General features: G+C 60.8%; 55 protein-coding genes and 2 tRNA genes (2 of these 57 cut by a window edge). 31 read left to right on the plus strand and 26 right to left on the minus strand.

The window, feature by feature from the left end; all coding sequences use genetic code 11:
* The 3 genes from OQ248_RS14865 to OQ248_RS14875 all read left to right on the plus strand — a co-directional run.
* Positions 1–438, plus strand: the 3' portion of a protein-coding gene (locus tag OQ248_RS14865) for a TIGR00645 family protein (RefSeq protein WP_065257512.1). It extends 51 nt beyond the left edge of the window; only the last 438 of its 489 coding nucleotides appear in the window; its start codon lies beyond the left edge, outside the window; it ends in the stop codon at positions 436–438.
* Between the two features lie 135 nt (positions 439–573).
* Positions 574–879 carry a DUF6482 family protein gene (locus OQ248_RS14870; protein ID WP_085712199.1) on the plus strand — a complete coding sequence of 102 codons (306 nt, stop codon included), beginning with the start codon at positions 574–576 and terminating at the stop codon, positions 877–879.
* A gap of 126 nt (positions 880–1,005) precedes the next feature.
* Complete coding sequence (locus OQ248_RS14875; protein WP_085712198.1) at positions 1,006–1,623, plus strand: FKBP-type peptidyl-prolyl cis-trans isomerase; 618 nt, start codon at positions 1,006–1,008, stop codon at positions 1,621–1,623.
* A gap of 49 nt (positions 1,624–1,672) precedes the next feature.
* On the opposite strand, the gene OQ248_RS14880 is transcribed toward OQ248_RS14875, so the two are convergent.
* From OQ248_RS14880 to OQ248_RS14890, 3 genes are all read right to left on the minus strand, one after another.
* Positions 1,673–1,930, minus strand: a complete 258-nt coding sequence (locus tag OQ248_RS14880; RefSeq protein WP_085712197.1) for a hypothetical protein — start codon at positions 1,928–1,930, stop codon at positions 1,673–1,675.
* A gap of 207 nt (positions 1,931–2,137) precedes the next feature.
* Entirely contained in the window at positions 2,138–2,479 is a 342-nt protein-coding gene (locus tag OQ248_RS14885) for a zinc ribbon domain-containing protein YjdM (protein ID WP_007950963.1), read from the minus strand.
* 125 nt (positions 2,480–2,604) lie between these two features.
* Positions 2,605–3,573 carry a polyprenyl synthetase family protein gene (locus tag OQ248_RS14890; RefSeq protein WP_085712196.1) on the minus strand — a complete coding sequence of 323 codons (969 nt, stop codon included), beginning with the start codon at positions 3,571–3,573 and terminating at the stop codon, positions 2,605–2,607.
* A gap of 241 nt (positions 3,574–3,814) precedes the next feature.
* On the opposite strand from OQ248_RS14890, the gene rplU reads away from it, so the two are divergent.
* From rplU to OQ248_RS14915, 5 genes are all read left to right on the plus strand, one after another.
* Positions 3,815–4,126 (plus strand): 50S ribosomal protein L21, encoded by a 312-nt coding sequence (gene rplU, locus OQ248_RS14895; RefSeq protein WP_003228361.1) that lies wholly within the window; start codon positions 3,815–3,817, stop codon positions 4,124–4,126.
* 35 nt (positions 4,127–4,161) lie between these two features.
* Positions 4,162–4,419 (plus strand): 50S ribosomal protein L27, encoded by a 258-nt coding sequence (gene rpmA, locus OQ248_RS14900; RefSeq protein WP_003228360.1) that lies wholly within the window; start codon positions 4,162–4,164, stop codon positions 4,417–4,419.
* A 193-nt stretch (positions 4,420–4,612) separates the two neighbouring features.
* Positions 4,613–5,836, plus strand: a complete 1,224-nt coding sequence (gene cgtA / locus OQ248_RS14905) for an Obg family GTPase CgtA (RefSeq protein ID WP_085712195.1) — start codon at positions 4,613–4,615, stop codon at positions 5,834–5,836.
* A 137-nt stretch (positions 5,837–5,973) separates the two neighbouring features.
* On the plus strand, positions 5,974–7,092 hold the full coding sequence (gene proB, locus OQ248_RS14910; RefSeq protein ID WP_119430137.1) for a glutamate 5-kinase: 1,119 nt from the start codon (positions 5,974–5,976) through the stop codon (positions 7,090–7,092).
* Positions 7,093–7,103: 11 nt separating this feature from the next.
* Entirely contained in the window at positions 7,104–7,568 is a 465-nt protein-coding gene (locus OQ248_RS14915; RefSeq protein ID WP_085712193.1) for a CreA family protein, read from the plus strand.
* A 116-nt stretch (positions 7,569–7,684) separates the two neighbouring features.
* Here OQ248_RS14915 and rpsT read toward each other — a convergent pair whose 3' ends face one another.
* Positions 7,685–7,957: a 30S ribosomal protein S20 gene (gene rpsT, locus OQ248_RS14920; RefSeq protein ID WP_011336008.1), complete on the minus strand. Its 273-nt coding sequence runs from the start codon at positions 7,955–7,957 to the stop codon at positions 7,685–7,687.
* A gap of 252 nt (positions 7,958–8,209) precedes the next feature.
* Between rpsT and murJ the strand changes: the two genes are divergently transcribed.
* The 6 genes from murJ to ispH all read left to right on the plus strand — a co-directional run bounded on the left by murJ (position 8,210) and on the right by ispH (position 15,629).
* Entirely contained in the window at positions 8,210–9,748 is a 1,539-nt protein-coding gene (murJ, locus tag OQ248_RS14925) for a murein biosynthesis integral membrane protein MurJ (RefSeq protein WP_265813195.1), read from the plus strand.
* Positions 9,749–9,877: 129 nt separating this feature from the next.
* Positions 9,878–10,816: a bifunctional riboflavin kinase/FAD synthetase gene (gene ribF, locus OQ248_RS14930; RefSeq protein WP_007959537.1), complete on the plus strand. Its 939-nt coding sequence runs from the start codon at positions 9,878–9,880 to the stop codon at positions 10,814–10,816.
* A 13-nt stretch (positions 10,817–10,829) separates the two neighbouring features.
* Complete coding sequence (ileS, locus tag OQ248_RS14935) at positions 10,830–13,661, plus strand: isoleucine--tRNA ligase (RefSeq protein WP_265813196.1); 2,832 nt, start codon at positions 10,830–10,832, stop codon at positions 13,659–13,661.
* Entirely contained in the window at positions 13,654–14,166 is a 513-nt protein-coding gene (lspA, locus tag OQ248_RS14940; protein ID WP_085712189.1) for a signal peptidase II, read from the plus strand. Before ileS ends, lspA begins: the two co-directional genes overlap by 8 nt.
* Positions 14,167–14,173: 7 nt before the next feature.
* Positions 14,174–14,611, plus strand: a complete 438-nt coding sequence (gene fkpB, locus OQ248_RS14945) for an FKBP-type peptidyl-prolyl cis-trans isomerase (RefSeq protein WP_170931652.1) — start codon at positions 14,174–14,176, stop codon at positions 14,609–14,611.
* 73 nt (positions 14,612–14,684) lie between these two features.
* Positions 14,685–15,629 (plus strand): 4-hydroxy-3-methylbut-2-enyl diphosphate reductase, encoded by a 945-nt coding sequence (gene ispH, locus OQ248_RS14950; protein ID WP_085712187.1) that lies wholly within the window; start codon positions 14,685–14,687, stop codon positions 15,627–15,629.
* Here the strand turns inward: ispH and OQ248_RS14955 are convergent.
* A complete protein-coding gene (locus OQ248_RS14955) occupies positions 15,601–16,155 on the minus strand; it encodes a GspH/FimT family protein (RefSeq protein ID WP_265813197.1) in 555 nt (184 codons plus the stop codon). The two genes, ispH and OQ248_RS14955, sit on opposite strands and share 29 nt — an antisense overlap.
* A 130-nt stretch (positions 16,156–16,285) precedes the next feature.
* Here OQ248_RS14955 and OQ248_RS14960 point away from each other — a divergent pair, with 130 nt between their 5' ends.
* The 7 genes from OQ248_RS14960 to thiO are packed head-to-tail and all read left to right on the plus strand — an operon-like array spanning position 16,286 to position 23,058.
* Positions 16,286–16,759: a GspH/FimT family protein gene (locus tag OQ248_RS14960; RefSeq protein ID WP_114885624.1), complete on the plus strand. Its 474-nt coding sequence runs from the start codon at positions 16,286–16,288 to the stop codon at positions 16,757–16,759.
* Positions 16,756–17,205: a type IV pilus modification protein PilV gene (gene pilV, locus OQ248_RS14965; RefSeq protein WP_265813198.1), complete on the plus strand. Its 450-nt coding sequence runs from the start codon at positions 16,756–16,758 to the stop codon at positions 17,203–17,205. The genes OQ248_RS14960 and pilV overlap by 4 nt, the downstream gene beginning before the upstream one ends.
* Positions 17,202–17,915, plus strand: a complete 714-nt coding sequence (locus OQ248_RS14970) for a prepilin-type N-terminal cleavage/methylation domain-containing protein (RefSeq protein ID WP_265813199.1) — start codon at positions 17,202–17,204, stop codon at positions 17,913–17,915. The genes pilV and OQ248_RS14970 overlap by 4 nt, the downstream gene beginning before the upstream one ends.
* 10 nt (positions 17,916–17,925) lie before the next feature.
* The gene (locus OQ248_RS14975; protein ID WP_265813200.1) at positions 17,926–18,405 is read left to right on the plus strand and encodes a PilX N-terminal domain-containing pilus assembly protein; all 480 of its coding nucleotides are present in this window, start codon (positions 17,926–17,928) and stop codon (positions 18,403–18,405) included.
* Complete coding sequence (locus tag OQ248_RS14980; RefSeq protein ID WP_265813201.1) at positions 18,392–21,484, plus strand: PilC/PilY family type IV pilus protein; 3,093 nt, start codon at positions 18,392–18,394, stop codon at positions 21,482–21,484. The genes OQ248_RS14975 and OQ248_RS14980 overlap by 14 nt, the downstream gene beginning before the upstream one ends.
* 14 nt (positions 21,485–21,498) lie before the next feature.
* Positions 21,499–21,900: a type IV pilin protein gene (locus OQ248_RS14985; RefSeq protein ID WP_085712180.1), complete on the plus strand. Its 402-nt coding sequence runs from the start codon at positions 21,499–21,501 to the stop codon at positions 21,898–21,900.
* A gap of 57 nt (positions 21,901–21,957) precedes the next feature.
* A complete protein-coding gene (thiO, locus tag OQ248_RS14990) occupies positions 21,958–23,058 on the plus strand; it encodes a glycine oxidase ThiO (protein WP_265813202.1) in 1,101 nt (366 codons plus the stop codon).
* Here the strand turns inward: thiO and OQ248_RS14995 are convergent.
* From OQ248_RS14995 to OQ248_RS15010, 4 genes are all read right to left on the minus strand, one after another.
* Entirely contained in the window at positions 23,055–24,401 is a 1,347-nt protein-coding gene (locus OQ248_RS14995; protein ID WP_265813203.1) for a sigma-54 dependent transcriptional regulator, read from the minus strand. The two genes, thiO and OQ248_RS14995, sit on opposite strands and share 4 nt — an antisense overlap.
* A complete protein-coding gene (locus OQ248_RS15000) occupies positions 24,398–25,987 on the minus strand; it encodes an ATP-binding protein (protein ID WP_265813204.1) in 1,590 nt (529 codons plus the stop codon). The genes OQ248_RS14995 and OQ248_RS15000 overlap by 4 nt, the downstream gene beginning before the upstream one ends.
* Positions 25,977–26,210, minus strand: a complete 234-nt coding sequence (locus OQ248_RS15005; RefSeq protein ID WP_265813205.1) for a PP0621 family protein — start codon at positions 26,208–26,210, stop codon at positions 25,977–25,979. The genes OQ248_RS15000 and OQ248_RS15005 overlap by 11 nt, the downstream gene beginning before the upstream one ends.
* A gap of 125 nt (positions 26,211–26,335) precedes the next feature.
* The gene (locus tag OQ248_RS15010) at positions 26,336–27,352 is read right to left on the minus strand and encodes an outer membrane protein assembly factor BamD (RefSeq protein ID WP_119430150.1); all 1,017 of its coding nucleotides are present in this window, start codon (positions 27,350–27,352) and stop codon (positions 26,336–26,338) included.
* A gap of 152 nt (positions 27,353–27,504) precedes the next feature.
* On the opposite strand from OQ248_RS15010, the gene rluD reads away from it, so the two are divergent.
* From rluD to OQ248_RS15040, 6 genes are all read left to right on the plus strand, one after another.
* On the plus strand, positions 27,505–28,467 hold the full coding sequence (rluD, locus tag OQ248_RS15015) for a 23S rRNA pseudouridine(1911/1915/1917) synthase RluD (protein WP_085712174.1): 963 nt from the start codon (positions 27,505–27,507) through the stop codon (positions 28,465–28,467).
* A complete protein-coding gene (pgeF, locus tag OQ248_RS15020) occupies positions 28,464–29,186 on the plus strand; it encodes a peptidoglycan editing factor PgeF (protein WP_265813206.1) in 723 nt (240 codons plus the stop codon). Before rluD ends, pgeF begins: the two co-directional genes overlap by 4 nt.
* Before the next feature lie 130 nt (positions 29,187–29,316).
* Positions 29,317–31,881 carry an ATP-dependent chaperone ClpB gene (gene clpB, locus OQ248_RS15025; RefSeq protein WP_265813207.1) on the plus strand — a complete coding sequence of 855 codons (2,565 nt, stop codon included), beginning with the start codon at positions 29,317–29,319 and terminating at the stop codon, positions 31,879–31,881.
* A gap of 298 nt (positions 31,882–32,179) precedes the next feature.
* Positions 32,180–32,255: transfer RNA gene (locus OQ248_RS15030), tRNA-Asn, on the plus strand.
* Positions 32,256–32,264: 9 nt separating this feature from the next.
* A tRNA-Pro gene (locus tag OQ248_RS15035) sits at positions 32,265–32,341 on the plus strand.
* 148 nt (positions 32,342–32,489) lie between these two features.
* Entirely contained in the window at positions 32,490–34,115 is a 1,626-nt protein-coding gene (locus OQ248_RS15040) for a methyl-accepting chemotaxis protein (protein ID WP_265813208.1), read from the plus strand.
* 86 nt (positions 34,116–34,201) lie between these two features.
* Here OQ248_RS15040 and OQ248_RS15045 read toward each other — a convergent pair whose 3' ends face one another.
* From OQ248_RS15045 to OQ248_RS15060, 4 genes are all read right to left on the minus strand, one after another.
* A complete protein-coding gene (locus OQ248_RS15045; RefSeq protein WP_265813209.1) occupies positions 34,202–34,609 on the minus strand; it encodes an EF-hand domain-containing protein in 408 nt (135 codons plus the stop codon).
* Positions 34,610–34,822: 213 nt separating this feature from the next.
* Positions 34,823–36,121 (minus strand): NAD(P)/FAD-dependent oxidoreductase, encoded by a 1,299-nt coding sequence (locus tag OQ248_RS15050; protein WP_085712169.1) that lies wholly within the window; start codon positions 36,119–36,121, stop codon positions 34,823–34,825.
* A 66-nt stretch (positions 36,122–36,187) separates the two neighbouring features.
* Positions 36,188–36,361: a DUF3094 domain-containing protein gene (locus OQ248_RS15055; protein ID WP_065261571.1), complete on the minus strand. Its 174-nt coding sequence runs from the start codon at positions 36,359–36,361 to the stop codon at positions 36,188–36,190.
* A gap of 144 nt (positions 36,362–36,505) precedes the next feature.
* On the minus strand, positions 36,506–37,132 hold the full coding sequence (locus tag OQ248_RS15060; protein WP_065261573.1) for a DUF1780 domain-containing protein: 627 nt from the start codon (positions 37,130–37,132) through the stop codon (positions 36,506–36,508).
* Positions 37,133–37,265: 133 nt separating this feature from the next.
* Between OQ248_RS15060 and OQ248_RS15065 the strand changes: the two genes are divergently transcribed.
* Positions 37,266–37,955 (plus strand): energy-coupling factor ABC transporter permease, encoded by a 690-nt coding sequence (locus OQ248_RS15065; RefSeq protein WP_248740440.1) that lies wholly within the window; start codon positions 37,266–37,268, stop codon positions 37,953–37,955.
* 65 nt (positions 37,956–38,020) lie between these two features.
* Positions 38,021–38,236, plus strand: coding sequence for a hypothetical protein (locus OQ248_RS15070; protein ID WP_096820888.1), 216 nt, complete (start codon positions 38,021–38,023; stop codon positions 38,234–38,236).
* Between the two features lie 6 nt (positions 38,237–38,242).
* On the opposite strand, the gene yacG is transcribed toward OQ248_RS15070, so the two are convergent.
* Genes yacG through pilB form a run of 5 tightly spaced genes read right to left on the minus strand, consistent with a single transcriptional unit; the run spans position 38,243 to position 42,854 of the window.
* Complete coding sequence (gene yacG / locus OQ248_RS15075) at positions 38,243–38,443, minus strand: DNA gyrase inhibitor YacG (protein WP_085712167.1); 201 nt, start codon at positions 38,441–38,443, stop codon at positions 38,243–38,245.
* Positions 38,440–39,063, minus strand: coding sequence for a dephospho-CoA kinase (coaE, locus tag OQ248_RS15080; RefSeq protein WP_265813210.1), 624 nt, complete (start codon positions 39,061–39,063; stop codon positions 38,440–38,442). The genes yacG and coaE overlap by 4 nt, the downstream gene beginning before the upstream one ends.
* Complete coding sequence (locus OQ248_RS15085; RefSeq protein WP_265813211.1) at positions 39,060–39,932, minus strand: A24 family peptidase; 873 nt, start codon at positions 39,930–39,932, stop codon at positions 39,060–39,062. Before OQ248_RS15085 ends, coaE begins: the two co-directional genes overlap by 4 nt.
* Position 39,933: 1 nt before the next feature.
* Positions 39,934–41,151, minus strand: a complete 1,218-nt coding sequence (locus tag OQ248_RS15090) for a type II secretion system F family protein (protein WP_248743735.1) — start codon at positions 41,149–41,151, stop codon at positions 39,934–39,936.
* A gap of 2 nt (positions 41,152–41,153) precedes the next feature.
* On the minus strand, positions 41,154–42,854 hold the full coding sequence (gene pilB, locus OQ248_RS15095; RefSeq protein ID WP_265813212.1) for a type IV-A pilus assembly ATPase PilB: 1,701 nt from the start codon (positions 42,852–42,854) through the stop codon (positions 41,154–41,156).
* A gap of 226 nt (positions 42,855–43,080) precedes the next feature.
* Here pilB and OQ248_RS15100 point away from each other — a divergent pair, with 226 nt between their 5' ends.
* Both OQ248_RS15100 and OQ248_RS15105 read left to right on the plus strand, forming a co-directional pair.
* On the plus strand, positions 43,081–43,524 hold the full coding sequence (locus OQ248_RS15100) for a pilin (RefSeq protein ID WP_085712162.1): 444 nt from the start codon (positions 43,081–43,083) through the stop codon (positions 43,522–43,524).
* A gap of 299 nt (positions 43,525–43,823) precedes the next feature.
* Positions 43,824–44,180 carry a BON domain-containing protein gene (locus tag OQ248_RS15105; RefSeq protein WP_065261581.1) on the plus strand — a complete coding sequence of 119 codons (357 nt, stop codon included), beginning with the start codon at positions 43,824–43,826 and terminating at the stop codon, positions 44,178–44,180.
* 168 nt (positions 44,181–44,348) lie between these two features.
* Here the strand turns inward: OQ248_RS15105 and OQ248_RS15110 are convergent, their stop codons facing one another.
* The 8 genes from OQ248_RS15110 to panB form a co-directional block, all read right to left on the minus strand.
* Positions 44,349–44,645 (minus strand): DUF2845 domain-containing protein, encoded by a 297-nt coding sequence (locus OQ248_RS15110; protein WP_114885591.1) that lies wholly within the window; start codon positions 44,643–44,645, stop codon positions 44,349–44,351.
* Positions 44,645–47,596: a DUF748 domain-containing protein gene (locus OQ248_RS15115; protein ID WP_265813213.1), complete on the minus strand. Its 2,952-nt coding sequence runs from the start codon at positions 47,594–47,596 to the stop codon at positions 44,645–44,647. Before OQ248_RS15115 ends, OQ248_RS15110 begins: the two co-directional genes overlap by 1 nt.
* A 133-nt stretch (positions 47,597–47,729) precedes the next feature.
* The gene (locus OQ248_RS15120) at positions 47,730–48,746 is read right to left on the minus strand and encodes a class I SAM-dependent methyltransferase (RefSeq protein WP_265813214.1); all 1,017 of its coding nucleotides are present in this window, start codon (positions 48,744–48,746) and stop codon (positions 47,730–47,732) included.
* Positions 48,747–48,800: 54 nt separating this feature from the next.
* Positions 48,801–49,670: an oxygenase MpaB family protein gene (locus OQ248_RS15125; protein WP_265813215.1), complete on the minus strand. Its 870-nt coding sequence runs from the start codon at positions 49,668–49,670 to the stop codon at positions 48,801–48,803.
* A 50-nt stretch (positions 49,671–49,720) separates the two neighbouring features.
* On the minus strand, positions 49,721–51,658 hold the full coding sequence (acs, locus tag OQ248_RS15130; RefSeq protein ID WP_265813216.1) for an acetate--CoA ligase: 1,938 nt from the start codon (positions 51,656–51,658) through the stop codon (positions 49,721–49,723).
* A 114-nt stretch (positions 51,659–51,772) separates the two neighbouring features.
* On the minus strand, positions 51,773–53,437 hold the full coding sequence (gene pgi, locus OQ248_RS15135) for a glucose-6-phosphate isomerase (protein ID WP_265813217.1): 1,665 nt from the start codon (positions 53,435–53,437) through the stop codon (positions 51,773–51,775).
* Positions 53,438–53,794: 357 nt separating this feature from the next.
* Positions 53,795–54,655: a pantoate--beta-alanine ligase gene (gene panC / locus OQ248_RS15140; RefSeq protein WP_134828136.1), complete on the minus strand. Its 861-nt coding sequence runs from the start codon at positions 54,653–54,655 to the stop codon at positions 53,795–53,797.
* Positions 54,652–55,444, minus strand: the 3' portion of a protein-coding gene (gene panB, locus OQ248_RS15145) for a 3-methyl-2-oxobutanoate hydroxymethyltransferase (protein ID WP_085712154.1). 8 nt of this gene lie beyond the right edge of the window; 793 of the gene's 801 nt are visible here — the last part of the coding sequence; its start codon lies off the right edge, out of view; it ends in the stop codon at positions 54,652–54,654. The genes panC and panB overlap by 4 nt, the downstream gene beginning before the upstream one ends.

Raw genomic sequence — 55,444 nt, forward strand, 5'->3', positions numbered from 1 at the left:
CCGATCTACATCGGGCTGTCCCTCGGGCTGCTGGCGCTGGCATTGAAATTCTTCCAGGAAGTGTTTCATGTCATTCCCAACGTGTTCTCCATGGCCGAGTCCGAGCTGATTCTGGTGCTGCTGTCGCTGATCGACATGGCGCTGGTCGGCGGCTTGCTGGTGATGGTGATGATTTCCGGCTACGAGAACTTCGTGTCCGAGCTGAACATCGACGAAGGCAAAGAGAAGCTCAGCTGGCTGGGCACCATGGACTCCTCGTCGCTGAAGATGAAAGTGGCGGCGTCGATCGTGGCGATTTCCTCGATCCACCTGCTGCGGATCTTCATGGACGCCAAGAACGTCGATCCCCAGCATCTGATGTGGTACGTGATCATCCACATGACCTTCGTGGTCTCGGCGTTTGCCATGGGTTACCTGGACAAGCTCACCAAGCACTGACGAGTTGTCGAAAGCCGTAACAAAACCGCCCGTCTGTTGCGAAACAGACGGGCGGTGTCGTTTGTGGCTTGTGCTTTGGTGCGCCGAGGCATATCCCTGTAGGCGTCCCGGCTCGCCACAGCGTGAGGTGCGTTCATGAACCTGCAAGAGTTGAATGCGTTTGCCATCGCCAGGAAGGTCGATGAGCTGAACCTGATCTCCATGGAGGGTGGAATCTACCTGCTCGAGGCGCGGATGCACGGTGCGGCGTACCCGTTGAGCGATCCCCAGGGCAAGATGCTGATGCTGCGTTCGGTGGAGCATGCCCGGGATGTCCTGCACAACTTTCCGGTGCTGCCATTCAACCTGGTCCACACCTCGGTGCACGACGAAATGTGCGGTCTTGGCGCCAGCAGCGAAGAAAGCCTGAAAGTACCGCTGGCCTGGCGCTCGGCACTGTAGGCCCGAGGGCCTGATCAATGGCGGAACATCTGTGCTAGTCTGCTCGCCCTTTTGGTTCCGGGCGCGCCGGGACGCGCTGTGCACGCACGGCATGTCCTGAGGCCGTCCGCACAGCGGAGCAGTGTCATGTCCGAAGTAAATCTGTCCACCGACGAAACCCGCGTCAGCTACGGTATCGGCCGTCAGCTGGGTGACCAGCTGCGCGACAACCCGCCACCGGGTGTCAGCCTGGACGCCATCCTGGCCGGTCTGACCGACGCATTCGCCGGCAAGCCAAGCCGTGTGGGTCAGGAAGAGCTGTCCGCCAGCTTCAAAGTGATCCGCGAAATCATGCAGGCCGAAGCCGCTGCCAAGGCTGAAGCCGCCGCTGGCGAAGGTCGTGCGTTCCTGGCTGAAAACGCCAAGAAAGACGGCATCACCACCCTGGCTTCCGGTCTGCAATTCGAAGTGCTGACTCAGGGCGAAGGCGCCAAGCCATCCCGTGAAGACAACGTGCGTACTCACTACCACGGCACACTGATCGACGGCACTGTGTTCGACAGCTCCTACGAGCGTGGCCAGCCTGCAGAATTCCCGGTTGGCGGCGTGATCGCCGGCTGGACCGAAGCCCTGCAACTGATGAATGCCGGCAGCAAATGGCGTCTGTACGTGCCGAGCGAACTGGCTTACGGCGCTCAAGGCGTTGGCAGCATCCCGCCGCACAGCGTTCTGGTGTTCGACGTCGAGCTGCTCGACGTTCTGTAATCCCGTTACCCTGCACAAGCGTGGCTTGTGCAGGGTTTCTCCGCCGTTCTCATACTTCGATCTTGTGATGCAGCTCACTGGTCGGGCGCAACGCCCGGGCATAGCAGAACAGGAACAGATTGCGCACCAGCTCCTTGAGCACCATCGGCTCGCTGGAACTCAGGCCACTGACGTCCAGATCCCCTTGATCCTGTAATTCATGCAGGGCTTCTTCTTCCAGTACCGCGCAGACTTCACCGGTTTCCCGATGCAGGATCCTGAGGTACGGGTGCGGGCGATCCAGCCAGGCGTCGATCAAATAAGTCATGGTTCTCATCTCCATTGAAAGGGTTTCAATGAGAATAATTCTTATTCGTCAAATAGCAAGCGCCTATTGGCGGTTCGTGATTTTTTATGGGTAAAGATTGCGTAAGGTCAAAACGGCTGGCGTTTGGCTATTGCGGGGTTTTGCTGGGGATAGCGGGGGAGGGAGAGGCTCCATCCCACGGCGGGCGCGGGATGGAGGACAGCAGACTCAGACTTTTCTGACGAACTCGGATTTGAGTTTCATCGGGCCGATGCCGTCGATCTTGCAGTCGATGTCGTGGTCGCCGTCGCACAGGCGGATGTTCTTCACCTTGGTGCCGACCTTGACCACCAGCGAGGTGCCCTTGACCTTCAGGTCCTTGATCACGGTGATGGTGTCGCCGTCCTGCAGGACGTTGCCGACCGAATCTTTCTTCACGGCATCATCGGACGCCACTTCGGCTTCGCCGCCGGCAGACCACTCGTGGGCGCACTCCGGGCACACCAGTTGGGTGCCGTCTTCGTAGGTGTATTCGGAATTGCATTTCGGGCAGGGTGGCAACGTGCTCACTAAGGCTCCTTGGAGAGGGGATCGCTAAAAGTCGCACATTGTATAGGGTTTTAACCGTAGATGGCAGGCAACAAAAAACCGCAGGCTCCGAGGGAGGCTGCGGTTTCTTGATTGCGCGATGTTGATCAGTGCGTGCGGGCGACCGCGAACTCGCTCAGTTCAACCAGCGCATCGCGGTATTCGCTGGCAGGCAGCGCTTCGAGGCACTTGATCGCACGGGCCACATAATCGCGAGCCAGTTGTGCGGTGTATTCCAGCGAGCCGGACGCTTCCACGGCAATGCGGATGCTTTCCAGGTCTTCGATCCCGCCTTTCTGGATCGCCTGGCGTACCAGTGCGGCCTGCTCTGGCGTGCCTTCGCGCATGGTGTAGATCAGCGGCAGGGTCGGCTTGCCTTCGGCCAGATCGTCACCGACGTTCTTGCCCAGGGTTTCGGCGTCGCCCTTGTAGTCGAGCAGGTCGTCGACCAGCTGGAACGCCACACCCAGGTGATCGCCAAAGGTGCGCAGGGCTTCGCTCTGCTCGGCGGTGGCGCCGGCCAGTGCTGCGGCGCTGTGGGTCGAGGCCTCGAAAAGCATCGCGGTCTTGCCGCGGATGACTTCCATGTAGGTTTCTTCGGTGGTGCTGGCGTCACGGACCTTGGACAGCTGCAGCACTTCGCCTTCGGCGATGATGCGCGTGGCCTGGGACAGGATCTTCATCACCGGCATCGAACCCAGTTCGACCATCATTTCGAACGAGCGCGAGTACAGGAAGTCGCCGACCAGCACGCTCGGGGCGTTGCCCCACATGGCGTTGGCGGTCGAACGTCCACGGCGCATGCCGGACATGTCGACCACGTCGTCATGCAGCAGGGTGGCGGTGTGCAGGAATTCGATGGTGGCGGCCAGAAGACGCAAGTCGTCGCCTTCGCGACCGAGGGCCTTGCCGCACAGCAGCACTAATAAAGGACGCAGGCGTTTACCGCCGGCCGACGTGATGTAATCGCCGATTTTCGATACCAGCGGCACTCGGGAAGTCAGCTGCTTCTTGATGATGCCGTCGACGGCGCTAAAATCGTCCGCCACCGCGCGGTAGAAAGCTTGGGGTTGCATCAGCGACAGGTGCTCCAGAAGGGTTGCGCGGCATGCTAGGACCCACGTCCGGGCCTGTCAAGGCGCGATGGACGGCCCCTTGCATGAGTCTTGTAGCTTGCGTACAATCGCGCACCCTGAACTTCCTGGGCAGCACCTGCCTTACGCAATTGCACTTGGGCCGTTCCAGCCCCATGCAGCCATGCCAGCCAATACCTCTTCTTATAAAGAGCTGGGTGAGCAGGATTATCGGAGAAATACCATGTACGCAGTAATCGTTACCGGCGGTAAGCAATACAAGGTCGCTGAAGGTGAATACCTGAAGATCGAAAAACTGGAAGTCGCTACTGGCGAATCCGTGACTTTTGACCGCGTTCTGTTGGTCGCCAATGGCGACGACGTGAACATCGGCGCACCTGTTGTTGCTGGCGCAACCGTCAAGGCTGAAGTGATCTCCCAAGGTCGTCACGATAAAGTCCGCATCATCAAGTTCCGTCGCCGTAAGCACCACATGAAGCGTATGGGCCACCGCCAGTGGTTCACCGAGATCAAAATCACCGGTATTCAGGCTTAATTACAGCCTAATTCCTCACTAGGAGAATTGAACTCATGGCACACAAAAAAGCTGGTGGTAGTACCCGTAACGGTCGCGACTCAGAAGCCAAACGCCTTGGCGTGAAGATGTATGGCGGCCAGGTCATCAAGGCCGGCAACATCATCGTGCGTCAGCGCGGCACCCAATTCCACGCTGGCTACGGCGTTGGCATGGGTAAAGATCACACCCTCTTCGCGAAAATCGAAGGCGTGATCAAGTTTGAAGTAAAAGGCGCCTTCGGTCGTCGTTACGTGAGCGTTGTCGCAGCCTAACTGCGAGAGTGCTGGAGAAGCCCTGTCTTGCGACGGGGCTTTTTCGTTTGTGGGGTGAGTCTCTTGCAAAGCTGTTTGTATGGGCTGCCGGCGTGCGATGCAGGTCGTGGATTGGGGTCGCTGCGCTCATTTTTGCAAGAGTCTTATGTCTTGATTGTTTTTCGGCTCGTCCGTACGGCGAGAGGCGTTGGTTATGAAGTTTGTTGATGAAGTATCGATCCGCGTAAAGGCTGGCGACGGCGGCAATGGCTGCATGAGTTTCCGTCGGGAAAAATTCATTGAAAACGGCGGCCCGAACGGTGGTGACGGCGGCGACGGCGGTTCCATCTTCATGATGGCCGACGAAAACCTGAACACCCTGGTGGACTACCGCTACACCCGGCACTTCGATGCCGAGCGTGGCTCCAACGGTGGCAGCACCGACTGCACCGGCAAGAAGGGTGAGGATCTGGTCCTGCGCGTGCCGGTCGGCACCACGATCATTGACTCTGCAACCCAGGAAGTCATCGGCGACCTGACCAAGTCCGGTCAGAAGCTGATGGTGGTGCAGGGCGGCTGGCACGGTCTGGGCAACACCCGTTTCAAATCCAGTACCAACCGTGCGCCGCGTCAGACGACGCCGGGCAAGCCGGGTGAGCAGCGCGATCTGAAGCTGGAGATGAAAGTTCTGGCTGACGTCGGTCTGCTGGGTCTGCCGAACGCCGGCAAAAGTACCTTTATCCGTTCGGTTTCGGCCGCCAAGCCGAAAGTCGCCGATTACCCGTTCACTACCCTGGTGCCAAACCTGGGTGTGGTCAGCGTCGACCGCTGGAAAAGCTTCGTCATTGCCGACATTCCGGGTCTGATCGAAGGTGCTTCCGACGGCGCCGGTCTCGGTATCCGTTTCCTCAAGCACCTGGCGCGTACCCGTCTGCTGCTGCATCTCGTGGACATGGCGCCGCTGGACGAAAGCAGTGCGCCTGACGCCGCTGAGGTGATCGTCAACGAGTTGATCAAGTTCAGCCCGTCCCTGGCGGAGCGTGATCGCTGGCTGGTGCTGAACAAGTGTGACCAGATCCTTGAGGAAGAGCACGAAGAGCGCGTCAAGGAAATCGTTGAGCGTCTGCAGTGGGAAGGTCCGGTCTACGTGATCTCGGCCATTGCCAAAGAAGGCACTGAGCGCCTGACCCGCGACATCATGCGTTACCTCGAAGATCGTGCCGATCGCCTGGCCAATGACCCGGCCTACAAGGAAGAGCTGGCCGACCTCGATCAGCGCATCGAAGACGAAGCCCGTGCCCAGTTGCAGGCTCTGGACGACAAGCGTGCCCTGCGTCGCAGCGGCGTGAAGTCGGTCCACGACATCGGCGACGATGACTGGGACGAAGAAGATGTGGATGACGAAGATGGTCCGGAAATCATTTACGTGCGTGACTGATTCGTTGAAGTAAACTTAAGCGCCGCTCAATCGAGCGGCGTTTTGGTATCTGGAAATCGATTGTTGGTCACGAGTAACCACGAATAACGTCACGGGCAGCGCTGGGTCGCGCTGTCCTCAAGCTAAGGTTGAAGATGATGCGGAGCAAGGTGACAGGTGCGCAGCGTTGGGTCGTGAAGATCGGCAGCGCTTTGCTGACAGCGGATGGCAAGGGTCTTGATCGCAAGGCGATGGGTGTCTGGGTCGAGCAGATGGTGGCTTTGCATGAGGCTGGCGTCGAGTTGGTGCTGGTGTCCTCCGGGGCAGTGGCGGCCGGCATGAGCCGTTTGGGCTGGACCGCACGACCCAGTGCGATGCACGAGCTCCAGGCCGCTGCTGCAATCGGTCAGATGGGCTTGGTGCAGGCCTGGGAATCGAGTTTTGCCGAACATGGCCGGCACACGGCGCAGATTCTTCTGACTCACGACGACCTGTCCGATCGCAAGCGCTACCTGAACGCCCGCAGCACCTTGCGTGCGCTGGTCGAGCTGAAAGTCATCCCGGTGATCAACGAGAACGACACTGTGGTTACCGACGAGATCCGTTTCGGCGACAACGACACGCTGGCGGCGCTGGTGGCCAACCTGGTCGAGGCTGACCTGCTGGTGATCCTGACGGATCGAGACGGCATGTTCGACGCTGATCCGCGCAACAACCCTGACGCGCAGCTGATTTACGAAGCGCGTGCCGATGATCCGACCCTCGATGCGGTGGCGGGCGGTACCGGTGGTGCGCTGGGTCGTGGCGGCATGCAGACCAAGCTGCGCGCGGCGCGTCTGGCGGCGCGTTCCGGTGCGCATACCATCATTGTCGGTGGGCGTCTGGAGCGGGTGCTCGATCGTCTGAAGGCGGGCGAACGTATCGGTACGCTGCTGTCGCCTGAGCGCGGCATGCTGGCGGCGCGCAAGCAATGGTTGGCCGGGCATTTGCAGACCCGTGGCACGCTGGTGCTGGATGATGGTGCGGTTGCTGCGTTGTCGGAAGGTCACAAAAGTCTGCTGCCGGTCGGCGTCAAGCTGGTTCAGGGCAGCTTCCGTCGCGGTGAAATGGTGGTTTGCGTGGCGCCGGATGGTCGCGAGATTGCCCGTGGCCTGGCCAACTACAGCGCGCTGGAAGCGCAAAAAATCATCGGTCAGTCGTCGGATGCGATTGTCGGTTTGCTGGGTTACATGGCTGAGCCGGAACTGGTTCACCGTGACAACCTGATTCTGGTCTGAGGAAAAGCGCAATGCGCATGGCAAAAGGATTGTTGGGTCTGTTGATGGCGTTGCCATTGCTGGCCTCGGCCGAGGAAATCGGCCAGGTATCGACGGTGTTCAAGTTTGTCGGGCCGAATGACCGGATCGTGGTCGAGGCCTTCGATGATCCAAAGGTTGAAGGTGTGACCTGCTATCTGTCGCGCGCCAAAACGGGTGGCGTGAAGGGTGGCTTGGGTCTGGCCGAAGATCGTGCCGAGGCATCCATTGCTTGTCGTCAGGTGGGGCCGATCAACTTCAAGGGTGAGCTGAAGGATGGCGAAGAAGTGTTCAAGGAGCGCACTTCGCTGGTGTTCAAGACCATGCAGGTTGTGCGTTTCCTCGACAAGAAACGCAATACCCTGGTGTATCTGGTCTACAGCGACCGCCTGATCGAGGGCAGTCCGCAGAATGCGGTGACGGCTATACCGATTCTGCCGTGGGCGCCAGTCCATTGATTTGGGCGTAAATAAAAAGAGGAGCCGGTTGGCTCCTCTTTTTTTGCGTTTGTTTTCAGCAAATCGCAGGCAATAAAAAACCGACCCTGAGGTCGGTTTTTTAATGATTACGTCGCTTAGGCAGCAGCTTTCAGTGCCTTGACGTGACCATTCAGGCGGCTCTTATGGCGAGCAGCCTTGTTCTTGTGGATGATGCCTTTATCGGCCATGCGGTCGATAACTGGCACAGCCAGAACGTATGCAGCTTGAGCTTTTTCAGCGTCTTTTGCGTCGATGGCTTTAACTACATTCTTGATGTAGGTACGAACCATGGAACGCAGGCTGGCGTTGTGGCTGCGACGCTTCTCAGCCTGTTTTGCACGTTTTTTGGCGGAAGGTGAGTTGGCCACCGTCGAGCTCCTCGAAAGACTTTTTAGGAAATAGCAAACAAAATAGGCCGCGAATCATGCCGATGAAGAGATGTCTTGTCAAGGGCGCTTGAGACGTTCCGCTAAGTGGTAGGTATAAAGAGGCGGGATATTTATTTCCGGCGCTTGACCTGTAAACTCGCGAGCTTTGGCTCTGTGCTGTTGCGGCGCGGAGTATCGCACAAGTAGGCGCATTGTTCGCCTGCTGTTTATCGACAGGCACAAATTCCTTCAATGAATCTGCTCAAATCGTTGGCCGCCGTCAGCTCTATCACGATGCTTTCCCGGATTCTCGGGTTTGTCCGCGACACGCTCATTGCGCGCACATTCGGCGCCGGAATGGCGACCGACGCCTTCTTCATCGCCTTCAAACTGCCCAATCTGCTGCGGCGAATCTTTGCCGAGGGCGCGTTTTCACAGGCATTCGTGCCGATTCTTGCCGAATATAAAAGTCAGAAGGGCGAGGAGGCGACCCGTACCTTTATTGCCTATGTGACAGGGCTGCTGACGCTGGTTCTGGCGCTGGTCACTGCGTTGGGCATGATCGCCGCGCCCTGGGTGATCTGGGCCACGGCTCCCGGTTTCACCGATACGCCGGAAAAATTCCAGCTGACCTCCGACCTGCTGCGAGTGACCTTCCCCTATATATTGCTGATCTCTCTGTCTTCCCTGGCGGGGGCGATCCTCAATACCTGGAACCGCTTTTCGGTGCCGGCGTTCGTGCCGACCCTGCTGAACGTCAGCATGATCGTGTTCGCGCTGTTCCTGACGCCGTACTTCGATCCACCGGTCATGGCCCTCGGCTGGGCGGTGTTGGTCGGCGGTCTGGCGCAGTTGCTCTACCAACTGCCGCACCTGAAAAAGATCGGCATGCTGGTGCTGCCACGCCTGAATCTGCGCGACACCGGCGTCTGGCGGGTAATGAAGCAGATGCTGCCGGCGATCATCGGTGTGTCGGTCAGTCAGATTTCCCTGATCATCAACACCATCTTCGCCTCGTTTCTGGTGGCGGGCTCGGTGTCGTGGATGTACTACGCCGACCGTCTGATGGAGTTGCCGTCCGGCGTGCTGGGTGTGGCACTGGGCACGATCCTGCTGCCGACACTGGCCAAGACCTACGCCAGCAAGGATCGTCACGAATATTCGCGGATTCTCGATTGGGGCCTGCGCCTGTGCTTCGTGCTGGTGTTGCCGTGTGCGCTGGCGCTGGGGATTCTGGCCGAGCCGTTGACGGTTTCGCTGTTCCAGTACGGCCAGTTCAGCGGGTTTGACGCAGCCATGACCCAGCGGGCGTTGATTGCCTATTCTGTCGGTCTGCTCGGCATTATCGTGATCAAAGTGCTGGCGCCAGGCTTCTATGCGCAACAGAACATCCGTACGCCGGTGAAAATCGCAATCTTCACTCTGGTGGTCACGCAGTTGTTCAACCTGATGTTGATCGGGCCACTGGCTCATGCCGGGCTGGCGTTGGCGATCAGCGCCGGTGCGTGCCTGAACGCCGGGCTGTTGTTCTATCAACTGCGCAAGCAGCAGATGTACCAACCACAGCCGGGCTGGCTGAAATTCGGTTTGAAGCTGTTGTTCGCGGTGGCGGTGATGTCGGCTGTCCTGTTGATCGGCATGCATTTCATGCCTTCGTGGGATCAGGGCCACATGCTGGAGCGCTTTCTGCGTCTGGGCGTGCTGGTGATTGCTGGCGTGGTGGCTTATTTCGGCATGTTGCTGTTGCTCGGTTTCCGCCTGCGTGACTTCAATCGCAAGGCGTTGAGCTGAGGTTTCACCCTTGAAAGACGGGCGCGGGCCGGCAGTTTTGTCGGCTCGTTCACTTTGGGTTACGGTGTTGCCTGTCGTCGGCCGTCGGGTGTGGTTATAATCGGCCACTTTATGAGCAAGAAGCGCGTTATGCAGCTGGTTCGAGGCCTTCACAACTTGCGCCCCCAGCATCGGGGCTGCGTCGCCACTATTGGCAACTTTGACGGTGTTCACCGTGGTCACCAGGCCATCCTGGCCCGACTGCGTGAGCGTGCGCTCGAGTTGGGCGTACCCAGCTGCGTGGTGATTTTCGAGCCGCAGCCACGGGAATTCTTTGCTCCGGAGACCGCGCCGGCACGTCTGGCCCGGTTGCGCGACAAGCTGCAACTGCTGGCGGCCGAAGGCGTCGACCGGGTCTTGTGTCTGGCCTTCAACCAGCGCTTGAGCAAACTCAGCGCCAGTGAATTCGTTGATACGATTCTGGTGGATGGCCTGGGTGTGCAGCATCTGGAAGTCGGCGACGATTTCCGCTTCGGTTGCGACCGCCTCGGCGATTTCGATTTTCTGCTGCAGGCCGGGCAGGTTCACGGTTTTACCGTGGAAGCCGCGCAAACCGTCGAGCTGGACGGCATTCGTGTCAGCAGCACCCAGGTGCGCAATGCGTTGGCCGCCGCCGATTTTGCCCTGGCTGAACGCTTGCTTGGCCGCCCGTACCGGATTGCCGGTCGCGTGCTGCATGGCCAGAAACTGGCCCGCCAGTTGGGTACGCCCACCGCGAACATTCAACTCAAGCGCCGTCGCGTGCCGTTCACCGGGGTTTACCTGGTCGACGTCGACATCGACGGCAAGACCTGGCCCGGCGTCGCCAATATCGGCGTGCGGCCCACGGTGCAAGGTGATGGCAAGGCCCACCTTGAAGTACATCTTTTGGATTTTGCCGGCGATCTGTATGACCGGCGTTTGACGGTGGTTTTCCACCAGAAGCTGCGTGAAGAGCAGCGTTTCGCCTCCCTGGAGGCATTGAAAACGGCGATCAGCGCGGATGTCGCCGCCGCCCGTGCACTAGCCGCACCTAGCGCCCATCGCTAATGAAGAGCCTTAAATGACCGACTATAAAGCCACGCTAAACCTTCCGGACACCGCCTTCCCAATGAAGGCCGGCCTGCCACAGCGCGAACCGCAGATCCTGCAGCGCTGGGACAGTATTGGCCTGTACGGAAAGTTGCGCGAGATTGGCAAGGATCGTCCGAAGTTCGTCCTGCACGACGGCCCTCCGTACGCCAACGGTACGATCCACATCGGTCACGCACTGAACAAGATTCTCAAGGACATGATCATCCGCTCGAAGACCCTGTCGGGCTTCGACGCGCCGTATGTTCCGGGGTGGGACTGCCACGGCCTGCCGATCGAACACAAGGTTGAAGTGACCCACGGCAAGAACCTGGGCGCGGACAAGACCCGCGAACTGTGCCGTGCCTACGCCACCGAGCAGATCGAAGGGCAGAAGACCGAATTCATCCGTCTCGGCGTGCTGGGCGACTTCGCCAACCCGTACAAGACCATGGACTTCAAGAACGAGGCCGGTGAAATCCGTGCCCTCGCCGAAATCGTCAAGGGCGGTTTCGTGTTCAAGGGCCTGAAGCCTGTGAACTGGTGCTTCGATTGCGGTTCGGCCCTGGCCGAAGCGGAAGTCGAGTACGAGAACAAGAAGTCCTCGACCATCGACGTGGCGTTCCCGATCGCTGACGAAGCCAAACTGGCTGCCGCGTTCGGTCTGCCGTCCCTGAACAAGCCTGCCTCGATCGTGATCTGGACCACCACCCCGTGGACCATCCCGGCCAACCAGGCGCTGAACGTTCACCCGGAATTCAACTACGCGCTGGTCGATATCGGCGACAAACTGCTGGTTCTGGCTGAAGAGCTGGTCGAATCCTGCCTGACCCGTTACGGCGTTGAAGGCACCGTTCTGGCCACCGCGCCCGGTTCGGCGCTGGAGCTGATCAATTTCCGTCACCCGTTCTACGACCGTCTGTCGCCGGTGTACCTGGCCGACTACGTGGAACTGGGCGCCGGCACCGGTGTGGTTCACTCCGCCCCGGCCTACGGTGTGGACGACTTCGTGACCTGCAAGAAGTACGGCATGGTCAATGACGACATCCTCAACCCGGTTCAGAGCAACGGCGTTTACGTGCCGTCGCTGGAGTTCTTCGGCGGCCAGTTCATCTGGAAGGCCAACCCGGCCATCGTCGACAAACTGACCGAAGTCGGTGCGCTGATGCACACCACCGTCATCGAACACAGCTACATGCACTGCTGGCGTCACAAGACCCCGCTGATCTACCGCGCCACCGCGCAGTGGTTCATCGGCATGGACAAGGAGCCGGTATCCGGCGACACCCTGCGTCAGCGCTCGCTCAAAGCCATCGAAGACACCAAGTTCGTTCCGGCCTGGGGCCAGGCGCGACTGCACTCGATGATCGCCAACCGTCCGGACTGGTGCATCTCCCGTCAGCGTAACTGGGGCGTGCCGATCCCGTTCTTCCTGAACAAGGAAAGCGGTGAACTGCACCCACGTACCGTCGAGCTGATGGAAGAAGTCGCCAAGCGCGTCGAAGTCGAAGGTATCGAAGCCTGGTTCAAACTCGACGCTGCCGAACTGCTGGGCGATGAGGCGCCGCAGTACGACAAAATCAGCGACACCCTTGACGTCTGGTTCGACTCGGGCACTACGCACTGGCACGTCCTGCGCGGTTCGCACCCGATGGGCCACGAGACCGGCCCGCGTGCCGACCTGTACCTGGAAGGTTCGGACCAGCACCGTGGCTGGTTCCACTCGTCCCTGCTGACCGGTTGCGCCATCGACAACCACGCGCCGTACCGCGAGCTGCTGACCCACGGCTTCACCGTGGACGAGTCCGGCCGCAAGATGTCCAAGTCCCTGGGCAACGTGATCGCGCCGCAGAAAGTCAACGACACCCTGGGCGCCGATATCATGCGTCTGTGGGTCGCGTCGACCGACTACTCCGGTGAAATGGCCGTGTCCGAGCAGATCCTGCAGCGCAGCGCGGATGCCTATCGTCGTATCCGTAACACCGCGCGCTTCCTGCTTTCCAACCTGACCGGTTTCAACCCGGCCACCGACCTGCTGCCGGCCGAAGACATGCTGGCACTGGATCGCTGGGCGGTTGACCGTACCCTGCTGCTGCAACGCGAGCTGCAAGAGCACTACGGCGAATACCGTTTCTGGAACGTCTACTCGAAGATCCACAACTTCTGCGTGCAGGAGCTGGGTGGTTTCTACCTCGACATCATCAAGGATCGCCAGTACACCACCGGCGCCGACAGCAAGGCCCGTCGTTCGTGCCAGACCGCGCTGTTCCACATCTCCGAAGCGCTGGTGCGCTGGATCGCACCGATCCTGGCCTTCACCGCCGACGAGCTGTGGCAGTACCTGCCGGGCGAGCGCAACGAATCGGTGATGCTCAACACCTGGTACGAAGGCCTGACCGAGTTGCCGGAAGGCTTCGAACTGGGTCGCGAGTACTGGGATCGCATCATGGAAGTGAAGGTGGCGGTCAACAAAGAGATGGAAATCCAGCGCGCGGCCAAGGCCGTCGGTGGCAACCTGCAAGCCGAAGTGACGCTGTACGCCGAGGACGCCCTGAGCGCCGACCTGGCCAAGCTGAGCAACGAACTGCGCTTTGTACTGATCACCTCGACGGCCAGCGTTGCGCCGTTCGTGCAGGCTCCGGCCGAAGCGGTGGCCACCGAAGTCAGCGGCCTGAAGCTGAAGATCGTCAAATCCGCCTTCCCGAAATGCGCCCGTTGCTGGCACTGCCGTGAAGACGTCGGCGTGAACCCGGAGCATCCGGAAATTTGCGGCCGTTGCGTGGACAACATCGATGGCGCCGGCGAGGTTCGTCACTATGCCTAATGCAGTTGGCCGTTTCGGACGGCTGAGCTGGCTCTGGTTGAGCTTGCTGGTTCTGGTCATCGACCAGGCCAGCAAGTTTTACTTCGAAGGCAAGCTCGAGATGTACCAGCAGATCGTGATCATTCCCGATTACTTCAGCTGGACCCTGGCCTACAACACCGGCGCTGCTTTCAGCTTCCTGGCTGACAGCTCCGGCTGGCAGCGCTGGCTGTTCGCCCTGATCGCGGTGGTGGTCAGTGCAGTGCTGGTGGTCTGGCTCAAGCGCCTGGGTCGCAACGAAACCTGGCTGGCCATTGCGCTGGCACTGGTGCTGGGCGGCGCGCTGGGCAATCTGTATGACCGCATTGCCCTGGGCCATGTGATCGACTTCATTCTGGTGCACTGGCAGAACCGCTGGTACTTCCCGGCGTTCAACTTCGCCGACAGCGCCATCACCGTTGGCGCGGTGATGCTGGCACTGGACATGTTCAAAAGTAAAAAAACCGGAGAAGCCGTTCATGACTGAACAGGTATTGGCTGAGCAACGCATCGGCCAGAACACGGAAGTCACCTTGCATTTTGCATTGCGCCTGGAGAACGGCGACACGGTCGACAGCACCTTCGACAAGGCTCCGGCGACCTTCAAGGTCGGCGACGGCAACCTGCTGCCGGGTTTCGAAGCGGCGCTGTTCGGCTTCAAGGCGGGTGACAAGCGCACCCTGACCATCGAGCCGGAAAACGCATTCGGCCAGCCGAACCCGCAGAACGTGCAGGTCATTCCACGTTCGCAGTTTGCGGACATGGAACTGTCGCCGGGTCTGCTGGTGATCTTCAACGATGCGGCCAATACTGAGCTGCCGGGTGTGGTGAAAGAGTTCGACGACGCGCAAGTGACCGTCGATTTCAACCACCCGCTGGCCGGCAAGACGTTGACCTTTGACGTGGAAATCTTCTCCGTCAAAGCGCTGTAAACGCTGTTCTGCAGGGGCCGGACCGGCCCCTGCATTGATCTGAATTTTTCGCGCGCAAGACACGAGGCACAGCATGCAAATCAAACTCGCCAACCCCCGTGGCTTCTGCGCCGGCGTGGACCGGGCGATCGAAATCGTCAACCGCGCCCTGGAAGTCTTCGGGCCGCCGATCTACGTGCGTCATGAAGTGGTGCACAACAAGTTCGTCGTCGAGGACCTGCGCAGTCGTGGCGCGATCTTCGTCGAAGAACTGGATCAGGTGCCGGACGACGTCATCGTGATCTTCAGTGCCCATGGCGTCTCGCAAGCCGTGCGTACCGAAGCCGCCGGGCGTGGCCTGAAAGTGTTCGACGCCACTTGCCCGCTGGTGACCAAGGTGCACATCGAAGTCGCCAAATACAGCCGCGACGGCCGTGAATGCATCCTGATCGGCCACGCCGGTCACCCGGAAGTCGAAGGCACCATGGGCCAGTACGACGCCAGCAACGGCGGTGCGATCTACCTCGTCGAAGACGAGAAGGATGTTGCCGAGCTACAGGTGCACAACCCTGAAAAACTGGCCTTCGTCACCCAGACCACCTTGTCGATGGACGACACCAGTCGCGTCATCGATGCCTTGCGTGAACGTTTCCCTGCTATCGGTGGGCCGCGCAAGGACGACATCTGCTACGCCACGCAAAACCGTCAGGACGCGGTCAAGCAACTGGCCGATGAGTGCGATGTGGTTCTGGTGGTCGGCAGCCCGAACAGCTCCAACTCCAACCGCCTGCGCGAACTGGCTGAACGCATGGCCACGCCGGCGTACCTGATCGACGGTGCCGAAGACCTGCAAAAGAGCTGGTTCGATGGTGTCGAGCGTATCGGCATCACCGCTGGTGCTTCCGCGCCGGAAGTGCTGGTGCGTGGCGTGATCCAGCAATTGCAGGCCTGGGGCGCCACCGGTGCCGACGAGTTGGCCGGTCGTGAAGAGAACATCACCTTCTCGATGCCTAAAGAGCTGCGCGTACGCTCGATCTGACCGCTTTATCCTTTCGACACAGCGCCTGTTCAGCCTTTTCGCTGACCAGGCGCACGCGACCGGTCGCCGCCAGCACTAGCTGAAGCTGGCTGACCGGTTCGCGAGCCGAGCAGATATGTAGTTTTCCTGCCTGAAACGCCCGCCCGGGCATTAGCGGTTGCCCCAGACTGCTGAACCGTATGTACCGACTGACAAACCAGTTGCCGACAATGGGCACTTGCCCATCGCTGGCGTGCTCGACCAGCAGCGGATTGCTGCTGTCCTCCGCGCCCTTGCCACTGACATCCAGAATGATCCGCCAGCCCTGGCTCCAGTCCCCGTCGATGCCGTGAATCACTACGCTCTGATTGCGTGTGATCGCCTGGCTGCGGGCATTGCGGATTCCGCTGATCAGCGATTCCGCAGCCTGTTGCCGCTGGTTCGACTCTTTCAGTGTGGCGAGCGCCGGACTGACCAGCGACAGAACAATTGCGCCGATCGCCAGTCCCATAAGCAGTTCGACCAGACTGAAACCCTGTTGCGGCATGAGCATTTCCTCCTTGATGCAGGATGTTCGGCGCGATCCGTGCGCCGGGCAGGGCAAATCAACCGACGTAACCCGGTCGAATGTTCTAGGTTTACAGGGCAGGTATAGCCGACGGCAACGGAGGGCATCGATGGATCATCGTACAAAAGGTTTCACGCTGATCGAGGTCCTGGTGGCGGTCGCGTTGGTTGTGATCCTGATCACGATGGCCGTCCCGGCGTTTACCCGATCGATCCAGGGCAGCAAGGCCGACACTGAAGTCGGCGACCTGCAGCGGGCGCTCAACTATGCGCGACTGGAAGCGATCGATCGCGGGACCACCATCCGGTTACGGCCAACCGCCGGGGGCAGCGTCTGGACGGGCGAATTGTCGGTCTACGACAGTACTGGCACTTCGGCCAATGTATTGCGGGTTGTTCCAGCGATGAGCAGTGGCGCGACTCTGACGCTAACCTCAGGAGTGACCACGCTGGATTTCAATAATCTGGGTGGTCTGGCGGCACCGTCCACGGCGGTGGTGTTCAGTTACACGCTGGGAACCCAAAGCAGGACGCTGAACGTGTGTCTGAACGGACGAATTCAATCGGGTGGAAGCTGCGGATGAGGGCAGGGAGCAAAGGTGCACAGGAAGGCATGTCGCTGATCGAAATCCTCGTGGCGTTGCTGGTGCTGACGGTCGGGTTGCTGGGGGCGGCGGCGGTTCAGCTCAATGCGCTGAAATACACCGACAGCTCGCGGATGACCAGTCAGGCGAGTTTCATCGCCTACGACATGATGGACCGCATCCGCGCCAACTCCGGCGCCGACTACACCGTCACGCCGCCGACCTCGGGCAACCTGAGCGTCACCCGTGATCAGGATCTCTACGATTTCACCACCAACATCGTCAATTTCGGCGGGCCGACTGCCACCGGCAGCATCACCCTCAACCAGCGGGTGTACACCATCACCATCAACTGGAGTGACTCACGGGCCGCCAACACCGCGAGCGCCCCGCGCAGTTTTGTCCTGACCAGTCGCGCCACGGTCGATCCGGTGGCATCGCCATGAAGCGGCATAACCAGGGTTTCGGCCTGATCGAAATGCTCATCGCCCTGGCGCTGGGGCTGATCATCGTACTGGGCGTCGTGCAGACCTTTCTCGCGGCCAAGAATACTTATGTCAGCCAGAACACCTCGGCGGCCATGCAGGAAGATGCACGGTTCGTGTTGAGCAAGATGATCCAGGAAATTCGCATGGTCGGGATGTTCGGCTGCCTCGGGACCATTACCGATTCGAGCACCAGCGGCGATTTCAATGCTGCGCAGATCACGCCGATCAGCTGGGACAACACCAATCTGAAACTGACGCTGGTCACTGCCGATGTCGGCAATGGCGGCGGAACACCGACCTGGACGGTGGTTTCCGATTGCCGCAACAGCGCAACGGCCTACAGCAACCTGCAGACTCCGGCGGCCGGGCAAATCGCCTTCCCGATCCGGCGTCTGGTCTACAGCTTCAGCAACAACCAGATCCTGATGGGCACCGGTGGCGGAACGCCGACCCAGCAGGTACTGGTGAACAACGTCAGTGCATTTACGGTGATGTTCGGACTCGCCACGTCGGCAACGGATGTCTCTGCCTCGACCTACAGCAGCAACCCCGGCGATCCGGCGCGCATCCGCAGCGTGCGTCTGACCCTGACCCTCACCGACCCGAACAACCGGGTCGCCAACCAGACCTTCAACGTGGTTGCCGCTCTGCGCAACCGCTTGCAGTGAGGGCCGGCCGATGAATATTTCTCTCCATCAACGACCAACCCAGCGTGGCATGGTGCTGCTGGTCAGCCTGGTGTTTCTGTTGCTCCTGACGGTGATCGGCCTGTCATCGATGCAGAGCGCCAACCTGCAGGAAAAGATGGCCGGCAGTGTGAGTCTGCGCAATCAGTCGTTCCAGACCGCCGAGGCGGCGCTGCGCATCGGTGAGAGTGCGGTGCAACTGAGCACGTATTCGTTGGCGGTGTGTGCCAATACCACCCAGTGCGCACCGCCGGCCGAGTCCACGGTCGTGACTGCTGCGGGGCTCAACTCGACATCCGGAGTTACATGGATCGCTGCCGGCAGCGGCTTCTACGGGGTACAGAACATCGGCACCACGCTCACCGCGGTGAACGTTCCGAGCAATACCTCGGCGACGCTCTACCGGGTCACGGCTGTCGGGATCGTCGGCAGTTCACGCAGTGTGGTGGAGAGTGTCTATGCGAAGTACTGAACGACGCTCTGGCTGGCGGTCGTGGCTGGCGGGGTTTCTTGTGGGGTTGTATCTGGCCGCGCCCGCGTATGCGTTCACGCCGTCGGATTCGCCATTGCTCAGTGCCGCCGCCGTACCGCCGAATGTCATCTTGCTGATCGACGACTCGGGCAGCATGAACAGCATCATTTACGCTGCGGGTTTTGATCCCACGGTCACTCGCACACCGGCCCGGCAGTGCAACGCGGTGCTCGGGTTGTGTCTGAGTTCGACGGCCATCACCGGTGATCCGGTGTTTCTGTCGAGCCTGCCGACCTCCGGCTGCTCCGGCGGTGCTTATGCGTTCTACAACAACAGCCTGGCGCCGCTGTGCCTTAAACTGCCGGACCCGGTCGGCGGCGGCAATACCCGGTATTACGGGGATTACATCGCTTACGTGGTCGGCCTCGCCATCAGCAACGGTACCCGCGACTTCACCACCGGGGCGATTCCCAACGACTACCGGATCAACGTCGCCCGCAACGTTTCCACTGCACTGGTGACCAGCAACCGTAATCTGCGTTTCGGCCTGTCGACATTCAACCCGGCCACCAGCAACAACCCGGGCAACGGCGGTTACATCGCCCGGTCCGTCAGCGACCTGGCACCGGTCAGCGGCAGCGTGACCCAGGCCCAGGCCGACAGTAACTACAACGCACTGATCTCGGCGATCAGCGGCCTGAGTGCCGTGGCCAATACACCCTTGGCGGAAACCTATTACGAAATCACCCGCTACATGCGCGGCATGACGCCGTACTACAACACCACGCCGAGCACCTACACCAGTCCGATCCAGTACCGCTGCCAGAAAAACTACGGGGTGGTGATCACCGACGGCCTGCCGACCTACGACCGCACGTTCCCCACCAATGACCCGCTGGGCGGCAGCCGATTACCGAACTGGGACGGCATCAACAATGACGGCAACAACCTCAACGGCGATAACGAGGGCGACACGCTGTACCTGGACGACATCGCCAAGTTCGCCTTCGACATCGACATGCGTTCGACCGGTGTCGATGCGGCCGGCAAGAGCTGGGGCTCGGCCGACTTTCCCAAACAGAACATGAACACTTACACCGTTGGCTTTACCGCCGACAACGATATGTTGTCGGACGCGGCGAACTACGGTCAGGGCAAGTATTACCAGGCCACCGACAGTGCCGGACTGAACACGGCGTTGTCTTCGGCATTGAGCGACATCACCTCCAAGGCCGGCTCCGGCGGCAGCGGGGTAACCAGCGCTACGACACTGGTGAGCGGCAGCAGCTATTTCCAGACCAGTTACGACCCCCGGGACTGGCGCGGTACCATCAAGTCCTTCGGCTTCACCTCGAGCGGGACGGTCAACACTTCGACGGTGCTGTGGACGACCGACACCGCCATCGTCCCCGGCGCCACGGCACCTACCTATCAATCGTGGAATACCTTGAGCAACGCGGCAGTGACACTGGCTTACGGCAACTTCTCTGCAGCACAGCAGACAACGCTCGGCCAGAGCCTGCCCTCCGGCATCAGTGGCAGCGACCTGGTGGAGTGGAGCAAGGGCACCAACAAGACCGGGCTCAAGGTTCGCAGCGTATTGCTGGGCGACATCATCAACTCGCCGCTGGTGCTGGCCTCACCCACGGACAAGACCGCCTCCGACCTGTCGGGCGACACCACCTACACCAGTTACCTGACCACCAAGGCTGCGAACATGAATGCGAATCTGGTGGTGAACGGCAACGACGGTTTCGTCAGCGTCATCAACCCGGCCAACGGCACCCGGCGTTACGCCTATATGCCGTCGAGCGTGCTGCCGTCGTTGCGATTGATTGCCGACCCCAACTACATCAACGGCGTCAGCCACAAGTTTCTGGTGGACGGGCAGGTCGGGGTCTATGACGCGCAGTTCGGCACGGCCTGGAAAACATTGGCCATTGGCGGCACCGGGGCCGGTGGCAAGACGTTCTATGCCTTGCAGCTGTTCGACGCCTCGGCGGGGAACATTCTCAATGCGCTGTGGGAAGTGAGTGCACCGGCCACTGCCAGCACTGCGAACGCTTTCAATGATCTGGGTTATGCCTACGCTCGTCCGGAAGTGGCACGCTTGGCCGATGGTCGCTGGGCGGCTTTCATCGCCAATGGCTACGGCAGCAACTCGGGGGTGGCGGCGTTGTATGTGCTGGATGTGCGCGACGGTTCACTGATCAAGAAAATCGTCATCGACAGTACTGAAACCACCAATGGACTGTCGTCGGTGAAGCTCAAGGTCAATTCGCAGAACGTGGTGCAGGCCGCGTACGGCGGTGATCTGAAGGGGCGCCTGTGGAAGTTCGACCTGAGCGCGACCACCACCGACAGCTGGGGCGTGGCATTTTCCGGCAAGCCGTTGTTCACCACGGCGGGCGGCACGACGCAACCGATCACGGCGCAGCCGCTGCTGGCGGACAATTCATTGGGGGGCAAACAGATTTTTGTCGGTACCGGCAAATTCAATGAAACCTCCGACAAGACCAACAAGGATCTGCAGGCGTTCTATTCGGTGTGGGATGCCGATGGCGGTTCGGGGCAACTGACGGTCAGCAGCCTGCAGGCCCAGGCCATCACCGGTGTGTTCTCGGGCAGTTCAGGGCAGTTCATTACCACGACCCAGAACGACACCACGTATCCGGCGGAAAAGGGCTGGTATCTGCCGCTGGTGTACAACAACGTATTGACCGGCGAGCGGGTGATCAATCAGGCGAGTCTGGTGCTGGGGCGTATCGTATTTACTACGGCCAGTGTCGATACCACTGACCCGTGCTCCAGCTTCGGTACCGGCAAACTGGTCGAACTCGATGCGTTCAGCGGTAAGATGCTCAACTATGCGGTGCTCGACACCAACGCCGACGGCGTGGTCGACACCAATGACACGATTTCCAGCGGTGTGGTGTTCAGTGGCGGCATTCCTACGCTGAACGCCATCGTCAACGGCGCATCGCGCAAGATCGTGAACGATTCCAGTGGCGGGATCACCACCCTGGTGGAAAAATCCGGCGGCGGCAGCCGTCGTATCATGTGGCGACAAATACAGTAAGCGAGAGTTGAGGCATGCGCAGATCCATCCGCGGGTTCACCCTGATCGAAATCATGATCGTGATTGCGATCATCGGGATCATCATCACCATTGCCGCACCGAGCTATACCGAATACCTGAAGAAGGGCCGCCGCGCCGAAGTGGCCTCGCTGCTGAACGAGCAGGCGCAGACCCTCGAACGCTTCTACACCCGCAACAATGTTTACACCGGTGTCACCGGGCTCAGCACGGGCAATGATTTCTACACCATCACCCCGACCATCGCTGACCAGACCTACCTGCTGACCGCGACCCGCAAGGCCGGCACGACCATGGCCGGCGACAAGTGCGGGGATTTCACCCTCACCAACACCGGTGTGCGCAGCATGATCAACGCGACTGCCGGGCTTGCCACCAAGGATTGCTGGGGCCGCTGAGCCGCTTTCATTCGGGTGCCTTTTGCGCCCACTGTCTTTTTTACGGTTGGAACAAACATGACCAGGCAACAGCAAGTGGTGATTGTCGGTGGCGGGGTGATTGGCCTGCTGACCGCGTACAACCTCGCCTCCGAAGTGCGCAGCGTGGTGCTGCTGGATCGATCGAACGTCGGCCAGGAGTCGTCCTGGGCCGGCGGCGGCATCGTTTCTCCGCTGTATCCATGGCGCTATAGCCCGGCGGTCACGGCGCTGGCGCACTGGTCGCAGGACTTTTATCCACAGCTGGGCGAGCGATTGTTTGCCGACACCGGCGTCGATCCTGAAGTCCATACCACCGGCCTGTACTGGCTGGATCTGGATGATGAGGCCGAAGCGCTGGCCTGGGCCGAGCGGGAAAACCGTCCGCTGCGGGCTGTGGATATCTCGGCGGCCCATGATGCGGTGCCGGTGCTTGGCGGTGGATTTTCCCGGGCGATCTACATGGCCGATGTGGCCAACGTACGCAACCCACGGCTGGTGAAGTCGTTGAAAGCGGCGTTGCAGGCATTGCCGAACGTGACGATTCACGAGCAGTGCGAGGTCAGCGGGTTTGTCCGTGAGGACGAGAAGGTTGTCGGTGTGCAAACGTCGAAAGGCGTGATCAACGGCGATCAGGTGGTGCTGACGGCGGGGGCGTGGAGCGGCGAGCTGCTCAAGACGCTGAATCTTTCGCTTCCGGTGGAACCGGTCAAAGGCCAGATGATTCTCTACAAGTGCGCGGCGGACTTTCTGCCGAGCATGGTGCTGGCCAAGGGGCGTTATGCGATTCCGCGTCGCGACGGGCATATCCTGATCGGCAGTACGCTGGAGCATGAGGGTTTCGACAAGACCCCGACCGAAAACGCTCTGGAAAGCCTCAAGGCCTCGGCCGTGGAGCTGCTGCCGGCGCTGGCGGATGCCGAAGTGGTGGGGCACTGGGCCGGGTTGCGTCCCGGCTCGCCGGAGGGCATTCCCTATATCGGGCGGGTGCCCGGGATTGATGGTTTGTGGCTCAACTGCGGGCATTACCGCAACGGACTGGTGCTGGCGCCTGCCTCCTGCCAGCTGTTTGCCGATGTGATGCTGGGGCGGGCGCCGATCATCGATCCGGCGCCGTATGCCCCGGCCGGGCGCATTTAATCCAGGCCGAGCTTCTTGAGCCTGTAGCGCATCGAACGGAATGACAGGTTCAACCGCTGGGCCGCAGCCGTACGGTTCCAGCGGGTTTCTTCCAGCGCCTGCAGGATCAGTTTGCGCTCGACGTTTTCCAGATAGTCTTCCAGGTTGTCGATCTGTGTGAGATCGGCAATGCCACCCTCGGCTGCGCAATTGCCTTCGCTCAGGCGCAGGTCGTCGGCCTCGATCGTGCGGTTTTCGCACAGCGTGTGCGCACGCTCGAGGACGTTCTCGAGCTCCCGTACATTTCCCGGAAAGCGGTAGTTCTTCAACGCCTCCAGCGCTTGTGGATGCAGGCGCGCCGCCGGCTGGCCAGTGCCGTGGGCCAGACGCTTGAGCACATGGCTGGCCAATGCCTCGATATCGTCACGACGTTCACGCAGGGACGGAACCCGCAGTTCGATCACGTTCAGCCGGTAATACAGATCCTGCCGAAAGCGTTCGGCGGCGACTTCCGCGTCCAGGTCCTTGTGGGTGGCACACTGAATGCGTACATCGACCACGGTTTCCTGTTGGCCGCCGACGCTGCGCACGGCTTTTTCCTGAATCGCCCGCAGCAACTTGACCTGCATCGACAGCGGCAAGTCCGCCACTTCATCGAGAAACAGCGTCCCGCCATGGGCGGCCTGGAACAGGCCCGGCTTATCGTCCACCGCACCCGTGAAACTGCCTTTGCGGTGACCGAAGAACTCGCTCTCCATCAATTCCGAAGGAATCGCCCCGCAATTCACCGGCACGAATGGTTGGCTGGCGCGCGGGCCTTGCTCGTGAATCAGCCGGGCGACCAGTTCCTTGCCGCTGCCGGACTCGCCGCTGATGTAGACCGGCGCCTGGCTGCGGGCCAGTTTGTCGATCTGTTTGCGCAGGTTGCGCATGGGTAACGAGTCACCGAGCAGGCGCCGGTCAATCGAGGTGCAGACGCCGCCGGTCGCCGGCATGCGCAATGCCGTGGCGACCAGCTCACGCAGTCGGGTGAGATCCACCGGTTTGGTAAGGAAATCGAAAGCCCCGGCTTTCAGGGCGTTGATCGCTGTTTCCAGGCTGCCATAGGCGGTGATCATCGCCACCGGCAATTGTGGGTAGCGTTGCTGGATGTGCTGCACCAGATCCAGTCCGGTGCCGTCCGGCAGGCGCATGTCGGTCAGGCACAGATCGAAGGTGTCGCGGTTCAGCAGCGACTGGGCTTCGCCGAGGTTGCGTGCGCTGAAGGTGTCGAGTTTCATCCGTCCCAGGGTGATTTCCAGGAGTTCGCGGATATCCGGTTCGTCGTCGACGATGAGGATTTTTTGCCGTGGGCTCGTGTTCAACTTTGTTTCCGTCCGTGAGCAAAGGTGATGCGAAAGCAGCCGCCGCCTTGGCGTGGTTTGAAGTCTAGGCGGGCCTGGTTGCTTTCGCACAGCTCACGGGACAGATAAAGCCCAAGGCCGGTGCCCTGGCTGCTGGTGGTGAAGAAGGGTTCGAACAGATGAGCCTGCTGATCCAGCGCCACGCCGGGGCCGTTGTCCTGGACTTCGAGCACGGCCAGCTGGCTCTCGGGGTCGATGAACAGCCGCAGCCAGACCTGCGCCGGATCGTGCAGCAGGGCGCTGTGCCGCCAGCCGTTGCGCAACAGATTGTCGAGAATTTGCGTCAGTTGACCCGGGTCCATCAGGGTCCGGAAATCCCCGGGTTCGATGTTCAGATGAATCCGTTGGTGCTCGCTGGCCTGTTCGCGGCTTTCCTCGACGAAGTGCTCGAGCCATGGCTCGAGATCCAGCCGTTGCGGCGCGCTCTGCTGGCGGCGGGACAGTTGCAGGACGTTTTCAATGACTCGGTTCATGCGCTGGGAGTGATCCTGGATGATCTGCGTCAGACGCCGATCCGCATCGTCGAGTTCCTCGGATTCCCGCAGCAACTGTGCGGCATGACTGATGGCACCCAGCGGGTTGCGGATCTCGTGGGCGATGCCGGCGGTCAGGCGCCCGAGCGCGGCGAGCTTCAGTTGCTGGGCCTGCTGGGCGATTTGCGCGAGGTCTTCGAGAAACACCAGGGTCTGGCGGTTCGGGCTCTGCTCCAGGGCGATGAAGCTCGGTTGCAGTTCCAGGCCGTTGGTGGCGATCTTCAGGCTCTGCGGGCGCAGGGTCGGGTTGTTCAGCCACAGGTTCAGGCGCTCGACCAGTGCGATCGAATATTCATCGATCAAATGACCTTCAAGGGGCGACTGCGCCAGCAGGGTCCGGGCGCTTTGGTTGGCCAGTTGCACCCGGCGTTGTTCGTCGAGGACCAGAATGCCGGTGCGCATGCGTTGCAGGATCAAGGCGTTGAGAGCTTCGAGGCTGACTACCTCGCTGGCCCGTTGTTCGGCGAGGGTCTCGCTGACTTCGAGGCGGCGGATCAGGCCTTGCACCAACAACGCTCCGGCAAAACACAGGGCGCCGAGGGTGCCCGCCTGCAGGTATTCGTTGGCGCTCAGGGGATGGCTAAAGCTCAGCAGGAAGCTGAGACCGACAATGCCGAGTGCGCCGATGGCCGCGATCAGCACGCCGATACGGCGTTTCAGCAGCGTATTGCTGATGGCTACCGAGACGATCAGCAAATTACCCACCGGGCTGGCCACGCCGCCGGCGGCGTAGAACAAGCCGCACAGCAGCAGGATGTCGACGAGAGCCAGGCCGAACAACTGGGCCGGACGGCGGATGTTCTCCAGGAACACCACCAGCAGGATATTCAGCACCAGGTACAACCAGCTGCCACTGCGCAGCAGTTCGTCGTCGGCCGACGTCAGCAGGCGGTTGTCCATGTTGCTGGAGATCAGCAGCACCAGGGTGATGCCGACGCTCAGACGGTAGAGGTGATAGAGGCGCAGCAGTCGCTGGGCCTGTTTGCGAGTGGCGTCGGTCGCCTCAGCGATCACTGGAACCGGGGCCTTGCTCGAGGTGAGCCTGGCTGCAATACCACTGTTGACGAAGGCTCAGCGCACGGTCGCGTGGCAGGTGCACACCACAATGGGCGCAACGCACCATCGGTGCGGCATCCTGTTCGCGGGGGGATTGCATGGGTGCGACAGGCGCCTTGAATTTGCGCCAGAGCCAGACGGCGGCAGCGATCAGGGCGATCCAGAAGAGTAGACGAAGCATGATGGGCGGCTTTTTGACTGATGATCCGGCAGTTTAGCCAAGGTCTTGGCGGGCGCACAGCTCAATAAAACGCGGCAATAAAAAGGGAGATCCGAAGATCTCCCTTTTTGGCATCACCGAAGTGATCAGTCGAACAGACCGAAGGTCAAGTAGCTGAAAATGGAGCGGTCGCTGTTGCTGGACTCCGGTTCCGGCGCTTCGATCACGTCGCCGTTTTCGTCTTTAGGCTTGAGCTCGTTCGGGATAGCGTCTTTCGCGTCCTGGAACTGCTTCTGTACGTCCTGGTTGGCGCGGGTCTCTCCCGGCGGCAGCGGTGGACGGGATTCGATCAGGCCCAGAGTGGCCTTGCTCAGCCACGAACGGTTGTCGGCTTCGGCGACCGACGGTACGAACTGACCGTCCTTCAGGCTCGGGTGGTTCGGGTAGTTCAGCTTCAGGGTTTCCAGGCTGGTAGCCGCCAGTTCGTCCAGGTGCAGACGCTGGTAGGCCTCGGTCATCACCGCCAGGCCGTCGCCGACCGATGGGGTTTCCTGGAAGTTTTCCACTACATAACGGCCACGGTTGGCGGCGGCGACATAGGCCTGACGGGTCAGGTAGTAGTCGGCCACGTGGATTTCGTAGGCTGCCAGCAGGTTGCGCAGGTAGATCATGCGCTGCTTGGCGTCCGGCGCGTAGCGGCTGTTCGGGTAGCGGCTGGTCAGCTGGGCGAACTCGTTGTAGGAGTCGCGGGCAGCGCCCGGGTCACGCTTGGTCATGTCCAGCGGCAGGAAGCGCGCCAGCAGGCCAACGTCCTGGTCGAACGAGGTCAGGCCCTTGAGGTAGTAGGCGTAATCGACGTTCGGGTGCTGTGGGTGCAGACGAATGAAGCGCTCGGCGGCGGACTTTGCAGCTTCCGGCTCAGAGTTCTTGTAGTTCGCATAAATCAGCTCGAGCTGTGCCTGATCTGCGTAGCGACCGAACGGATAGCGCGACTCCAGAGCCTTCAGCTTGGCGGTGGCACTGGTGTAACTGTTGTTGTCCAGGTCCTTTTGAGCCTGCTGGTACAGCTCGGTTTCGCTCAGGTTTTCGTCTACGACTTCCTTCGATGAGCAAGCAGCGGTCAATGCGAGGATGGCGATCAGCAGCAGGTGTTTCACTTGCATGGCGGCTTGCGTCCCTATGACGGCCGCTGTCTTGGGCGGGGCCGTCCTGTTATGATGAGCGCCCCGTTGAAAAGCCCCGGGGCAAAAGACGCCGTATTTAACCACAAGCGCGCAGCCGAAACCAAAGGCTGTAGCCGACGCCCAGTCCGAGCATGTCCGATAAAATTGAACTTCGCGCAGAGGTGCCGTCCGAATTGGGCGGCCAACGCCTCGATCAAGTCGCCGCCCAACTCTTCGCAGAGCACTCCCGCTCGCGCCTTTCCGCCTGGATCAAAGAAGGTCGCCTGACTGTGGACGGGGCGGTCATCCGCCCGCGCGACATCGTTCATGGCGGTGCCGTCCTTGAACTGACCGCCGAGCAGGAGGCCCAGGGTGAATGGGTCGCCCAGGACATCGAGCTCGATATCGTCTATGAAGACGACGACATCCTGGTGATCAACAAGCCTGCTGGCCTGGTGGTGCACCCGGCTGCCGGCCACGCCGATGGCACCTTGCTCAACGCCTTGCTGCACCACGTGCCGGACATCATCAATGTCCCGCGTGCCGGTATCGTGCATCGCCTGGACAAGGACACCACCGGTCTGATGGTGGTGGCCAAGACCATCCAGGCGCAGACCAAACTGGTTGCCCAGCTGCAAAGCCGCAGTGTCAGCCGGATCTACGAATGCATCGTGATCGGCGTGGTGACCGCCGGTGGCAAGATCAACGCCCCGATCGGTCGTCACGGCCAGCAGCGTCAGCGCATGGCAGTGATGGAAGGCGGCAAGCCTGCGGTCAGCCACTATCGTGTGCTGGAGCGTTTCCGTTCCCACACTCACGTACGGGTGAAGCTGGAAACCGGTCGTACCCACCAGATCCGCGTACACATGGCGCACATCAACTTCCCGTTGGTCGGCGATCCGGCGTACGGCGGTCGTTTCCGCATTCCGCCGGCGGCGAGCCAGACCATGGTCGAGTCGCTGAAACACTTCCCGCGTCAGGCTCTGCACGCGCGGTTCCTCGAACTGGATCACCCGACCACCGGTGAGCGCATGAGCTGGGAATCGCCGTTGCCGGAAGATCTGGTCTGGCTGCTGACCCTGCTCAAGCAGGATCGCGAGGCATTCGTCGGATGAACTGGCTGACGCCGGACTGGCCCGCGCCGGCCAGCGTCAAGGCCTGTGTCACCACCCGCGAGGGCGGCGTCAGCGAGGCGCCGTTCGACAGCCTCAATCTGGGCGATCATGTCGAGGATCGTCCTGAGGCCGTCGCCGAAAACCGTCGGCGACTGACCGATCACTTCTCTATAAAGCCTGCCTGGTTGCAGCAAGTGCACGGGATTGACGTGGCGCATGCGGATCCGTCCGTGGTGGCCACGGCGGATGCCAGCTGGACGGCAACACCGGGTATCGCTTGTGCGGCAATGACCGCCGATTGCCTGCCGGCGCTGTTCTGCGACCGTGCCGGTACTCGCGTGGCAGCGGCGCATGCCGGTTGGCGTGGGCTGGCGGCTGGTGTGCTGGAAGCCACCCTCGACAGTCTGGATGTACCTGCCGAAGACATTCTTGTATGGCTCGGCCCGGCCATCGGTCCGCAAGCCTTCGAAGTCGGCCCGGAAGTCCGGGAAGTCTTCATCAATCAATTGCCCGAAGCCGCGACAGCCTTTGTCCCGAGCCACAATGTCGGCAAGTACATGGCCGACATCTATAAGCTGGCGCGACTGCGTCTGGCGGTTCGTGGAGTCACAGCTGTTTATGGCGGCGGTTTCTGTACTGTCAGCGACCCTCGTTTCTTTTCCTACCGCCGTGCATCGCGCACCGGTCGCTTCGCCTCCCTCGTTTGGCTCACCCGCTAAACTGTCTGATCTGCATCAACTGTCCCACGCTTGAATCTTCCAGAATCGACCGCATCTATAGCGGTATCTGGCAGGTTTCTTTATTCAGGATGGTTTTTTAGGTCCGGCCTGCTCAAAAGGAAGGTGACCCATGCGTATAGACCGTTTAACCAGCAAATTACAGTTGGCGTTGTCCGATGCCCAATCCCTGGCTGTCGGCCACGATCATCCGGCCATCGAGCCGGCGCATTTGATGCAAGCCATGCTTGAACAGCAGGGTGGTTCGATCAAACCCCTGTTGATGCAGGTGGGCTTCGACGTCAACAGCTTGCGTAAAGAGCTGACCAAAGAGCTCGACCAATTACCGAAAATCCAGAACCCGACCGGCGACGTGAACATGTCGCAGGATCTGGCGCGTCTGCTCAACCAGGCCGACCGTCTGGCCCAGCAGAAGGGCGACCAGTTCATTTCCAGCGAGCTGGTACTGCTCGCGGCGATGGACGAGAACAGCAAGCTCGGCAAGTTGCTGCTCGGCCAGGGCGTGAGCAAGAAGGCGCTGGAAAATGCCATCAACAACCTGCGCGGTGGCGAGGCCGTCAACGACGCCAACCACGAAGAGTCGCGTCAGGCGCTGGATAAATACACCGTCGACCTGACCAAGCGTGCCGAAGACGGCAAGCTCGACCCGGTGATCGGCCGTGACGATGAAATCCGTCGCACCATTCAGGTCCTGCAGCGCCGGACCAAGAACAACCCGGTGCTGATCGGCGAGCCTGGCGTGGGTAAAACCGCGATTGCCGAAGGTCTGGCCCAGCGCATTATCAATGGAGAAGTGCCGGATGGCCTGCGCGGCAAGCGTCTGCTGTCCCTCGATATGGGGGCGCTGATTGCCGGCGCCAAATATCGCGGCGAGTTCGAAGAACGCCTGAAAGCGCTGCTCAACGAGCTGTCGAAGCAGGAAGGGCAGATCATTCTGTTCATCGACGAACTGCACACCATGGTCGGCGCCGGCAAGGGTGAGGGCTCGATGGACGCCGGCAACATGCTCAAACCGGCCCTGGCCCGTGGCGAGCTGCATTGCGTCGGTGCGACCACGCTCAATGAGTACCGCCAATATATAGAGAAGGACGCGGCCCTCGAGCGGCGCTTCCAGAAGGTGCTGGTGGACGAGCCGAGCGAAGAAGACACCATCGCGATCCTGCGTGGGCTCAAGGAGCGTTACGAGGTTCACCACAAAGTGGCGATCACCGACGGCGCGATCATCGCGGCGGCCAAACTCAGCCATCGTTACATCACTGACCGGCAGTTGCCGGACAAGGCGATCGACCTGATCGACGAAGCCGCCAGCCGCATCCGCATGGAGATCGACTCCAAGCCGGAAGTGCTGGATCGTCTGGAGCGGCGCCTGATTCAGTTGAAGGTGGAATCCCAGGCACTGAAGAAAGAAAGCGACGACGCGGCGAAGAAGCGCCTGGAGAAACTCCAGGAAGAAATCGACCGCCACGAGCGTGAGTATTCGGATCTGGAAGAAATCTGGAACTCGGAAAAAGCCGAGGTGCAGGGTTCTGCGCAGATTCAGCAGAAGATCGAACAATCCCGTCAGGAACTTGAAGCCGCGCGCCGTAAAGGCGACCTGAACCGCATGGCCGAGTTGCAGTACGGGGTGATCCCGGATCTGGAGCGCAGCCTGCAGATGGTCGACCAGCACGGCAAGAGCGAGAACCAGTTGCTGCGCAGCAAGGTGACCGAAGAGGAAATCGCCGAAGTCGTTTCGAAGTGGACCGGCATTCCCGTGTCGAAAATGCTCGAAGGCGAGCGCGACAAGCTGATGAAGATGGAAAGCCTGTTGCACCAGCGTGTGATCGGCCAGGACGAAGCCGTGGTTGCAGTGGCCAACGCGGTGCGGCGTTCCCGTGCAGGGTTGTCCGACCCGAACCGTCCGAGTGGCTCGTTCATGTTCCTCGGCCCGACCGGTGTCGGTAAAACCGAGCTGTGCAAGGCACTGGCCGAGTTCCTCTTTGATACGGAAGAGGCGATGGTGCGGATCGACATGTCCGAGTTCATGGAAAAACATTCCGTGGCACGGCTGATCGGTGCGCCACCAGGCTATGTCGGTTACGAAGAGGGCGGTTACCTGACCGAAGCGGTACGGCGCAAGCCTTACTCGGTGATCCTGCTGGACGAAGTCGAGAAGGCGCACCCGGATGTGTTCAATATCCTGCTGCAAGTGCTGGAGGATGGTCGCCTGACCGACAGCCACGGACGTACGGTGGATTTCCGCAATACCGTAGTCGTCATGACCTCCAACCTCGGTTCGATGCAGATCCAGGAGCTGGTGGGTGACCGTGAAGCGCAACGGGCAGCGGTGATGGATGCGATTTCCACCCACTTCCGTCCGGAGTTCATCAACCGGGTCGACGAAGTGGTGATCTTCGAGCCTCTGGCGCGGGATCAGATCGCGGGTATTACCGAAATCCAGCTGGGTCGTCTGCGCAGTCGTCTGGCCGAGCGCGAGCTGAAGCTGGAACTGAGTCCGGAGGCGATGGACAAGCTGATAGCCGTCGGTTACGACCCGGTCTATGGCGCACGGCCGCTGAAACGGGCGATCCAGCGCTGGATCGAGAACCCGCTGGCGCAGTTGATCCTGTCGGGACGCTTCCTGCCGGGCGAGACCGCGACCGGCGTCGTGGAGAACGACGAGATCACGTTCAACTGACAGCTTTGGGTGGTGAAGTAAGGAAGGCCTCGCAATGCGAGGCCTTTTTTTTCGTTAGGCTGTTGAACTCAAAGGAAAAGGCTTGTAAAGTGCGCCCCGCAGTCAGTCACCAACACGGTTTCAGCTCACTGGGCAGAAATCTGAAATAAGTTGCAAATCATTAACTTGAAAGCAATTTAGGGGGTTGACAGAGGTGTTCTAGGTTGTAGAATAGCGCGCCTCAGACACACGAACGCAGCGATGCGAAAACGATGTCGAGAAGCTGCAAGTTTCACCGTAGTAAATTGAAATATGTAGTTCCGTGATAGCTCAGTCGGTAGAGCAAATGACTGTTAATCATTGGGTCCCAGGTTCGAGTCCTGGTCACGGAGCCAATTTCAAGCCGGGGTATAGCGCAGTCCGGTAGCGCGCCTGCTTTGGGAGCAGGATGTCAGGAGTTCGAATCCCCTTACCCCGACCATATTAAAAATCCTCGTATCGAAAGATACGGGGATTTTTTTTGCCCTTCGCTCAAGTCATCGTACAACTTGCCGATAGCCCGCTAACGAAAGGGGCCTGCCATCGATCGCCCCTTGAATCCGGCCAATACAAGAAAAAGGGCGTTCGTCATGTTGCTTCGTCAGTTGAATATTGCTCCCCGTGCGGCCCTGGGCTTTGCCCTGATTGCGTTGCTGGTGGCGTTGCTTGGCGTGTTTGCCCTGGGGCAGATGTCGAGCATCCGCGAGAGCGAGGTCGCGGTGGAGAACCAATGGCTGCCGAGCATTCGTGGCGGCGACGAGATTCGCGAGATCATGCTGCGCATTCGCACCATTTCTCTGCGCATGGCGCTGGATCCTGATCCGAACAACGTTGCTGTTTACCGCAGCCAGATGGACACCCGCGACAAGGAACTGAGCGAGAAGATTGCCGCGTACGACCGTCTGGTGACTACTCCGGAAGGCCAGCAGTTGTACGATCAGTTCAAGAAAACCTTCGCGGCCTATCGCGCCGGCATCGCGCAATCGTTCGTCCTTGCCCAGCAAGGCAAACGCGACGAGCTGACCAAACTGCTGCTGGTCGACATGAAAACCGTGGTCGACGGCTCCGGCAAGCAACTCAATGACCTGGCGGATCTGTTCGCCAAACAGGTCGCGGCAGAGAGCAGTAACTCCGCCGCCCACTACGAAACCTCGCGCACCATCGTCAGCCTGTTCATCGTACTGGCGGCGTTGGCGACTGTTGCTCTGGCGATGTTGCTTACCCGCAGCATCGTTCGCCCATTGAGCACCGCCGTCAGCGCAGCAGAAAGTGTTGCGAAAGGGGATTTGACCCGACCGATCGAGACAGAGGGCAACGACGAAGTCAGCCGATTGCTCAAGGCGCTGGCGACCATGCAACAGAACCTGCGCGAAACCCTGCAAGGCATCAACGGTTCTGCCACGCAACTGGCGACTGCCGCCGACGAACTCAACGCGGTCACGCTCGACAGCACCCAGGGCCTGCAACAACAGAACAACGAAATCGAACAGGCCGCCACCGCCGTCAACGAGATGACCACGGCGGTCGAGGAAGTCGCACGCAATGCGGTGTCGACCTCCGACGCGACACGCCAGTCCAGCGAATCGGCGCATCTGGGGCAAGAGCGGGTCAGTGAAACCGCCAGCGCCATCAACGCCCTGGCCAGCGACGTGCAGCACACTGGCGAACTGGTGCAATCACTGGCCAACCAGTCCCAAGACATCGGCAAGGTGCTGGACGTGATCCGCGCGATTGCCGAACAGACCAACCTGCTGGCGCTCAACGCCGCCATCGAGGCTGCACGGGCCGGGGAGAGTGGACGCGGGTTTGCCGTGGTCGCCGACGAAGTCCGGGCGCTGGCTTATCGCACGCAGCAATCGACCCAGGAAATCGAGCAGATGGTGCAGGGTATGCGCAACGGTTCGAGCCTGGCGTTGGAGTCGATGCAGGCCAGTGCCTCACGGGCGTCCACCACGCTGGTACTGGCCGAGCGGGCCGGCGAGGCCCTGCAAACCATCACCGCGTCGGTGCATGAGATCCATGAACGCAATCTGGTCATCGCCAGCGCCGCCGAAGAGCAGGCGCAAGTGGCGCGGGAAGTGGATCGCAATCTGGTGAACATCCGCGACCTGTCGGTACGTTCGGCGGCCGGTGCCGACCAGACCAGCGCGTCCAGCCATGAGCTGTCGAAACTCGCCAATGCATTGCAGGGCATGGTGCGGCGCTTCCAGCTGTAATCCCGGCAGACATAAAAAAGCCGCGCTTCTCGTGAGAGACAGCGCGGCTTTTTTGTCGGGGCTGTTTTGCCGGGACGGACTGAATATCAGGCACCGTCACGCTCTTTCAAGTGTTCGAACAAGCCTTTGGGCATTTTCTTGCCGTTGGCTTCGTAGTTGGCTTTGACGTTGTCGTAAGCCTCTTGCTCGTCGATGAAGCCATCGTGGTTGGTGTCGATCTTGTCGAAGTCGGAGTGCGGCGCGACCTTCAGGAATTCGGCGCGGGAGACTTTGCCATCACCATCGGTGTCGGTTTTGGCCATCGACGCATCGCCGCATTTGCCTTCACCGCATTTGCCTTCCGGGGTCTTCACCGAGGTTTCGGCCGAGGCGACCATGTAGCCCTGGGCCAGCGGTTGCGCGGCGAACACCGAGCCGGACAGCATCAGGCCGCCGGCCAGTACGGCACCGACCAGGCCAAGGGAGGTTTTGCCAGTTTTCGAAGTGCGGGTCATTTCATTCTCCTTCGGTTGCGCTGCGCAACCACACGTTAAGGGCGATCAGCCGGAGCAGGTGCGCTCGGGTGTGGCCATTAAGCGGTGGCGGTGTATCGCGTCTGTGTCGAGGAGCGTGGGCGTTTGTAAGCGAAGGTGGGGAAAGCGGGGGTAGATACAGTAGAAGACAAAACGCCGTGGGGGCGAGCTAGCCCGCCCCCACGGTTTTTTACATCAGTGCAGCTTCAGGCGTGGCTCGGTGCCGCGTCCGATCTTGCTGCCCAGCATCAGCATCGCCGTGCGGAACGGGCCGTACAGCGCCATCTGGTGCATGCGGTACAGCGAAACGTAGAACATCCGCGCCAGCCAGCCTTCGAGCATCACGGTGCCGGTCAGGTTGCCCATCAAGTTACCCACAGCCGAAAAACGCGACAGCGAAATCAGCGAGCCGTAGTCGGTGTACTTGTACTCCGGCAGGGTCTTGCCTTCGATCCGCAGTTTCAGCGACTTGGCCAGCAACGATGCCTGCTGGTGCGCGGCCTGGGCCCGTGGCGGCACGTTGCGATCCGAACCCGGTTGCGGACAGGCGGCGCAATCACCGAAGGCGAAAATGTTTTCGTCGCGGGTGGTCTGCAGCGTCGGCAGCACTTGCAGCTGGTTGATGCGGTTGGTTTCCAGGCCATCGATGTCCTTGAGGAAACCCGGCGCACGGATCCCGGCGGCCCAGACTTTCAGGCTGGCCTTGATCTCGTTGCCATCGGCAGTGATCAGGCTGTCGGCGGTGACCTGGCTGACCGAGGCGTTGGTCATCACGTTGACCCCGAGTTTCTCCAGTGTCTTGTGTACCGGCCCGCTGATGCGTTCCGGCAGCGCCGGCAGCACCCGTGGCCCGGCTTCGATCAGGGTGATGTGCATGTTTTCCGGTTTGATCCGGTCCAGACCATAGGCCGCCAGTTCATGGGCGGCGTTGTGCAGCTCGGCCGCCAGTTCGACGCCCGTGGCGCCGGCGCCGACGATGGCCACGCTGATCTGCTGGACCACGTCGGTCTGCCCGGCGTGAGCACGCAGGTAGTGATTGAGCAATTGCTGATGGAAACGCTCGGCCTGTTTGCGGGTGTCGAGGAACAGGCAGTGCTGCGCCGCGCCCTGGGTGCCGAAATCGTTGGTGGTGCTGCCGACCGCGATCACCAGCGAGTCGTAGGGCACTTCCCGCGCGGGGACCAGTTCCACGCCGTTTTCGTCGTAGGTGGCGGCGAGCTGGATCTTCTTCTGCTCACGATCGAGCCCGCTCATGCGCCCCAGCTGGAACTCGAAGTGGTTCCATTTGGCCTGGGCAACATAGTTGAGTTCGTCTTCGGAAGAGTTCAGCGATCCGGCGGCCACTTCGTGCAACAGCGGTTTCCAGATGTGCGTCAGGTTCGCGTCGACCAGCATGATGCTGGCGGTGCCGCGCTTGCCCAGAGTCTTACCCAGACGGGTAGCCAGCTCCAGACCGCCGGCGCCGCCGCCGACAATGACAATACGATGGGACATGGTTATAGCTCGCAAGGTTTTTAAAGGAAATCGTTGTCGTCGTAACCCAAGCGAGCGCGATGCAGCTCATAGCGTCAGGTAACTGATAAATCGGCTCAACAGGCCCAGACCGATGGTCGCTGCCAGTACCACCACCAGGAGCATCCACGGCCGGAATGGCCGGCGCTCGACACGGTGCTGGGACAACTGCAGGTACTCTTCGACATGCTTCTGGTCTTCGGGGTTCAGGCGGCTGGTCATATGAGGCCTCGTCAGGGATAGACGTTGCTGAATGCGCAGACGTTACAGCGGTTTGTCTGCGAGCGTTGAACGGCGCATGTCATCCGGGCGAATGATTGCGCTTTTGTAACATCCGGCCAGTGTTTGCGCCATCCTGCTTAGGGCTTACAGGCTGATCCCGACATCGAACAGAATGCTGCGACCCAGGTTGCTGCGCAGGAAGTCCGGTGCATCGGGGTGAGCGAACAGCACGCGGGCGAACGTCGGCCCGACCAGTGACAGCGAGCGCCAGCCCTGACGCAGATATTCGGTGGGCGGTGGAAAGTGGCTGTTGAGGTCGAGCACTTCGCGCTTGAGGCTGGCGAAGGCGATGATGTCCAGCTCGCCCAGATCCATGCCGCGTTCCTTGTAGTTGTGCGCTTTCTTGCGCAGGGTCGGCGCCAGCCTCAGCAGGAATTCGTTGGCCGGAATTCGTCGCGGCTTGGCCTCGCGGCGTACCAGTTGGCTCAGGGAAAACGCACTGCGCCGACGTTGCAGCTCGTCGCGCCATTCATCGTTGAGCCGGCGGCCTTCGTCGAGGACGAAAAACACCTCGAAGTTGGCATCGCGAAACAACACGTCCGGCGGCTCACCGGCCGGGGCGAATTCGTCGGCGCGATACGGAATATTCAAGCCTTGCAGCAGGCGCTGGCAGACCCAACGCTCACGCTCCCATTTGCGGGCATTGGACAGGAACGCGTTGGCCTGCTCGGCCGCGATGGTCAGCAGGCGTAAATAATCTGAGTCATCCATAGGCCCAAGCTTAGCGTTCAATTGCGACAAGCAGAAAGCTTTGCATCGGCAGATTCACCCGGGTGGCGGTGTAGACTTCGACACAGGAGCGCCAATCAAGGGAGTCTGCGGTGCGAATGAAGGTGATGGGATCATGATCGGTGCAGAACTGCTGTCATCGACGAGTCTGACCCTCGGCTGGCTGATTTACCTGCCGGTGCTGCTCTGGGCGATCTGCCGGGCACCGTGGGTTGAATTGTTCAGCGACAGCCGTCGTCAGCACTTGCTGTTCGGCACCGTGTTCGCGCTGTTTCTGTTGTGGATGGTGCGCAGGGATTTCGACACGGGCGTGTCGTATCACTTCATCGGCATGACGGCCGTGACCTTGCTGCTCGACTGGCCGCTGGCGATTGTCGGCGGGCTGGTGGCGCAGATCGGGCTGGTTCTGCTGGGGCGCCAGGATCTGGTGGCGGTCGGGGTCAACGGCGCGTTGCTGATCCTGCTGCCGGTGCTGATCACCGAGGGCGTGGCGATTCTGGTCGAGCGGGCGCAACCACGTAATCCGTTCGTGTATATCTTCTGCTCGGGTTTCTTCGCGGCGGCCTTGTCGGCGCTGTCATGTCTGATTCTGAGCCTGACCTTGCTCTGGTACGACGGCCTGTTCGCGATGCCCGAATGGCTGGAAGATTTCATCGGTTATCTGTGGCTGCTGATCTTTCCGGAAGCGTTCATCAACGGCATGGTGATCAGTGCGCTGGTGGTGTTCTGCCCGGAATGGCTGGAGACCTTCAACCGCACCCGCTACCTTTCGGCGCCCTGGAAGGACGACGATCCCAAGTCTTGATCCACATCAAATCCACCCCGCGCGCGGCATTTCATGCTCGGCCAAATCCCTTCAGGAGCAGCGGCATGAGCGTTTACGAGTGGGCGAGGCAGGAAACCCGGCAGAGTCTGGAGATGGCGCAGGAGGTGGGATTCGATCCGGGCCTGAGCCTGCGGGCCTTGCTCAGTGCGGTGGTGCAGCAGAGCAAGGCGGTGCGCAACGCCGAAGACCTGGCCGACGAGTTGCGCTTTCTGGCAGAAAACCTCGACGACAATCAGGACTACGGCTTCATGCGGCCCTGAGCGGGATCAGTGGCGCGGGTCGAAGTCGCCGGAAAACAGTTCGTCCTCGGCATCCGGGGCCACCGGAATCTTGTGTTCTTCCGACGCCCAGGCGCCGAGGTCGATCAGTTTGCAGCGGTCCGAGCAGAACGGCCGGAATTTGTTTGCGGGGGTGAATTCCACCGGGGCGCCGCAGGTCGGGCAATTAACGGTTGGGGTCTGGCTCATGACTGGCCTCCGGATAAAGTCAGGTAAAAGTGATGCAGGCGCTCGACTTCGCTGTGCAGCCAGGCGAGGTCGCGGTCGTTGACCACCACGTCGTCGGCACGGCTGACGCGGTCTTCGCGGCTGGACTGGGCCTTGAGGATCGCCTGGACCTGCTGTTCGCTGGTCTGGTCACGCTGCAAGGTGCGTTCGATCTGCAATTGTTGCGGGGCGTCGATCACCAGGATTCGCTGGGTCATCGCGTATTGACCGGATTCGATCAGCAGCGGCGAGACCAGAATCGCGTAAGGCGATTGTGCCAGCGCCAGGTGATGGGCGATTTCCTCGGCGATCAGCGGATGCAGCAGCGCTTCGAGCCAGCGGCGTTGCTCCGGCACTTCAAAGATCAGCTTGCGGAGCGCCGCGCGATCCAGCGTGCCGTCGGCCTGCAGGACATCGGGGCCGAAGTGCTCGGCAATTTTTGCCAGCGCCGGACGCCCCGGCTCAACCACCCAGCGCGCTGCATGATCGGCGTCCACCACATGGACACCAAGATCGATGAAGTGCTGGGCGGCAGCGCTTTTGCCGCTGCCGATGCCGCCGGTCAGGCCGAGAATCCAGGATTTTTCCACAGGGGTATTCATTTCAAACCGACAAACTGCCAATAGAAGCCGGTTATTTGACCACCCCAGAGCAAGGCAATCCAGCCGGCAATTGCCAGATAGGGTCCGAAGGGGATTGGCGTCGAGGTTTTCCGGTCGCGCAGCTTGAGCAGAATCACCCCGAGCACGGCGCCCACCAGCGAGGACAAGAGGATGGTCAGCGGCAGAATCTGCCAGCCTCCCCAGGCCCCCAGCAGTGCCAGTAGCTTGAAATCGCCGTGACCGATGCCGTCCTTGCCGGTGAGCAGCTTGAACAGCCAGAACACCGACCATAGCGTCATGTAGCCGGCCACCGCGCCCCACATCGCATCGTGCAGCGAAACGAACAGGCCGAAGCTGTTGACAATCAATCCCAGCCACAGCAGCGGCAGCACCAGCACATCGGGTAACAGCTGATGCTCGGTGTCGATCAGGCTCATCGCCAGCAAGCCCCAGGTCAGCACAATCAACAGGCATGCCGGCCAGCCGAAGCCCAAGTGCCAGGCGATGAATGCCGAGAGCAGGCCGCAGGCCAGTTCGGTCAGTGGATAACGCTTGCTGATCGGCGCCGAGCAGGACGAGCAGCGCCCGCGCAAAAACAGGTAGCTGAGCAGCGGGATGTTTTCCCACGCACGAATGCGGTGGGCGCAATGCGGGCATTGCGAGTGCGGCAACATCAGGTTGTAGACCGGCAATGGCGTTTCGACGGGCAGCCCGAGCACGTCGTGGGCCTGCTGGCGCCATTCGCGCTCGAGCATCTTCGGCAGACGCCAGATCACCACATTGAGGAAGCTGCCGACCACCAGCCCGAGTATCAGAGCGGTAAAGACAAAGGCCAGTGGATAGAGGGCGAAGAGTTCGTCGATGGGCATGTCAGATCGCTGAGCCGAGTTGGAAGATCGGCAGGTACATGGCCACGACCAGCCCGCCGACGATCACCCCGAGTACCACCATGACGAAAGGCTCCATCAGGCTGGTGAGGTTGTCGACCATGTTATCCACTTCTTCCTCGTAGAACCCGGCCACCTTGTCGAGCATGTCGTCCAGGGCGCCGGATTCTTCGCCGATCGCGGTCATCTGCACGGCCATGTTCGGAAAGATCCCGCTGGTGCGCATCGAGAAATTAAGCTGCATACCGGTGGCCACGTCCTGACGAATGCGCAGCACCGCACGCTTGAACACCACGTTGCCGGTGGCTCCGGCGACCGAGTCCAGCGCTTCGACCAGCGGCACGCCGGCGGCAAACGTGGTCGACAGGGTCCGGGCAAAACGGGCGACCGCGGACTTGTACATCATGGTGCCCACCAGTGGCAGTTTCAGCAGCCAGGCATCGCGTCGGTCGCGCAGGGCCTGTGATTTCTTCAGCGCATGGCGGGTGCCGAAGAACGCCACGATCAGCACACCCAGAATCGCCCACCACCATTGCTGCATGAACTCCGACAGGCCGATGACCATCAGGGTGAACGCCGGCAGTTCGGCACCGAAGCCGGAAAACACCGACTGGAACTGCGGCACCACTTTTACCAGCAGAATGCCGGTGACGACCGCCGCCACCAGAATCACGGCGGTGGGGTAGGTCATGGCTTTCTTGATCTTGGCCTTGAGGCTTTCGCTCTTCTCCTTGTAGGTTGCGACGCGTTCGAGCAGGGTGTCGAGAGCACCGGACTGCTCGCCGGCATCCACCAGGTTGCAGTACAACTCGTCGAAGTATTGCGGCTTCTTGCGCAGGGCTGCGGCGAAGCTGTTACCGGCGGCGACTTCCTGCTTCACCTCGTCCACCAGTTTGCGCATCGCCGGGTTCTCGAAGCCTTCGCCGATGATGTCGAATGACTGCAGCAACGGCACGCCGGCCTTCATCATGGTCGCCATCTGCCGGGTAAACAGGGCGATATCCAGCGGCTTGATGCGTTTACCGAAATTCAGCAACGACGCGGATTTCTTGCGCACCTTGCCGGGGTTGATGCCCTGCTTGCGCAACTGGGCCTTGATCAGCGCGGGGTTTTGCCCGCTCAGTTCGCCGCTGATCCGGCTGCCTTTCTTGTCGGTGCCTTCCCAGGCGTAGACGCTGATTTTCGCTGCCTTGACGGCCATGTTCAGTCCTTGGTGACCCGGTTGATTTCTTCAAGGCTGGTGATGCCTTGCATGGCTTTGATCAGGCCCGAGGTGCGCAGGTCGTTGAAGCCGTCCAGGCGCATCTGGCTGTCGATTTCCAGTGAGTTGCCCTCGGCCATGATCAGCCGCTGCAGTTCGGGCGTGTTCCTGACCACTTCATAGATGCCGGTGCGGCCCTTGTAACCGCCGTTGCATTGATCGCAACCGACGGGCTCATAGATCGTGAAACTGCCGATGCGTTCCTCGGGAAAGCCTTCCTTGAGCAGGGTTTCGCGGGGAATCTCGATGGGCTTCTTGCAGTGGCTGCAGAGTTTGCGCGCCAGACGCTGGGCGATGATCAGGCTGACCGAGGTGGCGATGTTGAAGCCGGGAATGCCCATGTTGTGCAAACGGGTCAGCGTTTCCGCTGCGCTGTTGGTGTGCAGCGTGGACAGTACCAGGTGACCGGTCTGCGCCGCCTTGATGGCGATTTCCGCCGTCTCCAGATCGCGGATCTCGCCGACCATGATCACATCCGGATCCTGACGCAGGAACGAGCGCAGCGCCTGGGCGAAGTCCAGTCCCTGCTTCGGGTTGACGTTGACCTGGTTGATGCCCTCCATGTTGATCTCCACCGGGTCCTCGGCGGTGGAGATGTTGATGTCGACGGTATTGAGGATGTTCAGCCCGGTGTACAGCGACACAGTCTTGCCCGACCCGGTGGGGCCGGTGACCAGGATCATGCCTTGCGGCTGCTTCAGGGCGGCCAGGTACAGCTCTTTCTGCTCCGGCTCGTAGCCGAGGGCGTCGATGCCGATCTGCGCGCTGGACGGGTCGAGAATCCGGATCACCACTTTCTCGCCCCACAGCGTCGGCAGGGTGTTGACCCGGAAGTCGATCGACTTGGTTTTCGACAGGCGCATCTTCAGGCGTCCGTCCTGGGGTTTTCGGCGTTCCGAGATGTCGAGGCTGGCCATGACCTTCAGCCGGGCGGCGATGCGTCCGGCCAGTTGAATCGGCGGTTTGGCCACTTCGCGCAGGATGCCGTCGGTACGCACCCGCACCCGGTAGTTTTTTTCGTAGGGTTCGAAGTGCAGGTCGGAAGAGCCGCTCTTGATCGCATCCAGCAGCATCTTGTGGACGAAGCGCACCACCGGCGCGTCGTCGGCGTCCAGTCCGCCGATGGCGTCCTGCTTGCTGTCATCGACGGATTCGACGTCCAGCCCGTCGAGGTCGACATCGGCCATGTCTTCCAGGCCGGAGGCGTGGGTGTCGAAGAATTTCTCGATGGCGTCGGTGAGCTTGTCGTCCTCCACCAGGATGGCTTCGGTGGTCAGCCCGGTGCTGAACTGGATGTCGTTGATCGCCTGGTGATTGCTCGGGTCGGAGATCCCCACAAACAGTTTGTTGCCGCGTCGCCACAGGGGCAGGGCATGGTGCTGGCGAACCAGTTTTTCGCTGACCAGGCCCTTGGGCTGGGTTTCCTTGTCCAGGCAGTTGAGGTCGAGGAACGCCATGCCGAAATGCTCCGAGGCGATTTCGGCGACCTGCGAACTCTTCACCAGTTTGTTCTGTACCAGATAGCTGACCAGCGACAGGCGATTGCGCTGGGCTTGCTGCCAGGCTTGTTGGGCGCTTTTTTCCGTGAGCAGTTCGGCCTGTACCAATTGCTTGGCCAGACCGCTCAGAGCGATGTCATTCATGGGAATCCCGGATGCAGACAGTTCATGACTTATAGCCTAGTCAAGTGACAGCGCCAAACCGCCTCGGTGCAGGTGACAAAAAGTGTCAGATAGTGCGGTTACAGGTTGTAGGAAACACCGCGATAGCGTGATCGCGCCCAGCCTGCGCGGGTGCGGGCGCTTTGGCACGGGCTGTGCTGAGTCCTGTTCAGATCATGAGATTCCGACTCATGCATGGAGCGTGTCTATGAAGAAACAACAAGGTTTCACTCTGATCGAGCTGCTGATCGTCGTGGCGATCATCGGCATCCTGGCCACCATTGCACTGCCGCAATACACGAAGTATCAGGCACGGTCCAAGGTGACGGCGGGGCTGGCGGAAATCAGCGCGCTGAAAGTGCCGTTCGAGGACACCATCAATCAAGGTACTGACCCGAACAGTACGCTGGTGACCGGTTCCGCAGCTTATGTAACGACCAACTGCGGCACTGTCAGCGTATCGGGTACTGCGAACACCGGGGCAGGCACCATCGTTTGCACCATCGCGAATGCACCGGCGCCTGTGCTGGGCAAAACCATTACGCTGACCCGTACCGGCGGCGCCACCGGTAACGTGGCCGGTGTCTGGAGCTGCGCTTCGACAGTCAACCCTGACTACGCCCCCAAAGGTTGCCCTGGCAGCGGTACTTGATTGCTTGATCCCTGCTCATCAAATGCCCCGCTTTGCGGGGCATTTTCTTTTGCGCGGTGCTTCACAAAAAGCTTCAATCTTTTCAGCGTGTTAGGAACTTTCCCAAAAGCCGCAAGTTGCATGTAGATAATTCAGGGGTCATGCAATTTGCATGATTCCGAGAATTTTCCATTTTATTAACTTATTGATTTATAAGGATTTATTGTATTTTCAAAAGTTGGCACAGCGTTCGCAATATCTCCGGTAACCCTGCTGACAAGACACGCAGCAGACTTTCCAGAAAAACAGGAGTTACTCGTATGAAGAAGTTCGCTATCACTGCCGCTGCTGCTACCGCGCTGACCCTGACCATGGCCACCGGCGCATTCGCACAATCCACCCAGGCGACCCAGGCTCCAATGACTCTGGCTGCCGGTGAAATGACCAAGGCGAAAGAAGCCACTTCCGACACCTGGATCACCACCAAAGTCAAAAGCGACCTGGTGACCGAAAAAGGCATTCCAGGCACTGACATCAAAGTAGAAACCAACAAAGGCGTCGTGTCTCTGTCCTCCACTGTTGCAGTGACAGAAGCACAGAAAAAAATGGCCGTAGACATCACCAAGAAAATCAAAGGCGTCAAAGCGGTCTCCGCTGACGGCCTGAAAGCCGAGTAAGGCAAGACTTCTCGCCTGGACCGGGAGAAGACGCGACAGGCGGGCCGAGCAATACGTCTGCCGCCCTTTAGAGTTCATGCGACCGGCCACACGGAATGTGGCCATTACAGGCCCCGACATTCGTGTCGGGGCCTGTTCTATTTCAAGGGCTGGAAAAGTGCAGAGAAGTCAGTCGCCGCGCTTGCTGTTGATCTGCCGCAGGCGATTGCCTTCGAAGCGCAGGTATTGATACATGCCGTTGCTCGGGCCGTAGGTCCATTCCTCGACCTGAAACTCTTCACGGCGATTGGCGCTGCGCTTGTAGCCCAGCACGTCGCGGCTGACAGGTTCACCGCATTTCTGCAGCACCTCGCTGGCGCGGTCACCGAGGCTGACCAACTGGCTGCCACAGCGCAGGGTATCGGATGCCGAAGCCTGGCTGGCGACGAGCGCCAGCGCGATTGCGGCCAGCCATTGACTGTTCATTACTCGGCGTCCAGATGCATTTGTGTCACCACGCGACCGTCGCTTTCCGCTTCACCAAGATTGGCGTCGATGAAGTACACGCGGTCGTCGGCCAGTTGGCCCTTGTCCACCAGGTAATCCTTGATGCTGCTGGCACGGTCCTGACCGAGCTGGCGCAACAGCACATCGCTGGAGCTCCAGAACTTGATCACATCGGCGCGCATTTTCGCCGTGCGTTCTTCCTTGCCCAGATCCTTCCATTCAGCCGGTGGCTGGGTTTTCAGACGGGTGCGGTAGATACCTTCAAGCAGCGGACCTTTTTCGTTGTCCGGTACCTGGATCAGCGAGGCCTGGGCCGGCACCTTGTCGCCACGGCGCTGGAGCATCTTGTAGTAGTTGTACTGGTATTCGCGTTCCAGGCGCTGCTCGGCAAGCAACGGGCCGTCGCTGCTTTGTGCAGCAGTGCCTTCGATTTCCAGACGCAGGGCCGGACGCTCCTTCAGGGCCTGGGACAATTTGACCAGCGCCGCTTCGGCATCCTTGTTCAGTTCGCTGGAACCTGGTGCGAAGGACACGGTGCCCAGATCTTCCGATCCGCCACCACTGACCAGACCGCCAATCAGCTTGAACGGTGCGGCGGCGGCTTTGACGATCAGGTTGCGCAGGGTCTGCCAGACAATCGGCATCACGCTGAATTGCGGGTTGTTGAGGTCGCCGGTGACCGGCAGCTCGATGGAAATCTTGCCGTCCACGTCCTTGAGCAGAGCAATCGCCAGTTTCAGCGGCAGGCTCACGGCATCCGGGCTGTCGACCTTCTCGCCCAGTTGCAGTTGCTCGACCACCACTTTGTTCTCGGCCTTGAGCTGGCCCTTGGTAATCAGGTAGTGCAGGTCGAGATTGAGCCGGCCCTTGCGGATCCGGTAACCGGCAAACTTGCCGGAGTAGGGAGTCAGGGTGGTCAGCTCGACCCGTTTGAAACTGGTGGCGATGTCGAGGCTGGCCATCGGGTCGAACGGGTTGACCGCGCCTTTGATGGTCACCGGCGCATAACGATCGACCTTGCCCTTGACGTCGACGCTGGCCGGTTTCGCCTGACGACTGTCGATGGTGCCGATCTGGCCGTTGAGCTGCTGGATCGCGGTGGCGAAGTTCGGCGTCAGGCTGAAGTCGGCGAAGTTGGCCGAGCCGTCATTGATCACGATGCCGCCGATGTGAATGCCCAGCGGTTTCGAGTTACTGGCGGGTTTGGCCGCTGTGGTTTTCGTTCCGGAATCGGCAGGTTGAGGGATCAGCAAATCATCGATGTTGGTGGTGCGGTCATCGTTGATCATGAAGCGCGCATACGGCTGGAACAGGTTGATCCTGTCGATCGACAGGCTGTCACCGTGCTGATAATTCAGGCCTTCGACCACCACCTGCTGCCACTTGAGGAAGTCCCGGGTCTTCAGGGTGTCGAGGGTGTGCAACTGATCGACCTGAGCGCGACCGGTGACGCTGAGTGCCAGCGGCTCGGTACTTTTCAGGTTCACTTTCAGGTCGCTGCCGAGCATGCCGCTGCGCAGTTCCAGACGAATGAACGGGTTGATGTAGGACTGGGCGACGCGCAGGTCGATGTCCTGGGTCTTCACGTTGAGCTGGGCGTTGACCGGCGCCAGGTTGACCACGCCGTCGGCGTTGATCTTGCCTTGCTTGCCCAGGCCAGCGTCGAGTTTGACGTTGAAGGGGGAGCCGTTGAGGCTGTCGAAATTCTGCAGATCGACGTTCAGCGGCGTGACATCCAGCGTGACCTCGGGCTTTGCCGAGCGGTCCGCCAGGTGCACTTTGTAGTCACGCAGTTGCACGTCCTTGAGCAGCACTTGCCATGGCTTGCCCGGCGCGGCCGGTTCCGTTTTCGGCGAGTCGGCGGCGGCCGGAGTGCTTTTCGGTTCAGCCGCTGCTTTGGCGGCAGGTTTGGACGGCTGGCTGGCGAACAGTTTCTGCCAGTCCAGTTGCCCGTCCGCTTCGAGGGCGGCCCAGGTTTCGAGTTTCTGGCTGCGGATCTTGCCGACCACCACTTGCTGCTTGGCCAGGTCCACGGTGGTTTCGCTGACGTCGAGGCGGTCGAGTTTTGCCAGCGGACGTCCGTCCGGTGCCTTGATCGCAAACGGCGCAACGCTGACCGCCACGTTGCTCAACAACAGTTCGGTTTCCTTGGACAGGTTGAGCTTGTAGTCGGTACTCAGGCTGACCACGCCGTTTTCCAGCACCAGCGGCACGGCGTCGCGCACGTAGGGCCAGAACGCCTTCATCTGGCCATCGGTGACCTTGAGCGTGCCTTCGGAGGCAATCGGGATCAGGCTGAAATTGCCTTTCCAGTCGATCTGCCCACCAGCCGGGCCGATGGCGACCAGGGTCATGTCGGCGTTGTCTTCAGGCAGGGTGCTGAGGTTGTTCAGTTCGAAATCGAGTTTGTCGTAGAGGAATTCGATCGGCTCGCTCGGGCGTGCATCCTCGAAATGCACGTTGCCACCGGCCAGTTTGATCCGGTCGATACGCAGCGGAAACGGCTTGGCATTCGGATCGGCCGGCGTCGGTTCGCTGGCCGGCAGTTTGAACAGTCCGAGCAGATTGAGTTTGCCGTCCTTGGCGAACAGGATTTCGGTCTTCGGTTTGTCCAGTTCGATGTCGGACAGGTGCAGGGCTTTTGTCCACAGGCTGTCGAGTTGCAGGTTGGCGTACAGGCGTTCGAAACCGACCTGTTCCTTGCCCGGCTCGCCGATGACCAGGCCCCACAGCGTGACTTCAAGGCTGAACGGGTTGAGTTCGATACGCTGGATGTGCGCAGGCACCGTGGCGTAGTTGGCCAGTTGCTGGTTGGCCACGCGGAGCGCGATGCCCGGCAAAATCAGAAACCCCAGCAGGCTGTAGAGGGCCAGAGCAGTCAACAGGGCGCCAATCGCGCGAATCAATCCTTTGGGCATGTGCGGCTTCATCTGTCTGAATCGGAGTGCCTTGGAGTATGGCACGCGATTCCGGTTCCGAAGTACATCGCGCGAGACAGGATTGTTCAGATTTGTCTGTAATTTCTGTAGGAGCTGCCGAAGGCGGCTCCTGCCGGGGGAAAATTCAGAGCTGGAGAATCAGGGTCTTGAGCGGCGGCTGCCCGTCCAGTGAGGGGAAATCCCGGCCCGGGGTCATTACGCTCCATTCGCGCACCGGCCGCCCGGCTTTTTCGGCGCAGCGCAGCACCTGTTCGCGCCAGTCGTCCATGCTGACTTTTGCCAGGTTGTTGCAGCAGATCAGCACGCCGTTTTCGGCGGTGGTCAGCAGGGCTGGCTTGAGCAGGCTCTGATAATCGCGCAGCAGGTCGACGGTGCCGAATGCACTTTTGGCCCACGCCGGTGGGTCGAGCAGCACCAGATCGTATTGGCGTTGTTCGAGGCGTTGATAGCTCGGCAGTTTCTGCCCGCGGCGCTGACTGATCGGCAGACCGGCCAACTGGCGAATCGCCGGGAAGTAATCGGACTGGATGAATTCCATGGTCGGCAGCTGCGGATTGAGCAAACCGTTCTCACGGCCGACTGCCAGGTTGCCCTCGGCGAAATCCAGGTTGCACACCTCGCGGGCGCCGCCGGCGGCCGCGCTGAGGCCGACGCCGCAGGTGTAGGCGAACAGGTTGAGCACGCTTTTGTCCTTGGCGTGATCCTTGACCCAGCCGCGGGTGTTGCGCAGGTCGAGGAACAGCAGCGGATCCTGGCCGGCGTGGCGTCCGCGCACGCGGTAGTTGAGGCCCCATTCGTGGCCGACCAGATCGACCAGCGCTGCATCGTCGGCGCGGTACACGCTGTCTTCGCGGTCGATGCGCGAGTTGCCACGGGAGCGGTCGTTGTAGACCAGCAAGGTTTGCAAGCCCAGCGTTTCGTTCACCGTGGCGTGCAGTTGCAGCAGGTCGGCGAGTTCCAGCGTCTGGTGGAAGCTCTGCACCATCAGTTGCGGGCCGTAGCGGTCGACGGTCAGGCCGCCGGCGCCTTCCTGGCTGCCGTGGAACAGGCGATAGCAATCGGTGCCCTGGCGGTGCAGCTCGGCGAGCAGATCCTGGCGTTGATTGAGGGCGGCGCGCAGCGCCTGATTCAGGGAAGACATGCTTGCGCCTTGCTGGAGGGAATCGGGGCGCGGGAGTTTAGCAGCTACTGAGCTTCATCTCAGCCCCATCCGCCGTTGGGCCCGCTGCACCGAACCATTGCGCATCGCCCAGCGTAGCATCGGTGCGCTGCGTTTGACGCTGGCGCGGATCAGCTGACGTTGCAACGGATTCTGACGGGCATCGAGCATGTCGCTGGCCCAGTCCGGCAGCAGGTCGATGCCGGCCTTCATCATCAGGTCGCCAAACGGCCGTGCCAGCACGCTGGGTGCCGGGGCATCGAGCAGCAGGCGCAGGACTTCGCGGCTACGATCGTCGCACACCAGCTGCGGGCGCATGCGTTGCAGGTAATCGGCCACGGCCTGGCGCGACTTCGGTACATCGCGAGCCCCCAGGCGTTCAGCGACCACGGCGATTTCCGCGTAGTAACGGTCCTGATCCTTCGGTGACAACTGCGGGTTGCGGTAACGCAAATGGGCGGCGAGAAAATTGCTGACTTCGGCCACGTGCACCCAGGTCAGCAGGTCCGGATCGCTGGCCGCATAGGGCCGCCCATCCGGCGCGGTGCCGACGACTTGCAGGTGAATGGTGCGGACTTTCTCGATCAGCCATTCGGCGTCCCGTTTAGAGCCGAACGTAGTGCCGGAGACAAACTGGCTGGTTCGGCGCAGGCGACCGAGCATGTCCTGGCGGAAATTCGAGTGATCCCAGACGCCGGCCAGCGCCAGTGGATGCAGGGCTTGCAGCAACAAGGCGCTGATGCCGCCGATCAACATGCTGCTGAAGTCGCCGTGCACTTGCCAACTGATCGAGTCCGGGCCGAACAGGCCGGGATCGCCCTTGGGATTTTCCAGATCGAGCTGGCCGAGGGACAGACCGGTCAGGCTCATGAGCTGGTTTTCGATACGGCTGCGGATGAATTCCATGGCAACTCAGTGGTGAAGGGCGGCGCGGCCGGTTGACCGCGCCCGTGATTCTACTGGTTAAGGCGCTTGTCGATCAGCCCCTGCACCACGCTCGGGTCGGCCAGGGTCGAGGTATCGCCAAGGCTGTCGAGCTCGTTGCAGGCGATCTTGCGCAGGATCCGCCGCATGATCTTGCCCGAGCGGGTTTTTGGCAGGGCGGGGGCCCACTGGATCAGGTCCGGTTTGGCGAAGCTGCCGATCTCCTTGCTGACGTGGGCCAGCAATTCCTTCTTCAGTTCGTCGTTGGGTTCGGCGCCGTTCATGGGCGTGACGAAGGCGTAGATGCCTTGGCCTTTGACGTCGTGGGGGTAACCGACCACGGCGGCTTCGGCGATGCTGTCATGCAGCACCAGCGCGCTTTCGACCTCGGCGGTGCCGATGCGGTGGCCGGAGACATTGATCACGTCATCGATGCGCCCGGTGATCCAGTAATCGCCGTCCTCATCGCGACGGGCGCCGTCGCCGGTGAAGTAGTAGCCGGGGTAGGGCTTGAAGTAGGTGTCGACCATGCGCTGCGGATCGCCGTAGACGCTGCGGATCTGCGCCGGCCAGCTCGACTTGATCGCCAGCACGCCGCTGCCGGCGCCCTTGATTTCCTTGCCGTGCTCGTCGAGCAGCACCGGTTGCACGCCGAACATCGGCTGGGTGGCGCAGCCCGGTTTGATCCGCTGGGCGCTGACCAGCGGGCTGAGCATGATGCCGCCGGTCTCGGTCTGCCACCAGGTATCGACAATCGGGCAGCGCTGTTCGCCGACCACATTGAAATACCATTCCCACGCTTCCGGGTTGATCGGCTCACCGACGCTGCCGAGCAATCTGAGGCTTTGTCGCGAAGTTTCCTGCAACGGGCCGGCGCCTTCACGCATCAATGCGCGCAGGGCAGTGGGGGCGGTGTAGAAGATGTTGACCTTGTGTTTGTCGATCACCTGCCAGAACCGCGAAGTGCTCGGGTAGCTCGGTACGCCTTCGAAGATCAGGGTGGTTGCGCCGTTGGCCAGCGGGCCGTAGACGATGTAGCTGTGGCCGGTGACCCAGCCGACGTCGGCGGTACACCAGAACACTTCGCCGTCGCGGTAGTCGAGCACGTACTTGAAGGTCATCGCCGCTTGCAGCAGGTAACCGCCGGTGGTGTGCAGCACGCCTTTGGGTTTGCCGGTGCTGCCGGAGGTGTAGAGGATGAACAGCGGGTCTTCGGCGTCCATCGGTTCCGGCGGGCAGTCGTCGCTGACGTCGCGCACGGCCTGGTGATACCAGAGGTCGCGGCCTTCGGTCCAGTCGACCTTGTTCTGGGTGTGTTCGACCACCACGACAGTGCTGACCTTGGGACAGCTTTGCAGGGCCTTGTCGACGTTCTGTTTCAGCGGCACGAACTTGCCACCGCGCACGCCTTCGTCGGCGGTGATCACGGTGCGGCAGTCGGCATCGAGAATGCGGTCGCGCAACGAGTCCGGCGAAAAACCGCCAAACACCACCGAGTGAATCGCGCCGATCCGTGCGCAGGCGAGCATGGCGTAAGCCGCCTCGGGGATCATCGGCATGTAGATGCACACCCGGTCGCCTTTTTTCACACCACGGCTTTTCAGCACGTTGGCCAGGCGGCAGACGTGATGATGGAGTTTGTTGTAGGTGATTTGCGTGGATTCGGCGGGATCGTCGCCTTCCCAGACAATGGCGGTCTGGTCCCCGCGTTTCTCCAGGTGGCGATCGATGCAGTTGTAACTGACGTTCAGTTTCGCCCCGGCGAACCAGGAAGCCTCGCCGGTCTTCAGGTCATAGCGCTGGACGGTCTGCCACGGCGTGCTCCAGTCGAGGAAGCGCGTGGCCTGTTCGGCCCAGAAGGTGCTGGGGTGTTCAATGGATTCGCGGTACAGGCGATGGTAGTCGTCCTGACTCAACTGGGCTGCCCGGCGGACGGCATCGGCTTTGGGGAACGTGCTGATATCGAACATGACGGTTCCTTATTCTTGTTGTGCGACAAGGATAAAGATGCGCCGAGAGCGGGGAGGGTTCAATACCTGTAAACAAACACCCCCTCATGGCGAGGGGGTGTGTTCAGGGCTGGATCAGCCGCGGTGACGGCCGCGGAAATAGTTGATCAGACCTTGAGTGGACGCATCTTCGGCGGCGGTTTCCTCGCTGCCGACCAGGCGGTTATAGACGCCCTTGCCCAGCTCCTTGCCCAGTTCGACGCCCCACTGGTCGAAGGCGTTGATGCCCCAGACCACGCTTTGCACGAAGACTTTGTGTTCGTACATCGCCACCAGCGCGCCGAGACGACGCGGGCTGATGCGCTCGACCACCAGGGTGTTGCTCGGACGGTTGCCCGGGATCACCTTGTGCGGTGCCAGTTTCTGCACCTGTTCTTCGCTCATGCCTTTGTCGCGAAGTTCGGCTTCGGCTTCCGGCAGGGTCTTGCCGAGCATCAGCGCCTGGCTCTGGGACAGGCAGTTGGCGTACAGCCACTGATGGTGGTCGGACACCGGGTTGAAGCTGACGATCGGCACAATAAAGTCGGCCGGAATCAGCTGGGTGCCCTGGTGCAGCAACTGGTGGTAAGCGTGCTGGCCGTTGCAGCCGACGCCGCCCCAGATCACCGGGCCGGTATCGGTCGACACCGGAGTGCCGTCCTGACGCACGCTCTTGCCGTTGGATTCCATGTCCAGCTGTTGCAAGTGCTTGGTGATGTTACGCAGGTAGTGGTCGTACGGCAGGATCGCGTGGCTCTGCGCGCCCCAGAAGTTGCCGTACCACACGCCGAGCAGGGCCAGCAGCACCGGCATGTTCTGTTCGAACGGCGCGCTCTGGAAATGCTGGTCCATGGTGTAGGCACCGGACAGCAGTTCCTTGAAGTTGGACATGCCGATGGCCAGGGCAATCGGCAGACCGATGGCCGACCACAGCGAATAACGACCGCCGACCCAGTCCCACATCGGGAAGATGTTCTCTTCGCGGATACCGAAGGCCACGGCCGCCGCGTTGTTGCTCGATACGGCGATGAAGTGACGATACAGCTCGGCTTCCGAACCGCCCTGGGCCAGGTACCAGGCACGGGCGGCCTGGGCGTTTTTCAGGGTTTCGAGGGTATTGAACGATTTCGACGACACGATGAACAGCGTGGTCTCGGCGCGCAGTTTTTGCGTCAGCTCGTGGAATTCGCTGCCGTCGATGTTCGCCAGGTAATGGCAGCGCACGCCTTTCTGGGCGTAGGACAGCAGGGCTTCGGAGACCAGCTCCGGGCCGAGGAACGAACCACCGATGCCGATGTTGACCACGTCAGTGATCGGCTTCTCGGTGTAACCGCGCCACAGGCCGTCATGGATCTTGCCGACCAGATCGGTGATCTGGTTCAACACCTTGTGGACTTCAGGCATCACGTTGACGCCATTGACCGACAGCTTGTCGGCCACCGGGCGACGCAGGGCAGTGTGCAGCGCCGGGCGGCCTTCGGAGGAGTTGACGATTTCGCCGTCGAACAGCGCCTTGATCGCGCCCTTGAGATCGACTTCGTTGGCCAGGCCCACCAGCAGGTTGCGGGTCTCGGCGTTGATCAGATTCTTCGAATAGTCGAGAAACAGTCCGCAGCTGCTGAGGGTGAACTGAGTGAAGCGCTGCGGATCGGCGTTGAAGGCTTCGCGCATGCTGAAATCCTGCATGGCTTGGCGGTGGTCTTTCAACGCTTGCCAGGCAGGCAGAGCGGTAACGTCATGAGGAGTGCGGTAGTACGCCATCGCTGCGGTTTTCCTTTTTACTTGAACGGCCTTTTGAACACTGAAAAGACCTCCCCGCCATGTTTGGGCGAGGGGGCAACTGCGTCGACACGATTACACGGGCGCAGGGCGAATACAGTAAACCCAGCGCTGCGATCTGTCTTGGCTTCTTCTGACCTGTTACCTGTACTTTTTTAACATCGATAACAGCAGGCGCCGACAGACGGCAGGTAATGCGAGCAAGTCCCTGCTTTCGCGCGCAGTGGATCGGCGGGCAGTTTGCCCGATGGTCAGGTGCCCGGCAATACGATCTGGAAGGGGATGTGGCACGAATGCGGGAGCGAACAGGCTCGCTCCCTCATTCTGCTGTTGCGGTGTTCAGGCGGGGGTATCGAGGTTCAGGTGCAGGTTGTCGATCAACCGGGTGGTGCCGAGGAACGCTGCAACCAGGATCACCAGATCACGATCTTCCGCCGTGGCCGGACGCAGGGTCAGGGCATGGCGGATTTCCAGGTAATCCGGACGCAGGCCGGCGGCTTCCAGCTGTTGCCGCTGGGCCAGGATCAAGGCCGGGAAGTCGCGCTCGCCCTGCTTGATCGACTCGGCAATGCTGCTCAGGGCGCGGTAAACGACGGGCGCCACGGCGCGTTGTTCCTCGCTGAGGAAACCGTTGCGCGAGGACAGCGCCAGGCCGTCGGCGGCACGGACGGTCGGCTCGCCGATGATCTGGATCGGCATGTTCAGGTCATGCACCAGCGCACGGATCACGGCCAGTTGCTGGTAGTCCTTCTGACCGAAGATCGCCAGATCCGGCTGGACCATGTTGAACAGTTTGCTGACCACGGTCGCCACGCCTTCGAAATGCCCGGGACGGCTGGCGCCGCACAGTCCTTCGGAAAGCTGCGGCACGCTGACCCGGGTCTGTCCGGCCATGCCGTCGGGGTACATTTCTTCGACGGTCGGGGCGAACAGCAGGGAGCAACCGGCTTCCAGCAGTTTTTCCTGATCCGCCGCCAGGGTGCGCGGATATTTGTCGAGGTCTTCGCCGGCGCCGAACTGCAGCGGGTTGACGAAAATGCTCGCGACCACGAAGTCCACTCGCTGCTTGGCTTTAGTGATCAACGCGATGTGGCCGCTGTGCAGGTTGCCCATGGTCGGCACGAAGCCGATGCGCTTGCCTTCACTGCGGGCGCGCGCCACGGCAGCGCGCAGTTCACGTACGGTTTTGACGGTGTTCATGCAGAGAATCCGTGTTCGATCCCAGGGAAGGTGGCGGCTTTGACTTCGTTCACATAAGCCTTCAGTGCGGACTGAATGCTGTCCTGGCCCTGCATGAAGTTCTTCACGAATTTCGGGACGCGGCCGCTGATCGACAGGCCGAGCATGTCGTGCAGGACCAGGACCTGACCGTCGGTGTCGGTACCGGCGCCGATGCCGATCACCGGGATTTTCACCGCCTGGGTGATTTCGGCCGCCAGTTCGCTCGGCACGCATTCCAGCAGCAGCATTGCCGCGCCGGCCTGCTCCAGGGAGATTGCGTCGGCGCGCATCTGGCGCGCCTGGTTTTCGTTGCGACCCTGCACTTTATAGCCGCCGAGAATGTTCACGGCTTGCGGGGTCAGGCCCATGTGGGCGCAGACCGGTACGCCGCGTTCGGCCAGCAGGCGGATCGATTCCGCCAGCCACAGCGCACCTTCGACCTTGACCATGTGTGCGCCGGCCTGCATCAGCATGGCGCTGTTGGTCATGGTTTGTTCAAGGGTGGCGTTGGCCATGAACGGCAGGTCGGCCAGGATCAGGGCGTCGGTGTTGCCGCGCTTGACGCAGGCGGTGTGGTAGGCCATTTCCGCAATGGTCACCGGCAGGGTGCTGTCGTGACCTTGCAGGACCATGCCGAGGGAGTCGCCCACCAGCAGCACTTCGACACCGGCCTCGTTGCAGGCGTGGGCGAAGGTCGCGTCATAGCAGGTCAGCATGGTGATCTTTTCACCTTTCTGCTTGAGGCTCTGGAGCGTGGTCAGGGTGATG

The organism is Pseudomonas sp. COW5, assembly GCF_026240005.1.
In the GTDB taxonomy this organism is placed as follows: Bacteria; Pseudomonadota; Gammaproteobacteria; order Pseudomonadales; family Pseudomonadaceae; genus Aquipseudomonas; species Aquipseudomonas kribbensis.

Bases quoted from the DNA above. Each gene is read 5' to 3' on its own strand.
- clpB (WP_265813207.1), top strand. From the start codon at position 29,317: ATGCGTATAGACCGTTTAACCAGCAAATTACAGTTGGCGTTGTCCGAT.
- OQ248_RS15100 (WP_085712162.1), top strand. From the start codon at position 43,081: ATGAAGAAACAACAAGGTTTCACTCTGATCGAGCTGCTGATCGTCGTG.
- pilV (WP_265813198.1), top strand. From the start codon at position 16,756: ATGAGGGCAGGGAGCAAAGGTGCACAGGAAGGCATGTCGCTGATCGAA.
- ileS (WP_265813196.1), top strand. From the start codon at position 10,830: ATGACCGACTATAAAGCCACGCTAAACCTTCCGGACACCGCCTTCCCA.
- OQ248_RS14915 (WP_085712193.1), top strand. From the start codon at position 7,104: ATGCGCATGGCAAAAGGATTGTTGGGTCTGTTGATGGCGTTGCCATTG.
- OQ248_RS15120 (WP_265813214.1), bottom strand. From the start codon at position 48,746: ATGTCTTCCCTGAATCAGGCGCTGCGCGCCGCCCTCAATCAACGCCAG.
- OQ248_RS15070 (WP_096820888.1), top strand. From the start codon at position 38,021: ATGAGCGTTTACGAGTGGGCGAGGCAGGAAACCCGGCAGAGTCTGGAG.
- OQ248_RS15010 (WP_119430150.1), bottom strand. From the start codon at position 27,352: ATGCAAGTGAAACACCTGCTGCTGATCGCCATCCTCGCATTGACCGCT.
- acs (WP_265813216.1), bottom strand. From the start codon at position 51,658: ATGTTCGATATCAGCACGTTCCCCAAAGCCGATGCCGTCCGCCGGGCA.
- pgeF (WP_265813206.1), top strand. From the start codon at position 28,464: ATGAACTGGCTGACGCCGGACTGGCCCGCGCCGGCCAGCGTCAAGGCC.
- OQ248_RS15040 (WP_265813208.1), top strand. From the start codon at position 32,490: ATGTTGCTTCGTCAGTTGAATATTGCTCCCCGTGCGGCCCTGGGCTTT.
- panC (WP_134828136.1), bottom strand. From the start codon at position 54,655: ATGAACACCGTCAAAACCGTACGTGAACTGCGCGCTGCCGTGGCGCGC.
- OQ248_RS14980 (WP_265813201.1), top strand. From the start codon at position 18,392: ATGCGAAGTACTGAACGACGCTCTGGCTGGCGGTCGTGGCTGGCGGGG.
- OQ248_RS15050 (WP_085712169.1), bottom strand. From the start codon at position 36,121: ATGTCCCATCGTATTGTCATTGTCGGCGGCGGCGCCGGCGGTCTGGAG.
- OQ248_RS15105 (WP_065261581.1), top strand. From the start codon at position 43,824: ATGAAGAAGTTCGCTATCACTGCCGCTGCTGCTACCGCGCTGACCCTG.
- OQ248_RS14870 (WP_085712199.1), top strand. From the start codon at position 574: ATGAACCTGCAAGAGTTGAATGCGTTTGCCATCGCCAGGAAGGTCGAT.
- OQ248_RS15085 (WP_265813211.1), bottom strand. From the start codon at position 39,932: ATGCCCATCGACGAACTCTTCGCCCTCTATCCACTGGCCTTTGTCTTT.
- cgtA (WP_085712195.1), top strand. From the start codon at position 4,613: ATGAAGTTTGTTGATGAAGTATCGATCCGCGTAAAGGCTGGCGACGGC.
- pilB (WP_265813212.1), bottom strand. From the start codon at position 42,854: ATGAATGACATCGCTCTGAGCGGTCTGGCCAAGCAATTGGTACAGGCC.
- ispH (WP_085712187.1), top strand. From the start codon at position 14,685: ATGCAAATCAAACTCGCCAACCCCCGTGGCTTCTGCGCCGGCGTGGAC.
- OQ248_RS15055 (WP_065261571.1), bottom strand. From the start codon at position 36,361: ATGACCAGCCGCCTGAACCCCGAAGACCAGAAGCATGTCGAAGAGTAC.
- OQ248_RS15065 (WP_248740440.1), top strand. From the start codon at position 37,266: ATGATCGGTGCAGAACTGCTGTCATCGACGAGTCTGACCCTCGGCTGG.
- OQ248_RS15060 (WP_065261573.1), bottom strand. From the start codon at position 37,132: ATGGATGACTCAGATTATTTACGCCTGCTGACCATCGCGGCCGAGCAG.
- pgi (WP_265813217.1), bottom strand. From the start codon at position 53,437: ATGGCGTACTACCGCACTCCTCATGACGTTACCGCTCTGCCTGCCTGG.
- OQ248_RS14975 (WP_265813200.1), top strand. From the start codon at position 17,926: ATGAATATTTCTCTCCATCAACGACCAACCCAGCGTGGCATGGTGCTG.
- yacG (WP_085712167.1), bottom strand. From the start codon at position 38,443: ATGAGCCAGACCCCAACCGTTAATTGCCCGACCTGCGGCGCCCCGGTG.
- OQ248_RS15125 (WP_265813215.1), bottom strand. From the start codon at position 49,670: ATGGAATTCATCCGCAGCCGTATCGAAAACCAGCTCATGAGCCTGACC.
- OQ248_RS14875 (WP_085712198.1), top strand. From the start codon at position 1,006: ATGTCCGAAGTAAATCTGTCCACCGACGAAACCCGCGTCAGCTACGGT.
- OQ248_RS15110 (WP_114885591.1), bottom strand. From the start codon at position 44,645: ATGAACAGTCAATGGCTGGCCGCAATCGCGCTGGCGCTCGTCGCCAGC.
- rluD (WP_085712174.1), top strand. From the start codon at position 27,505: ATGTCCGATAAAATTGAACTTCGCGCAGAGGTGCCGTCCGAATTGGGC.
- OQ248_RS14890 (WP_085712196.1), bottom strand. From the start codon at position 3,573: ATGCAACCCCAAGCTTTCTACCGCGCGGTGGCGGACGATTTTAGCGCC.
- OQ248_RS15115 (WP_265813213.1), bottom strand. From the start codon at position 47,596: ATGAAGCCGCACATGCCCAAAGGATTGATTCGCGCGATTGGCGCCCTG.
- thiO (WP_265813202.1), top strand. From the start codon at position 21,958: ATGACCAGGCAACAGCAAGTGGTGATTGTCGGTGGCGGGGTGATTGGC.
- OQ248_RS14880 (WP_085712197.1), bottom strand. From the start codon at position 1,930: ATGACTTATTTGATCGACGCCTGGCTGGATCGCCCGCACCCGTACCTC.
- ribF (WP_007959537.1), top strand. From the start codon at position 9,878: ATGCAGCTGGTTCGAGGCCTTCACAACTTGCGCCCCCAGCATCGGGGC.
- OQ248_RS15045 (WP_265813209.1), bottom strand. From the start codon at position 34,609: ATGACCCGCACTTCGAAAACTGGCAAAACCTCCCTTGGCCTGGTCGGT.
- OQ248_RS14970 (WP_265813199.1), top strand. From the start codon at position 17,202: ATGAAGCGGCATAACCAGGGTTTCGGCCTGATCGAAATGCTCATCGCC.
- rpmA (WP_003228360.1), top strand. From the start codon at position 4,162: ATGGCACACAAAAAAGCTGGTGGTAGTACCCGTAACGGTCGCGACTCA.
- coaE (WP_265813210.1), bottom strand. From the start codon at position 39,063: ATGAATACCCCTGTGGAAAAATCCTGGATTCTCGGCCTGACCGGCGGC.
- rplU (WP_003228361.1), top strand. From the start codon at position 3,815: ATGTACGCAGTAATCGTTACCGGCGGTAAGCAATACAAGGTCGCTGAA.
- OQ248_RS14985 (WP_085712180.1), top strand. From the start codon at position 21,499: ATGCGCAGATCCATCCGCGGGTTCACCCTGATCGAAATCATGATCGTG.
- OQ248_RS15090 (WP_248743735.1), bottom strand. From the start codon at position 41,151: ATGGCCGTCAAGGCAGCGAAAATCAGCGTCTACGCCTGGGAAGGCACC.
- lspA (WP_085712189.1), top strand. From the start codon at position 13,654: ATGCCTAATGCAGTTGGCCGTTTCGGACGGCTGAGCTGGCTCTGGTTG.
- OQ248_RS14955 (WP_265813197.1), bottom strand. From the start codon at position 16,155: ATGCCGCAACAGGGTTTCAGTCTGGTCGAACTGCTTATGGGACTGGCG.
- OQ248_RS15005 (WP_265813205.1), bottom strand. From the start codon at position 26,210: ATGCTTCGTCTACTCTTCTGGATCGCCCTGATCGCTGCCGCCGTCTGG.
- OQ248_RS14960 (WP_114885624.1), top strand. From the start codon at position 16,286: ATGGATCATCGTACAAAAGGTTTCACGCTGATCGAGGTCCTGGTGGCG.
- proB (WP_119430137.1), top strand. From the start codon at position 5,974: ATGCGGAGCAAGGTGACAGGTGCGCAGCGTTGGGTCGTGAAGATCGGC.
- murJ (WP_265813195.1), top strand. From the start codon at position 8,210: ATGAATCTGCTCAAATCGTTGGCCGCCGTCAGCTCTATCACGATGCTT.